The organism is Telluria sp. ZT3P26, from assembly GCF_059686035.1.
The window spans coordinates 169508-227178 of the sequence record NZ_JCASII010000001.1 but is presented as its reverse complement, the minus strand read 5'-3'; the positions used below and the strand labels follow the sequence as shown (position 1 = coordinate 227178).

The window sequence follows — 57671 nt, the reverse complement described above, 5'->3', positions numbered from 1 at the left end:
ACCGCGTGGATGCGGGCATCGAACGGCGCGTCGCTGCCACGCGCGGCGTCGACCGACAATGCGCCGGTGACCAGCGCCGCCTCGAGCAGGCGCTCGGCCAGGAACAGGCCGTGCAGCGCCAGCGCGGTCGAGACCTGGGTGCCGTTGATCAGCGCCAGGCCCTCTTTCGCGCCCAGCACGACCGGTGCGATGCCGGCCGCCGCCAGCGCATCATTGGCGTCGACCAGCACGCCGTTGTGGCGCACCTGGCCCACGCCCAGCATCGCCAGCGTCATGTGCGCCAGCGGCGCCAGGTCGCCCGATGCGCCCACCGAGCCCTGTACGGGAATGGCCGGCATGATGTTGGCGTTGTACAGCGCAATCAGCGTCTCGACGATCAGCGGCCGCACGCCCGAGTAGCCGCGCGCCAGGCTGCCGATCTTGGTCAGCAGGATCAGGCGGACAATGTGATCGTCGATCAGCGGCCCCGTGCCCACCGCATGCGACAGGATCAGGTTGCGCTGCAGCGTGGCCAGTTGCTCGACCGGGATATGGGCCTTGGCCAGGATGCCGAAGCCCGTGTTGATGCCGTAGGCCGGCTCGCCTTTGGCGACGATGGCGGCGACGGCCGCGCTGGAGGCAGCGATGTCGTCCCAGGCGTTGGTGGCCAGGGCCAATGGCGTGTGCGCGCTCCAGGCGGCGCGCAGGTCGCTCAGGGACAGCTGGCCGGGGTGCAGAGTGAATTCGTTCATGGATTTATTTGATCATCGGAAGATTGAGGCCATTGCGCCGGGCGCAGTCGATGGCGGTGTCGTAGCCGGCGTCGGCGTGGCGCATGACGCCCGAGCCACAGTCATTGACCAGCACGCGCGCCAGGCGTTTTGCGGCGGCATCGGTGCCGTCGGCCACGATGACGACGCCCGAGTGCTGCGAATAGCCCATGCCCACGCCGCCGCCGTGGTGCAGCGAGACCCAGGTCGCGCCGCCGGCAGTATTCAGTAACGCGTTCAGCAGCGGCCAGTCGGAGACCGCGTCCGTCCCGTCGCGCATCGCTTCGGTTTCGCGATTCGGGCTGGCGACCGAGCCGGTGTCGAGGTGGTCACGGCCGATGACGATCGGCGCCTTCAGTTCGCCCGTGCGCACCATCTCGTTGAACGCGAGACCCGCCAGATGACGTTCGCCCAGGCCCAGCCAGCAGATGCGCGCCGGCAGGCCCTGGAATGCGATACGGTCACGCGCCATGTCGAGCCAGCGGTGTACCCGCGCGTCGTGCGGGAACAGCTCCTTGATTTTGGCGTCGGTCTTGTAGATGTCTTCCGGGTCGCCCGACAGCGCCACCCAGCGGAATGGCCCGCGCCCTTCGCAGAACTGCGGCCGGATATACGCCGGCACGAAACCGGGGAAATCAAAGGCATCCTGCACGCCTTCGTCCCTGGCCACCTGGCGGATGTTGTTGCCATAGTCAACCGCATGGCAGCCCATCGCCTTGAAGTCGAGGATCGCGCGCACGTGCTGCGCGCAGGATGCCGCCGCATCGCGCGTCAGGCGCGCGTGCTGCGCCGGGTCGCGCTGCGCGGCCTGCCATTCGGCCACGCTCCAGCCGCTTGGCAGGTAGCCATTGATCAGGTCATGGGCCGAGGTCTGGTCGGTCACCAGGTCGGGCTTGATGCCGCCGGCGCGGGCGCGGCGCACCAGTTCGGGCAGCACGTCGGCCGCGTTGCCGAGCAGGCCGATGGAGACGGCCTCGCGCTGCGCCGTGTGGTGCTGCACCATCGCCAGCGCCTCGTCGATGTCGCGCGCCTGCTTGTCGAGGTAGCGCGTGCGCAGCCGGAAATCGATGCTGCTTTGCTGGCATTCGACAGTCAGCGACACGGCGCCGGCGAAGCTCGCGGCCAGCGGCTGGGCGCCGCCCATGCCACCCAGGCCCGCCGTCAGGATCCAGCGTCCGAGCATGTCGCCGCCAAAGTGCTGGCGCCCTGCTTCGGCAAAGGTTTCGTAGGTGCCCTGCACGATGCCCTGCGTGCCGATATAGATCCAGCTGCCGGCCGTCATCTGGCCGTACATGAACAGGCCACGGCGATCGAGTTCGTTGAAGTGGGCCCAGTCGGCCCACTTGGGCACCAGGTTGGAATTTGCCAGCAGCACACGCGGGGCGTCCGGGTGGGTCTGGAACACGCCCACCGGTTTGCCGGACTGGATCAGGAGGGTCTGGTCGTCATCGAGTTCGCGCAGGCTGGCCAGGATCTGGTCGTAGCAGGCCCAGTTGCGGGCTGCGCGGCCGATGCCACCGTAGACGACGAGGCGCTGCGGGTTTTCCGCGACCTCGGCATCCAGGTTATTTTGAATCATGCGGTAGGCCGCTTCGGTCAGCCAGCTCTTGCAACTGAGCGTGGTGCCGCGCGGGGCGCGGATCACGCGTGAGGGGTCGAAGCGGGGATCGTCGATGAGACAGGCATCTTGGGACATGGCGGCTCCTTCGGTTCGGGGATGGGCTCCGCGTGCTTGCCGGATGACTTGGCTGCCAACCATCCCCGCGTGGACGGAAAATCCGTCCACGCTACGATGGGTTGGCGCCAACCGTCCCCGCGTGAACGCAGAATGCGTCCACCGTACCTCATTCAGGTTGTCTATACAACCCTATTGAATTACTTTTTGAAGACCTGTTTGCCCGCCACCCAGGTTTCGAGCACGCCGGTCTTGTGGATGTCATACGTCGGCATCTTGAACAAGTCCTGGTCGATGATGATGAAGTCGGCCTGCTTGCCGGTTTCGAGCGAGCCGAGGCTGTCTTCGCGGTGTCCGGCGTACGCGGCGTCGAGCGTGAAGCAGCGGAACGCTTCCTTCAGCGACATCGCCTGGTTCGGGTACCAGCCGGCCACCGGCTGGCCCTGCGCATCCTGGCGCGTGACGGCGGCGTGCAGGCCGAAGAACGGATTCGGCGCTTCGACCGGGAAGTCCGAGCCGCAGGCGATGCGCGAACCCTGGTGCAGGAAGGTGCGCCACGCATACGCGCCCTTGATGCGCTCCGGGCCAACGCGGGTTTCGGCCATGTTTTTATCCGACGTCGCGTGGGTCGGCTGCATCGACGGGATGATGCCGATCGACTTGAAGCGCGGGATGTCGCCCGCCTGCACGACCTGCGCGTGCTCGATGCGGTGACGCTGCGCTGCGCTCTTGGTTGCCGAGACTTCTTTCTGGTAGATGTCGAGGATCTGCTTGTTGCCGGCGTCGCCGATGGCATGCACATTGACCTGGTAACCGCGCCGCATCGCCTTCGTCATCATGGTGTCCATCTGCCCGCTCTTGAAGAACAGCAGGCCGTGCGAGTGCGCGTCATCGCTGTATGGCTTGATCAGCGCCGCGCCGCGGCTGCCCAGCGCGCCGTCGGAATACAGCTTCACGGCGCGCAGTGCGTACATGCCGTTGCCGTAGTCGTTCAGCGGGCCATTCCTGGCCAGCACATCGAAGTCTGCGCCGGCGCCGCCGATCATGCCGTACACGCGCGTCGTCAGCTTGCCCGCATCGGCGTAGGCGCGGTACAGGCGGTCCTGGGTTACGTCCACGCCGGCGTCGTGCACGCTGGTCAGGCCCACGCGCGCCAGTTCGCTCAGGGCGCGATCGAGCATCGTGCGCGATTCGGCCTCGGTCTGCGGCGGCAGCACCTTGGTTAGCAGGTCCTGCGCCGTATCGACCAGGACGCCGGTGGCTTCGCCATTCGCGTCACGCACGATCTTGCCGCCGACCGGATCCGGCGTGGCTTTCGTGATGCCGGCCAGCGCCAGCGCGCGGCTGTTGGCCCAGCCGGCGTGGCCATCGACGCGTTCGAGCCACACCGGCCGGTCGCTGACGACGGCGTCGAGTTCGGCGGCGGTGGGGAAGCGCCCCAGCTTCCAGTTTTCCTGGTTCCAGCCGCGCCCGCGCAGCCATGGGTGCCCCGGATTGGCGCCTGCGTACTCGCCGATCGACTTGAGCGCGCCGGCCAGCGAGGTGCTGTTGAACAGGTCGAGCTGCGTCAGTTGCTGGCCCAGGCCGAACACGTGGCCGTGGGCGTCGATCAGGCCGGGCAGCATCGTGCGCCCTTTCATGTCGATGCGTTTGGCCTGCGGCGCCCTGGCCGCGACATCCGCGCTGGCGCCCACGGCGATGATGCGGCCGGCGTCGTCGAACGCGATTGCGGTGAACTGCACCAGGTCGCCCTTCGTGTTGAGGGTATAACCGTTGGCGTTGTCGATCAGGGTCGCGGCGTGGGCTGGCAGGCTGCCGGCAACGGCCAGGACGATCAGGGAACACAGGGGGGTCAGGCGGGCGCGCATGCGTGGTTTTCTCCGTCGGTTGGGATCCCGCGCCTCGTGGGCGCAGCTCGGCAGAGTGTATCGAAATTTGCATGCCCGGCATAGCACCGGCGCCCGTTCAATCCGGGCTGGATGCGGACTGCTCCTCCTCGCGTTCGAGCAGCGTGCGCTTGCGCTCGATGCCCCAGCGATAACCCGACAGCGCGCCACCCGTGCGCACCACGCGGTGACAGGGAATCGCCACCGCGATCGGGTTGGACGCGCAGGCCCCGGCCACGGCGCGCGCGCCGCCCGCCACGCCGACGATGGCGGCCAGCTCTGCATAGCTGACGGTGCGTCCGGCCGGGATGCTGCGCAGCGCCTGCCACACGCGCTGCTGGAATGCGGTCCCGCGCACGTCCAGTGGCAACTCCAGGCCAATGCGCGGCGCTTCGACCAGCCCGACCACCTGCGCCACGGTCTGCCCGAACGCCGCATCGGCGCCTTCCAGCGCGGCCTGCGGAAAGCGCGCCTGCAGATCGTCCAGCAGCGGCGCCGGCGCGTCGCCGATCAGGATCGCGCAGATCCCGCGCCCGGTCGCCGCGACCAGAATCGCGCCCAGCGAGCACTGGCCGATCGCGAAGCGGATCGTTTCACCGCGCCCGCCAGCGCGGTAGTGCGCCGGCGCCATGCCCAGCACCGCCTGCGCGCCTGCATAAAAGCGCGTGCTTGAGCCGTAGCCGGCGTCGAACAGCGCATCGAGCACCGGCGCGCCCTCCGCCAGCCCGCGCCGTACGCGCTCGCCGCGCCGCGCCGCCGCATACGCTTTCGGCGTGATCCCCGTCTGCGCCTTGAACACGCGGTGGAAGTGAAAGCGGCTCATGCCGGCGGCCTGCGCCAGGCTGTCGAGGTCCGGCGCTTCGTCGGCGGCGTCGATCAGGCGGCACACCCGCGCGACGGCGTCGCGCTGGCGCTCGGCCAGTGGCGGCAGGTGCGGCGCGCAGCGCAGGCAGGGACGAAAGCCGGCTGCTTCGGCGGCATCCGGGCCCGCATGGAAAGCCACATTGGCGCGCCGCGCCGCGCGTGATGGACACGATGGCCGGCAATACACGCCGGTGGTGCGCACCGAGTAGACGAAGCGGCCGTCGAAGGCCGGGTCGCGCCGCTGCACGGCGGCCCAGCGCAGATCGGCGCTGCCTGCGCTGGCATCGGCTGCGGCATCGGTGGGGTTGGTCATGTTGTTCTCCAGGGGTCAGGCGGCAAGCCTATCGTAGCCCCATGCCGGGTGCTATGCACGCCGGGTCTTGCTTTCGAATCGAATGCTAGAATCTGGTCAGGTCAGACAGGCCGTCATCTCGGAGAACAGCTTGGACCCACGGACCACCCACGATCACCTGCAGGACAGCACCCCGGACAAAGCACCCATTTTCCGTCAGATCAAGGATTACCTGGTCGGTGAAATCGCCGCCGGGCGCTGGAAGGAAGGCGACCTGGTGCCGTCCGAACAGGCGCTGGTGCGCCTGTTCGGCGTCTCGCGCATGACGGTCAACCGCGCCGTGCGCGAACTCACCGCCGAGCAGGTCCTGGTGCGGCGCCAGGGCTCCGGCACGTATGTCGCGCCGCAGAAGTACCAGGCCACGCTGGTCGAGATCCGCAATATCGCCGACGAGATCCGCGAACGCGGCAGGCAGCACACCAGCCGCGTGCTGGTGCTCGAAGCCGGCGTGGCGGACGATGCGCTGGCCGCCGAATTTGCCCTCGACGCGGGCAGCACGCTGTATCGCTCGCTGATCGTCCATTTTGACAACGACATACCGATCCAGCTCGAAGACCGCTGGGTCAATCCGGCCTGCGCCCCGGCCTACCTGGAGCAGGATTTTTCCAGCATCACGCCCAATGAACACCTGATGGTGAGTGCGCCGCTGCAGGGCGCGACCTACGCCATCGAAGCCATGCCGGCATCAGGCGAGACGGCGCAGCGCCTTGGCATCGCGCCCGGCGCGCCATGCCTGGTACTGCACCGGCGCACGACATCGGCCGGCCGGATTGCCTCGGTGGCCACGTTATGGCATCCGGGCCATCTGGCACGGTTCACGGGCAGCGTCTGAAAATAACCATGCAAACAGACAACAAACCATGTCACACTGCGGCTGGTTGGCAGACCCGCCATCTTCCTCTCCGCCAGGTATGACCATGCCATCGCACGCCACCGACGCGCCCTCCCTCGCCGCGCCCCTGCGCATTCTGGTGCTGGACGACGATCCGCTGCTGCTGGAAGTGATGCACGAAATGCTGGCCACGTGCGGACCGCACACGGTCGTGCTGGAAAGCGACGCGCGCCGCGCGCTGCAGCGCCTGGATGATGTCACGCCCGATGTCCTGATCAGCGACCTGATGCTCCCGGAAATGGATGGCATAGAGTTCCTGCAAGCCGCTGCGGCGCAAGGGTATCAGGGCAAGGTGATCCTGATCTCGGCGCTGGAAGACGGTGTGCGCGAAGCGGCTGGCGAACTGGCGCGTGCGCTGGGGCTGCAAGTGATCGGGTCGTTTCGCAAGCCACTAGAACAGAACCAGTTGCGCGCGGCGTTGGCTTGTTGAAATTTTGTACAAGCGGCTAAACACTTTTCAAAAAAATGCGGTATTATTCGCCTCATTCCCCGCCTGACACCCTCTAGCCGTTCTTCCAATATTGAATTTTGCACACAGTGCCTCCACCATTGTGTAGTAACAATATTAAGCAGCACAGGAAGATACCCCCTAGCCGGTAGAGACGTTCCCCATGTCCTGTCTCAAGGCGTTAATCACAGTTATTACCTCTTATTGAGGAAACCATGAGCGAAAACATCAAACACATCAGCGATGCATCCTTTGAATCCGACGTGCTCAAATCCGAGCTGCCGGTGCTGGTCGATTTCTGGGCCGAGTGGTGCGGTCCTTGCAAGATGATTGCCCCGATCCTCGAAGAAGTCGCCAAGGAATACGGCGGCAAGATCACGATCGCCAAGATGGACGTCGACGCCAACCAGGCTGTTCCAGCCCAGTTCAGCATCCGCGGCATCCCGACCCTGATCCTGTTCAAGAATGGCGAAGTCGCTGCGCAAAAAGTCGGCGCACTGGCAAAAGGTCAATTGACCGCGTTCATCGACAGCAACATCTGATTCAGCTGATACAATAAGCGGCGACGACGCGCCCGCGTCATCGCCTCCCGGCCGGGAGGGCCCACGGCTCATTGCCACCTTCCCGCCTTGATTAACCCACGCAGTTCCCTCCCCTACCTTTTTTACCCGTCACGGGTTACCCACACACATGCATTTATCTGAACTGAAGGCGATGCACGTTTCCGCGCTGCTGGAAATGGCAATCGGCCTCGATATCGACAACGCAGCCCGCCTGCGCAAACAGGAATTGATGTTTGCAATCCTGAAGAAGCGCGCAAAAGGCGGTGAGCAGATCTTCGGCGACGGCGCTCTCGAAGTGCTGCCGGACGGTTTCGGTTTCCTGCGCTCGCCAGATGCGAGCTATATGGCCTCGACCGACGACATTTATATCTCGCCGTCGCAGATCCGTCGTTTCAACTTGCATACGGGTGACTCGATCGAAGGCGAAGTACGCACGCCAAAAGACGGCGAACGTTATTTCGCGCTGGTCAAGGTCGACAAGGTCAATGGCGAATCGCCAGAGGCTTCGAAACACCGCATCCTGTTCGAGAACCTGACGCCGCTGCACCCGAACGAGCCGCTGCGCCTCGAGCGCGACATGAACGGCGCCGAAAACATCACCGGCCGCATCGTCGACCTGATTTCGCCGATCGGCAAGGGCCAGCGCGGCCTGCTGGTGGCGTCGCCAAAGTCCGGCAAATCGGTCATGCTGCAGCACATCGCACACGCCATCACGGCGAATCACCCCGACGTCACGCTGATCGTCCTGCTGATCGACGAACGTCCGGAAGAAGTGACCGAGATGCAGCGTTCGGTGCGCGGCGAAGTGGTTGCCTCGACCTTCGACGAACCAGCGACCCGCCACGTGCAGGTTGCCGAGATGGTGCTGGAAAAAGCCAAGCGCCTGGTCGAAATGAAGAAGGACGTCGTGATCCTGCTGGACTCGATCACCCGCCTGGCGCGCGCCTACAACACCGTGATCCCTGCCTCGGGCAAGGTCCTGACCGGTGGTGTCGACGCCAACGCACTGCAGCGTCCGAAGCGCTTCTTCGGCGCAGCGCGTAATATCGAAGAAGGCGGCTCGCTGACCATCATCGCGACCGCGCTGATCGAAACCGGTTCGCGCATGGATGACGTGATCTTTGAAGAATTCAAGGGTACCGGCAATATGGAAGTGCACCTCGAGCGCCGCCTGGCCGAAAAGCGCGTCTACCCGTCGATCAACCTGAACAAATCGGGTACCCGCCGCGAAGAACTGCTGATCAAGCCGGACCAGCTGCAAAAAATCTGGATCCTGCGCAAGCTGCTGTACTCGATGGACGAGATCGAAGCGATGGAGTTCATCCTCGACAAGATGCGCGCAACGAAGAACAACGTGGAGTTCTTCGACATGATGCGCCGCGGCGGCTAAGCCACTGCAACGCATCCCGCGCAAAGGCAGCCTTCGGGCTGCCTTTTTTGTTGGGCATTGCCGGAAGGTGAAAACCAATTTATAATCGCCGGTTCTGCCCAACCCTGGCAAGTGATCGGCAATCGGGTCAAGAAGCGAGACGACCGACGAAGTGCTGTTTGGCTACCAACTCTATAGAAAGCAAGACCATGAAGACCGAAACTCACCCAGAATACCGCGACGTCGTGTTCCATGACGTGTCGTGCGACTTCAAGTTCATCACGCGCTCGACCATCAACACCCGCGACAAGATCGAACACGAAGGCAAAGAATACCCACTGGTCAAGATCGAGGTGTCGGCTGAATCGCACCCGTTCTTCACCGGCAAGCACAAGATCGTCGACACCGCCGGTCGCGTCGAGAAATTCCGCCAGAAGTTCGGCGCAGTTGGTTCGAAGACCTCGGTCGCCAACGGCTAATAGCCGATGTAATCCCGTCAAAGCCTTCACCGGCTTTGGCCAGACAGCCGGCTTTGCCGGCTTCAAAAAAGAAGCCGCTTATCCGGCTTCTTTTTTTTCGCGGCTATACTACGCGCTCATTTCTGCCATCAGACTTATCGATGAAACCAGTCCGTCTTCCCGCCGCCGCCACCCTCGCACTGCCCCGCTGGGCCTTGCTTGCGCTGGGCCTGTTCTACATCCTGCCCGGCCTGATCGGCCGCGACCTGTGGAAGGAAGACGCCGCCAGCTTCGGCATCATGTGGACGATGGCGCATGGCACGCTGGCCGACTGGCTGTATCCGAACATCGCGGGGCTCGCCAGCGTCGATGAAGGGCCGCTCGCGTTCTGGCTTGGCGCCGTGTGCATCAAGCTGTTCGGCTGGCTGCTGGGCGACGTGCTGGCCGCCCGCGTCTCGACGATCGGCATCTTCGTGCTGGGCACGATGTCGCTCTGGTACACCGCCTTCCACCTGGGCCGGCGCGCCGAAGCGCAACCGCTGCGCCTGGCCTTCGGCGGCCAGCCCGAGCCGGACGACTACGGCCGCATGCTGGGCGATACCGCCGTCCTGATCTACCTCGGCAGCCTGGGCCTGCTGCTGCAAAGCCACCTGACGCTCGCAGCGACGCTGCAGGGCGCGCTGCTCGCCTTCTTCCTGTACCGCGCCGTGCGCTACGTCGAACTGGCCAGCACGCGCAATGCGGTGCTGGTGGGCCTTGCCCTTGGCACGCTGGCGCTCACGCAGGGCTTCCTGCCGCCACTGGTGCTGATCGTGGCGCTGTTCGCCTGCACCCGCTACCTCGAGCTGCCCACGCCGCGCGCGCTGCGCGACCTGGCTGTCGCCGCCGGTGTCGGCTTCGGCATCACGCTGATCTGGATCGCGCCGGCCACGGTATTGCAGCCCTACGGCCTGTCGCCGGTCTCTGACTGGCTCAACTGGAACGCGCGCCAGATCGGCCTGCCCGGCTGGCCGGCGCTGAAAGCCTTCTTCCGGATCGGTATCTGGTTCTTCTGGCCAGCCTGGCCATTCGCCCTGTGGGCGATCTGGGCCTGGCGCCGCCAGCAGATGCTGCACATCGTGCTGCCCGTGTTCTTCTTCCTGGCGCTGGTGCTGCAAATGCTGGCCGACCCGTCGCCCGAAAACAGCGACTTCCTGAAAATGCTGCCGCCGCTGGCCCTGATGGCCGCCTTCGGCCTGCCGACGATGAAGCGCGGCGCGATCAACGCCATCGACTGGTTCTCGGTGATGGTGCTGACGATGCTGAGCGCGATCATCTGGCTCTTCTGGATCGCCAAGCTGACCGGCTGGCCGGCACAGCTGGCCAAGAACGCGCTCAAGCTGGTGCCGGGCTTCACGCCCGAAATCGGCGTGGTCACCTTCATCGTGGCGGCCGGCGCCAGCGTCGGCTGGATCATGCTGGTGCACTGGCGCCTGTCGCGCCAGCCGGCGGTACTGTGGCGCGCCGTGGTGCTGTCCTCCGGCGGCCTGATCCTGCTGTGGGTGCTGTTGATGACGCTGTTCCTGCCCGACCTGAACTACGGCAAGAGCTACGCCGGCGTGGCCCAGCAGATCGCCGCCCGCCTGCCAGCCGACGCGAACTGCATCGCCACCAACGTCGGCGCCGCCCAGCGCGCCTCGCTTGCCTTCTACGGCCGCCTGCCATTCGTCACGCTCGCCGGCGGCAAGTGCGACTACGTGCTGCTGCAAGACAGCCTGCGCAACCGCCGCGACGCCACCCTGCTGCCGAAGTGGAACGTGCGCGACGCGGTGCCGCTGTGGGAAGGCCGGCGCGCTTCGGACCGCGACGAACGCTTCCGGCTGTTCCGCCAAAAGCCCTGAGTACTTTCCCCCTCTTAAGCCGCACTGTTGTGCGGCTTGTTCGTTCTGGGTCGATGAACTGTCCAAAAATCACCTGTGCGCGGCAAGTGTTGTCTTTATGAGAAGCTGGCTTCAACGAATGCGTGTTTGCGCGCAGTCAAACGTCAGCCACTGGGCGCTCGTCACAATGATCAGGTTAATGACGATTCAACTAATAGTCGGCTGGATATTGCACCAGTTTTCTTGATCAGCGTGAACACGGACCGATGCGGGCAGCCAGGGGAGAGCAGCATGAACAGCGTGACATTTTCTGAAATCGAGCGCGTCAGGAAACGCCCTGGGTTCCTGCAGCGCATGGACACCTGGCGCCAGTCGCTGCCCTGGGCGCTCACGCTGCTGGCTGGCCTGCCACTGCTGGTAATGGCCTTGCACCTGATCGATCCCACCACCCCGATGCCCTTCCTCGTGGTCCCCGCTGTCGTCGGCGGCCTGCTCCCCATCTGCATGCTGGGTCCGGGCCGCTTTGAAATGCGCAGCCGCGCCGACGACTGCCAGATGATTGCCAGGCTGGACGAAGCGCTTGGAGCGCTTGGCTACCGGCGTACGGCCGCCGACAGCACCAGCATCCGCTACTTCCGCCCCCGCCCCTGGCTGCGCGGGCAGGAAGGCGCGATCGATGTCGAGGTGCGTGAGCATGTGCTGGAGATTGTCGGGCCGATGGGGAGCTTGCGGTTGTTGCAGCATCGGATGACGTGTTAGTCAGAGCATCCATCTGGCAGCCCCCTCACCGAATTTCGCGGCGCACTGGCCAGCTGAGCAATCGATGTGCTAAGATGCCCGCCTGCGATTGGGCCTCTGTGGCGGAATTGGTAGACGCACTTGACTCAAAATCAAGCGCCGTAAGGCGTGCCGGTTCGATTCCGGCCGGAGGCACCACCTACTCGCATCACGTATTCGTATTACGCTTAAAACCCGCAATCTTCCCAGGAAGTGCGGGTTTTTTGCTATATGGTCTTCGCCTCATTAAGGCGGTCAGCCGAGCGCGACCATCGGCGACCGAATCGCAATCATCACCCCGCCCCGCCGCCTATTACTGACACTACCCGTCCCTAAATGCAGCTTCCAAATTCGCCGCGCGACATACAGCCCCAGTCCCGGACCAGTGGCATTGTCATGCTCCTGCAGCTTGAGCGCGCAAAAGACATACGGCAGATCGTCTGCATCAATTTCCGCCCCGGAATTGGCGATATCGATCTTGACCCATGTCTTGGTACGGCGGATACCGATACCGGTCACCCCGCCGACCGGCGTTAACTTGAACGCATTGAGAAACAAATTCCAGCTCTGCACTCCAGCTCAAGGGTCGGTCCTACTTTGAGGGTTGGCCTGGCGTCTGGGCACGAAGTCTAAGGTAGTCAAACTTGTTTCCCAATTATCAGTATCGCTGAATAGATATCGGCTTTTCTGAAAGATATCCCCTAGCTTTGGAGATGAGGTAAGGCATTTAATCTAATTCGGACTCCGATTTGGCTTGTGCAAAGCTGAGTCTATGTCCGAATTTCAGATTTGGCCCCATTCTCGTATAAACCCAATTCTTTTGACCCCAATTTGTCTTCAATCGAAATTACTTTAAAAAATTGAAGTGGGGCCAAACGAACCACTAGCACACAAGCCATTCAAGTGACGGAATAAAAACCTCCTCTTAATGGCACGTTTAGAACGCTTAATTACTACTCATCAAAAATATTTAAAAAATTACTCAAAGAAAAATAATTCGAAATATTTATTTGAAAAATCGCGAATAAGAGACCGTGCCTCGTATTAAGCTATATGTGAAATATTTTCAAAGCAGCGCCTTCACCTTCGCAACTAGCGGATCTAAGCTCAATGATGGAGCGACTAAAATCGCTTCAACCCGATTTGCTTGCTTACGAACTGGGTGTACAACATCGCCGGTGATAAACACAAGACCCTCAATCTCAAGGATCTGAACCACTCGATCGATATAGTCAGCAACAGTTGACTGGGTAATTCCGCGTCGAAGCGCATTTGTCTTTCTTCCACCACCTGCCTGCTTATATAACTTCCGCAAGATAGTGATCAATGCTTTTAATTGAGGCGGTAGATTTGATTGCAAGACCGCATTTGTGGTACCTAGTTGATCATAATTTTCGACATCGCAGTTAAAGAACATCTCAGGTGGAAGCCCTGCCGAATCAGAAACACCCACTATTTTATTTATCATACAATTCTGGAACGTCACACCACCGTTCATACCCGCAGGGCTTAAAATTACTTCAGAAATAACACAGTCTTTGAAAGTTATTCCTTTCAATGCAATTTCTTCAATACTGATACGTCCAATTGCTGCCGCCTCAACGTCGATGTCATTAAAGTTGACAAAGGAGAGCTCTTCCTCAAATGCCACAAAAATAGCTACTGAAACCAAATCAGATAACGTCTGCCCTGACCCTGGAATATTTCGTGTTTGGCGGAAAAGGTTTTTAGCTAACGATACTAGAGTACTACTATTAAAACCATCGCGAATTAACAAGTAGGAAGCCATCATTACTGCTTTTGGCCTAAGCTCCGCGATAGGCCTTAAAGTATCATTTTTGAAGTTATCGACGACAAGCCGATAGAATGCACTTCCTTGAAGAGCAGCAAGCATATCTTCGTCGACAAATGATCGAGCACCTAAGTCTTGATCACGTTCAGTTAAGCCGGGAAGACGTTGGAGTTGAGCAAGTACGCCTTCGCCGGCCGCTTGACCAGTCTCATAAATAAATGCGCTGGAAAGGTCTGTACCGGTTATTGGCCCAGTACCGGAAGAACGCTCTCTAACTAAGAAAGCTAATCGCTCCATAACGGCACGTAGCGTCTGAGCTTCCATTGTAGAAGACTCGAGTGTCGCTTCCCGTTCTGTTATTTTCCTTAAAAACGTGTCCCATGCATAAGGGAATCCACTGCTGGAATCAATTGCAACGATCTCACTTATTAAATCTCGCTGTATGAGATAAGAAATTAATAGTGGTTTACGAGGCAACCAATCGGGCAATTTTTGTTCAATACCGTTTTTAGTTAAAAATTCGTTTACGCCAGCTTCAGTAAATTCGCCAAGTCGAAAAACTTTGCAGTGCTTCCCACCAATTGATAGCGCCGATGAAATCTCGTTCTCATCATCGAAATAGTGATCTCGCCCACAAAGTAAAACTCCGACGCCGGGAGGAATTTTTGTGATGAAATCTCTCACACCACTTAATGCTTCCCGACGAGCTTTTCTCATAAAAGTCTTATCATCTTTACGAATGACGCCTTGAGATGCCACTTCGTCAAAGCCATCTACCAAAAGATGTGCTAGGCCAGCTCTCCAAGCGATAACAAGATCTGGGCGCGGGTTATATCCTATCGAACGAGCATGACGGTCCAAAATCTCATCTGAGTAGCTTTGTCCCCAGTGTTCACGAAGATTTAATACTAGTGGAATTGGACGAGAGTTCTCTTGAAAATATTCGGATGCAAGTCTCAAAAATACTTGGCGGGTAGTGATGCTTTTCCCAGAGCCAAACGGAGCGATTATAACTGCGATATTCCCTTCTCGAACACATTTTACAATGTCATCAAGCGAACTCTGTCTACTCGTGGAAAAATTTAATGCACGATTTGCTGGCTTGTCATCAATCAGTGTGACAGGCAATTCAACATATTTAGAGTCATCGATATTTGTTGAATCGTTATGTAAGTCTCTCGCGGAACCAAACGCCGCGTTTTTCCTCAGTGACACATAGCGATTTCCATCAAAAAAGCGGCGCCGGAACTGTTCGAGAGTTAAAGGAGTTACTTTATTTTTTCGAGCAAATTCAATATGCTGAGCATCAAGCTGCTTTTCCGTAATAAACCATTTTGAAACTTGTGTGGCTGTTTTTTCTTCATGAGCTTCAGCAGCGTTCAACTTTAGTACGTCATCCTTCGTTTTTTTCAGCTTAGTACTAGTCGTTACCATTATTAAATGGCTCACGTCGCGCAATCGAGCTATTCCATCAAGCTCTTGGATGTATATGTCATTTGGATAGTAAGATGGCTGACACTGCCCAGGTGCTAATGACCAAATTGCTTCCGCGACTCGGCGAACTTCAGCTTCAAACTCCATATTGTATTGACGATCATCGGACATCTTCTCTCCCTAGTTATCAGAAAATAATATCCGATTTAAAGCCAATGAGCGAGCGAAAAACGGCCATTTTCCAAAACCGAACTACACTTTCAAAGTGAATAGTTGATAAAATATAATTTTTAGTTAGTAATACTTTAAGATGCTTTCCTTCCGTTCTCCAACATATCATTGGAACGGATCATGGCAGTTTTGGGGTGCAGAAAAATTTCAACGGTTAGAAAACAGCATAGAGCCGATATCTAGAAATCGAGCGCGCTGCCTATGGTTGAAATACTGCTACAAGGACGCTGTAAATAGCAACGCTAAAAGTTCCGGCGTCACTAGAGGTTGCGATGTCAGGTCTGACATTCAGACACGAGCTCTGGAGGTTCCGGTGTCAGGTTTGACATTCAGACGCGAGCTCTGCGATGATTTGGCCCCTTGATTTTTCGAGCGCATCTTGACAATCCAGCGGATACTTTAACATTCCCTTAAGTTAGTAGAGGATGTGTCCAGATATCAGACTGACACAGCCAATGGATGGACATCGCCAATGGACGTTGGCGCCTAAGCCCTGTGGATGAATACTAATTGCTACGGCCAGCAACCAGGTTTGCATCGATCCACGACGCCACGTCGGTCACCGAAATAGCGCGCCGGGTATTAAAACTGCCACTTTTATCCCAAGCGACACCCCTGCCCTGGGCAAAGGCGGCACGATATTTGCGCATCATGTTATGTGGGTCGCGGGCCAACTCGTCTAGCAAGTACGCCTCGCTCCACGCCGAACGGCGGAAGGGTTGGCCTAGTGCCGCTTGCAGCTTGTCGGCCACTTCCCCATACGTCACCGTGTCACCCGCTAAATACACGATGTCGTTCCGGATACGGGGCTGCGTGAACACGACTTCGGCAGTCAGAACGCCGATGTCATCTGGCGTCGTCAGCGTGACAGCCGTGTCGAGGCTGCCAAGAGCGTGAACGGCATTTTCTTTAAGATCGACGACGCCGAATTCTGGCTCGAACAGGTAGCTCATGAACATACCGGTCGAGATGATGACCCACTCAGTCTGGTGCTGACCCCGCAGCAATTCGCGCACGTCCAACTGGGCGTCGAAGATGTCCTGCGGACTGCCGCGACCGATTACGTCAAAATCGACGCCGAACTGCCATGGGAAATATCTGGGAATTCCCGCTTGCAGGGCAGCACGCGCCAATTTCATTGGCGTATCGATACCCGCTGCATAGCCAGCACACCCAATGACTGTGTCATATTGCGCGAATACTTCAGCCAGCTCGTCGATGGAGCTTTTCACAAGATCGCCGATGATGATGTCGATCCCGAGATCCCGGATTTCGGCCACATCACGCTGCTTGTCTGGCACATTGGACATGACGGCGCTTGCGCGCAGCAACACGCTAATGGTCACACCGTCGATGTCCTTCGCGCGTTGCGCGAGACTGCGCAGTACGGGCATCCCGAGTTCCCCGGCACCGAGTACAAGAATCTTTTTAGACATCGCGTCAGGATCTGCCCGGTTCGTCATTAGCGGTACCGATAATTGGCGGACTTGGTTGGACATGTTGGCTTCCCCTCTAAAGTTGATACCTGCACTATAGGGGGCCCAACGATGCGGAAAAAGTGGTCCTGGCGGTTTTCAACGTGCAGAAAATGCGAACAATGGTGGGTTATAGTGCCGTTTTCTGTATAGCTATCAGGACAACAAATGGATCGCGTACAAGCAATGCAGGTGTTTGTTCGAGTCGTCGAAGGCAAGAGCTTCGTACGCGCAGCGCAGACTCTCGGCTTACCGCCGTCATCCGTCACAGGCATCGTTAAAAGGCTTGAAAAACATTTGCAAATCCGGTTGCTGAACCGTTCAACCAGAAACCTCAGCTTGACACCGGAAGGTGAGCAGTACTTCTACCGTTGCCGCGAAATACTCGACCTGATTGACGACACGGAAGCTAGCCTGAACGGCTCTGCCGAGCGCCCGCAAGGGAAGTTGCGGGTGGATATGCCGGGGGGCATTGCGCATGCCTTGATCCTGCCGCGTCTGGAGCAATTTCAGCAGCGCTACCCCGATATCTATCTGATGATCGGTATAAATGATCGGCAGGTGGACCTGATCCAGGATGGCGTCGATTGTGTGATCCGTACCGGCAACCTCAATGACTCGACGCTGGTCTCGCGCCGTTTAGGGGAGTTGCGCTGGATTACTTGCGCGGCGCCGTCCTACTTGGAAGAAAAGGGGACGCCCAAGACGCTGCTGGATCTGCAGGCACACCAGGCTGTCCACTACTTTTCTGGCACGACGTGGCGGGGAAGTGAGCTGCATTTTGTCGAAGATGGAAATTGCGTCGCCGTGCCGGTGTCCGGCAAGGTTGCCGTCAACGAGACTGGGCTTTACATCAAGCTTGGCATCGACGGACGCGGCCTGATTCAGTTGGCGGAGATGCTGGTGGCGGAACAATTGCAGGCCGGTGAGTTAGTCGAGGTGCTGGCCGACTGGCGGCCAGCACCTGTTCCTGTCTCACTACTTTACCCCCACCACCGCTTTCTCTCTCCGGCAACGCGTGCGTTTGCCGACTGGACAGCCGAACTGTTTACCAGCGTCGGATAAGGGTCTTGAATTCAACCGGTCGACGCAACACACCAAACTCTGGGCAAGCAGACGGCGTGTTACGGTAAAAAACCGCAATCTTCCCAGGCAGCGTGGCTTGGTTGCTACTCACGCTCAGCATCACCAGGCGCCGCCACCCCAACTCCGGCCACCGGCAACCGAATCGCAAACGTCGCCCCCCTCCCCCGCCCTTCACTGCTGACACTGAGCGTCCCCTCATGCAGCTCCACAATCCGCCGCGCGATATACAGCCCCAGTCCCAGCCCGGTCGCATTGTCATGCTGCTGCAGCTTGAACGCCCCAAACACATGCGGCAGATCGTCCGCCTCAATGCCCTGCCCCGAATCGGCGATATCGATCTCGACCCATCCCCCACTGCGGCGGATACCAATGCGAATCACCCCGCCCACCGGCGTGAACTTTACCGCATTGAACAGCAAATTCCAGCACACCTGCTGCAGCCGCTGCCCGTCGGCCTCGAAGCGGATGTCCGCGCCGTAATCGGCAGGCGTTACCTGCATCAGGATCTGCTTGGCGTGCGCATGCGGTTCCACCGTGGCGATGGCTTCGCGCAGCACCTGCCCCAGCACGATCGGCTTGCGCACGATGGACATCTGCCCGGTCAGCGTGCGCGCCGCGTCGATCAGGTCGTCGACCATGCCGGCTTCCTGGCGCACGTGCACGCGCATCGATTCCAGGCCGCTGACGGCTTTCTCTGGCAGGTCGGGAATCGTGCGCAGCATCAGCTCGATGCGCATCGACAGCGCCGACAGCGGCGTGCGCATCTCGTGCGAGACGGTGGCCAGGAACAGCTCGCGCGTGCGGTTCACACGCGTCAGGTCGTCGATGGTTTCGCGCTGCCGGTCGAGCGTGCTTGAGAGCGTGCGCAGCAGGGTTTCGTAGGTGGCCATGCGCTGCGCCGAGACTGGCGAATCGAGTCGCACCTCGCTCCACAGCAGGTGGCCCGACACGCCGATCTGCCGGCCGATGCGCTCGCAGGCCAGGGGCGAGCTGAAATCGGCAAAGCGCCAGCCGAATACCAGCACGCCATACACATTGCCATGCAAGAGCAGTGGCAGCGCGCGCACGCAGAAGCCTTCGCTGAATTCGCTGGCCGCTGGCGTGCCCTGCTGGCAGACGTCACGCGCCAGGCTGCGCTCGAGCGCCGTGCCGGGGCCGTCCTCGGCCCACAGCGTCGACTGCTCCGCGAGGAAGGTCGACATGCGCGAGCCGGTCAGCGGCCCGATGCGGCGCACGCCGGCCGTGTCGTAGACCGACGTCACCAGCCCGGTCGCCTCGGTGTACTGGCGCAGCGGCGCGCGCCAGTCGTCCCAGTCGATGGGCGGCTTGTCGGGCAGGTCGACGGTGATCACCGGTTGGTTTCGGCCGGCTGGTGCGTCGACTCGGGCAAAGGCTCGCCATTGGCGACGGCTTCCTCGATCATCGGACTCTGGCGCGATGGGGACCGCGACAGCAGGCCGTAATACGACGAGAACGGCAATTGCGGTACGGCCTGGGTATTGTTGTCGCTTTCGTCCAGCAGGCTCAGGCCGCCCACGCCGATCGTGTATTCGCGCGTCACTTGCAGGTTGCGGCTGCCGCGCACTTTCGGCACCGCCAGCGCGCGGCGCAGCACCGTGGAGATTTCGACGTAATTGAGCAGGATGATGTTGTCGACCAGGTGCGAACCCTTGAGCTCTTCGCTGATCTGCGACACGCCCAGCAGTTCCGGGCTTTCATAGTTGAACAGCGTCGTGGCCAGCCGGTTCTTGAAGAAGCTCGCCAGCGCGTACAGGTAATCAGCCACTTCGCTGCGGCTGGTCATTTCGTACACGGCGATCGAATCGAACACGACGCAGTCGATGCCTTCCTTTTCCACCAGCTTGATGATGCGGTCGAAGTGCACGTCCAGTTCGAGTTCAAGCGGCGACTCATAATGGATGAACAGATCGCCCGCATCGACCAGTGCCTGCAGGTCGAAGCCGAGGGGCTTGGCGTTGCGCATCAGCTGGCGCGCGTGTTCATCCAGGCTGACCAGCAGCGCCTTGTGGCCATTCTTGATGGCGTCGCTCAGGAACTGCACGCTCAGCACCGTCTTGCCGGTGCCGGAAATGCCGCTGACCAGTGTCACCGAGCCCTTGTAGATGCCGCCGTCCATCATCTTGTCGATCGCGGCCGAGCCGGTCGACAGGCGCTCTTCCGAGGTCGGCTGGTCGGGCGACATGACCGGGCGCGACTGGGCGCGGCGGTACACGTGCACGCCCTGGTGCGCCTCGATGCGCATGGTGTGGCTGCCGCCGATGAAATCCTGGCCGCGCGACTTGGCCACCGTCAGGCGGCGATGCACGCGGCGGCGCGCTTCTTCGAGCGTCAGCGAGATGATGGTGTCGAACACGAAGCGTTCATGCGCCAGCACGCCGCCGAGCGACGCGTCCTTCTCGGCCGTGACCATCGTCGTCACGCCCAGGCGCGTGAGGCCCTCGATCAGCAGGTGCACGTCTTCGCGGAACGGGATGTCGTTGCCTTCGGCGTACAGGCGCAGTGGCGTCAGGCCGTCGATCAGCAGGCGCTTGGCGCCCATCGCCAGCAGCGCGGCCGAGAATGCACCGTCGCTGCTGCGAAATTCGCTCATCAGCACAGCCGGGCTGGTCTGGATGATCTTGATCTTGCCCTGGTCGATCATGCCCTGCAGGTCCCAGTCGAAGCCGGCGGCGTCGCGCAGCAGCTTGGCCGGGTCGAGCTCGAACGAGACGATGGCGCCCGGCTCGTCGAAATCGACGGCGCCGCGGTAGATGAAGCCCAGTCCCAGCGTCGTCTTGCCCGCACCGGGCGGCCCTTCGACGAGCAGGTTGTTATTGCGTGGGATACCGCCGTGCAGGATCTCGTCCAGCCCTACAATCCCTGTCCTCACCAACGCGCTCATGAACTCACCTTTTTTGCAGAATGGGGCAGCTTAGCATGTGTGCAAGCTGCGCTCCAGCAGCAGCGGCATGCGGCCGGGTCGTCTCTGCAGATTCATGGTCTTCGGTATCGAGCGTACGGCGCGCAAAGGTTTGCCGTTCGGGCAAATCCAGCGCGCCGCGATGCCGATATTGCGACCACGCGTTCGCGCGCGCCTTGAGCTGTCACATGCATGCCATGACGCACCTGGCGCGGTCAGCGTGATGTAGCACGCCGCTCGTAACGCCGCTCGATGGCGCGTGCCGTACCGTCGCGCTCGATCGCTTCGAACGCGACATTCAGGCGCTTGACCAGTGCATCGGGAACGGCCGGATTGCAGGCCAGGTAGACGGCGACCTGGTTGAACACGAACACCGGCACGATCTGCTTGTCCCAGCCATTCTTCGCCAGCACATCGCTGCCCGCGCGCCAGCTGGCGGCCCACAAATCAATGCGGCCCTGCAGGAGCTTGGGCGGATTGAGCATGTCGTGGGGCGATGTGTCGACGACATGGCCCCGGCTACGCAGATAGCTGTCGCGGGCGTCGCCGGCGTAGGTGCCGATGCGCAGGCCGCGCGCGTCTTCCAGGCTGGCGATGGGCCAGGCCCGGTCGATGCGGCCCATCAGCACCCACTGCGCCACGTCGGTCGGCCCGATCCACTTGAACAGTGCTTCCCGTTCGGGCGTGCGGGTGGCGGAGTACACGCAGCCGTTGGCCTGCTGCAGTGCGGCCGCGTAGGCGCGTTTCCAGGGCAGCAGCGTGATGTCGTGGGTGACGCCGGCCCGTTCCATGACAACCCGGATCTTGTCGGTGGCAATGCCGACCACGCGCCCGTCTTCGAGCATGCTCGACGGTGGAGAACTCTCGGTGGTGATCGACAGGTAGGGCGCGGGCGGCGGGGCCCCCGACGCCAATACCGCCGGGCTGCCTACCAGGATGACAACGCCGATGCAGAGTTGCAAAAATCGCATGTGGTTCTCTTGGGATGGCCGCCCGCCAGCGCGGGGCGCGGGGAAGACGAAAGTCGCTCTTTATGTCTCCAGCATACCAGCGAGCATGATTTTTACGCAATGAACAGCCTTGCGTGGTCGCGACGACGCTACAAAACACAACAATTCGTCCAACTTTCTCGTGTGCAACGACACGTCAAATTCAGAAAATGCGATACTTTAGGTTAGTGCCATGTGGAAGTTTTATTTACTTCACAACAACCTTAAGCCCGCTATGCTGCCTTCGTTCGCCGTCCCTGAAGACCCATCCCTGCTCACCTACGGGATCTACGACCCCACGCTGGTGGGGCTGTCGCTGCTGGTGGCGATCTTCTCGTCGTGGATGGGGTTGCAGGTTACGGGCCAGGCCAGCGCCCATCCGTCGCACCGCGCCATCGCGCTCGGCACGGGCAGCCTGGCGCTCGGCGCCGGGGTCTGGTCGATGCACTTCATCGGCATGCTTGCCTTTGATTTGTGCACGCCAGTGCATTACGACCATTGGACGACGCTGCTGTCGGCGCTGCCAAGCATCGGTGCCTCGTGGGTGGCGCTCAGCCTGATCTCGCGTCCCGAACTGCGCCTGTCCCATTTGCTGGTGGGCGGCGTGCTGGTGGGCGCCGGCATCGGTGCGATGCACTATGCCGGCATGGACGGCATGCGCATGCGCCTGTCGCTGCACTACGATCCGTTCACGTTCGCGGTCTCGATCCTGGTGGCCGTGATCCTGTCCACGCTGGCCCTGGGCGTGCGCCATGGCCTGTCGCGCTTCCAGTCGGTGTCCGAATCGCGCCGTCTGCTGCTGTCGGCCTGCGTGATGGGCTGCGCGATCGCCGGCATGCACTACACCGGCATGGCGGCTGCGCGCTTCTCGGGCACGGTCGATCCGGGCGGCGCGGGCAGTGCCAGCAGCGGCTTCCTGGCGCTGTCGATCACCGTGACCACGGTGGCGCTGTCGGCGGCCGTGCTGGGCGTGAATGGCCTGCTGCGCTATCGCCAGATGTTCCAGGACCTGTCGCGCAGCGAAGCCTGGATGCGCGCCCTGCTCACCACCACGATCGACGGCGTGATCACGGTCGGGCGCGACGGCATCATCACTGAATTCAATGCCTCGGCCGAGCGCATTTTCGGCTGGGGCCGCGACGAAATCGTCGGGCGCAGCATCGGGCTGCTGCTGACCGAGCGCGGTCGCGCCGCCGACTTCAATGTGCTGACCGTACTGGCGCGTGGCAGTCTCGATGGCATCAAGACCAGCACCGAGACCTGGTGCCTGCACAAGGATGGCCACGAAGTCCCGATCCGCGGCGCGATCGGCCACGCACGCCTGGACCAGCAGGACCTGTTTGTCTGCTTCGTCACCGACATCAGCGAGCGGCGTGCGATGGAAAGCGCGCTACAGGCCAGCGAGCAGCAGTTCCGCTCCCTGATCGGCAATATCCCCGGCATCTCGTACCGCAGCGCGATCAACGACGACTGGCCGATGATCTTCATCAGCGATGCGGTCGAACGCGTGACCGGTTATCCGGCGCGCGACTTCCTGGGCAGCCCGCCGCGCCGCGTGTTCGGCGCGATGATCCATGCCGAAGACCGCCTGCGGGTGGGCAAGGAAACCAGCGCGGCGATGCGCGAAGACCGGCCATACCTGGTTGAATACCGGCTGCTGCACGCCGATGGCAGCGTGCGCTGGCTCTGGGAAAACGGCAACGGCGTGCATGACGAGGCAGGCAACGTCCAGTACCTGGATGGCGTCATCCTCGACATCACCGAGCGGCGCGAAATGGAAGAAGCGCTGCGCTGCGCCAAGGAGAAGGCCGAGCAGGCCGCGGCTGCCCGCGCCACCTTCGTGGCCAATATGAGCCACGAGATCCGCACGCCGATGAATTCGATCCTCGGCTTTACCGACGTGCTGCTCGACGGCGAACTCGATGCCGAACAGCGCCACCATCTGGACACCGTACGCAGCGCCGGCCGCGCCCTGCTCCGGCTGCTCAATGAAATCCTCGACACGGCCAAGCTCGAAAAAGGCGCCGTCGAACTCGAACAGAACGACTACAACCTGCTGTCGCTGATCGATGAACTGTCGTCGACGCTGGCAGCCAATGCGCGCGCCAAGGGCCTGCACCTGGACATCCAGTACGATCCGGCGCTGCCCACCGGCCTGCGCGGCGACGAGCTGCGCATGCGCCAGGTGCTCACCAACCTGCTCGATAACGCGATCAAGTTCACCGCCACCGGCGGCGTGACCTTGACCGTGGGCGCCGATGTCGACCAGCTGTGCATCGCCGTGATCGACACCGGCATCGGCATTGCGCCCGACCGCCTGGCCGCGATCTTCGATCCGTTCACCCAGGCCGACGCCTCGATGACGCGCCGCTTCGGCGGCACGGGGCTGGGCACCACGATCAGCAAGCAGCTCGTCGAGCTGATGGGCGGGCGGATCTGGGCCGAGAGCACGCCGGGCCAGGGCGCGACGTTCCACGTGCGCGTACCGCTCATCCTGGCGCGCTTTGGCAACCAGGCGCCACGCGTGCGCAGCGCGGCCGTGCTGCCGCCGCTGCGCGTGCTGGTGGCCGACGACGTGCCGCAGAACCTCGAACTGATGCAGCTGTTGATGACGCGCCGCGGCCATACGATGACGGCCGCGCGCGACGGCGGCGCGATCGTCGAACTGGCCACCAGCGGCGACTACGACGTGGCGCTGATGGACTTCCAGATGCCGGTGATGGACGGTCTGGACGCGACCCGCGCCATCCGCGAGCACGAGGCGCGCCATGGCACCGCGCGCCTGCCGGTGATTGCGATGACCGCCAGTGTGCTGGCCGAGCACCGCCAGGCCAGCGTGGACGCCGGCATGGACGGCTTTGCCAGCAAACCGGTCGACTGGTTTGCGCTGTCGCACGAGATCGCGCGCGTGCTTGGCCTGGAAGGCGGCGTGGCGGCGGAGGCGGCGGCCGTCTCGACGGCGCCGCGCGAAGTGCTCAACCGGCGCGCCGGCCTGCATCGCTGGAGCAACCGTGAAGATGCCTATACCGAGGCACTCGAACACTTCCGCCGCCAGTACGCGCAGCTGGATGGCGCGATGCGCCTGCATGCTGCCGGCGGCGAGCACGTGCAGCTGCGCATGCTCGCGCACAAGGTGCGCGGGGCCGCTGCCAACGTCGGCCTGGAACGCTTGTCCGATGCACTGGCCACGCTGGAGCAGGCGACCAACGCGGTACCGACCGACGAACGGCACGCGGCGGCTGCGCTGGGCGTGGCAACGCAGGCGCTCGAAGCGGCGCTGGCCGCGATCGGCAACGCCGACGCTGCACCGGCCCTGGCGGCGTCCGGCGCCACGGTCGACCTGGCACGCGCACGGCGCGCCGGCGGCGTGCTGCTCGAAGCGCTGCGCCGCGGCGCCCTGAACGACGGGGCCATGACCAGCCTGGCCGTGGCGCTGGCCGCCCATCCGGTCATCACCCGCGTGGTCCAGGCGCAGTCGGCCATTGCCGATTTCGATTTCGATCTCGCCCTCGATCACCTGGAGGCCGTGATGGCCATCCTCGGGGACGAACCCTCTGACGGCGCGCCTGGCGACGCCACCAACGATCCTTCCGTATGAACCAACCGAACAACCGGCCGCTGATCCTGGCTGTCGACGATGAAGCCAGCAACCTGCAGCTGCTGCGCCAGATCCTGCAGGACCACTACCGCCTGCTGTTTGCCAAGGACGGCGCCCGCGCGCTGGAACTGGCGCGCCAGGAGCAGCCCGATCTGGTGCTGCTGGACGTGATGATGCCCGGGATGTCGGGCTACGAAGTGTGCGCGGCGCTGAAGGCCCATCCGGCCACGGCCTCGGTGCCCGTGATTTTCGTGACCGCCCTGACCGAGACTGCCGACGAGATCGAAGGGTTCGAGGCGGGCGCCGTCGACTACATCACCAAGCCGGTCAGCCCGCCGGTGGTGCGCGCGCGCGTGCGCACCCACCTGTCGCTGGTACGCATGGAAACGCTGCGCGCGAGCCGCCTGGAGATCGTCCAGCGCCTGGGCCTGGCCGCCGAATACAAGGACAACGAGACCGGCCTGCACGTGATCCGCATGAGCCATTTTTCGCGCGTCCTGGGCATCGCGGCCGGGATGAACGAGCTGGAAGCGGACGACCTGCTGCACGCGGCGCCGATGCACGACGTGGGCAAGATCGGCATCCCGGATCGCATCCTGCAAAAACCGGGACCGCTCGACCCCGACGAATGGAAGATCATGCAGAGCCACGTGACGATCGGCGCCGAGATCATCGGCGAACACGCCAGCGGCATGCTGGCGCTGGCACGCAATATCGCGCTCACCCACCACGAAAAATACGATGGCAGCGGCTACCCGAACGGCCTGGCCGGCGAAGCGATTCCGCTGGTGGGCCGCATCGTGGCCATCGCCGACGTCTTCGACGCGCTGACCTCGGTGCGCCCCTACAAGAAAGCCTGGACCGAAGACGACGCCATCGCCTTCCTGCACGACCAGAAAGGCCGCCACTTCGACCCCCAGCTGGTCGACCTCTTCGCCGCCCGCCTGCCCGCCATCCGCGACATCCGCACCCGCTGGGCCGAAACCACCTGACCCCAAAACCCAATGAGGGTCAGAGTAGAATTGTTGGGCAATTATCCAAAGTTGCCAAACAATTCGACTCTGACCCTAATTATTTTGGGGGCTTTTTCGACGGTGCGCGGGGTTTCTGATGCCGGCTGTAATTGAATTTCTCGAGAGCTTTAAATAAACCGCCAAACTGGCAAAAATTAATGAGGGTCAGAGTCGATTTATTGGGCAATTCCTCAAAGTTGTCAAACAATTCGACTCTGACCCTAATTGTTTTTCAAGAGCTTTTGAGAATGAAATTGCGTTGCTGACCGTGATTGGGGATGCGATCGGCGTTGCCGATCGCTGGTGATGCGGTGTCTCAGACTTTCGTCTGCGGCAAAACTGCGCTGGTTTGCTCGAGCGCTGTAGTGCTTGAGCCGGTGGCGCGGCGGGCTACCAGGTCGTGGTAGAGGGCGGTGTAGTTCGCGGCCATTTGCTCGGAGGTGAACAGCTCCTCGAAGCGTGCGGCGGCGCGGCGGCCCATCGTGCGTGCCAGTTCGGGGTTGTCCCACAGCGTGCGCATTGCGGCGCGCAGTGCCAGCGCGTCCGATGGCGGGACCACCAGGCCCGTGTCGCCATCGATGTTGATGTACGTGGTGCCAGTGCCGATTTCGCTCGAGATCATGGGCTTGCCGTACATCGCGCCTTCGAGCAGCGAAATGCCGAAGGCTTCCGAGCGCAGGTGCGACGGGAACGATACCGCGTAGCACAGCGTCAGCAGCGCAGCCTTGTCGGGTTCGTCGATCGCGCCGACGAACATGACGTTCTTCAGGCCCAGGCGCGCGGCTTGTTCCTTGAGCTCCTGCTCGATCGGCCCGGCGCCAACGATGACGACCGGGTAATCGGTGCCGGCCGCCGCCTCGAGCAGGATGTGCAGGCCCTTGTAATAGCGCAGCACGCCCACGAACAGGAAGAACTTCGGACCAACCCGCTCGCGCCAGTGCGCCAGGCGGTCGGGATCGGGCTGCGGGTAGGTGGTGCGGTCCAGGCCGAACGGGATCACGCTGGTCTTGCCCGGATAGCGCGCCAGCACGGTCGACGAGCCCAGGTAATTGGGCGAGGTCGCAACGATGGCGTCGACGCTGCGCAGGAAGCGGTGCTTGAGCGGCTGGTACAGGCGCAGCAAGTGGCGCTGGCGCACGATGTCGGAGTGGTACGTGACCACCGTCGGCTTGTTCACGCGCGCCATGAAGTGCGCCAGGTCCATGAACGGCCACGGGAAGTGGTAGTGCACGACGTCGACGTCACGCGCCAGGCGCGCCAGCGCGCCGATCGACTGGACCGAGATGGCGTTGGACGCGATCTCGGCATTGAGAGGGACCCGGTGCACCATGTGACCTTCGAACTCGAACGGCGCGAGGTTCTGGTGGCGCGACAGCGACAGCACGGTATTGGTCACGCCAAGGCGCCCGGTGCCCACGGCCATCTGCCGGATCACCTGTTCGACGCCGCCCACTGAATCCGGGTGGTAGGTCTTGTAAAAATGGAGGACGCGCATAATCAACTCAGCTTACTGCGAAAGTACGGCTCGGTACACGTTTGCCGTCAGGCGTGCGGTGTTTTGCCATGTCAGTTGTTCGGCACGTGCACGCCCGGCGGCGATACAGCGCGTGCGCGCAACACTGTCTTGTGCCAGCGTGCGCATGGCCTCGGCCAGTTCTCCCGCCGACAACGGGTCGACCAGCAAGGCGGCATCGCCCGCCACTTCGGGCAGCGAGGTCGTGTTGGACGCCACCACCGGCACGTTCGAGGCAAACGCTTCGAGCACCGGGATCCCGTAGCCTTCGTACAGCGAGGGAAAGACGAATACGCCGGCGCCGGCATACAGGTGACGCAATTGTTCCTGGTCGGTCAGGCGATCGAGCCAGACGAGGTTTTCACCCGCCGCGCGCGCCGCCCCCATGCTGGCCACCAGCGCCTCGCTGCGGCTGCCGGGCGCGCCGACGATCACCAGCGCGCGTTCGGCGCGCACGGCCGCCGGCAGCATCAGCCAGGCGGCCAGCAAGCGCTCGACGTTCTTGCGCGGCTGCAGCGTGCCCACGAACAGGAAATAACCCGCCTGCAGCTGGTAGGTCGCGAGCGTGGCGCGCGTGGCCTCCGGCGCGGGCGGCGTGAGCCAGCTTTCATCGACGCCGCACGGCACCACCGTCACGCGCCGCTCGTCGATGCCGAAGCACTCGACCAGCTCGGGAATGGCAAAGTGCGACAGCGCGATCACGTGGTCGGCCTTGCGCGCCGCCCTCGCCTGCAGCTGGTTTTTCAGCGCGCGCAAGCGCGGGTTGCACCACTCCGGGTGCTTGATCGGCAGCGCGTCGTGCAGGCTGGCCACGACCGGGCAATCCATGCGCACCACGCGGTAATCGGTCACATGGAACACGTCGAGCGGCATGTGCACGCGGTGCGCGGTCGGCGTGACCAGGTCGAGCAGCGTGGCCGCTTCAAACGAATAGGGAAAGGCCTGGCCGACACTAATGCCGGCAGCACCACTGCGCGCACGCGGCCAGGACCACGGCGTGACCGCGCAGCCGGTGGCTGGCAGGTGGCGCAGCAAGGCATTGGTGTAGACGCCGATGCCATCGAGGCGGCCGCCCGTCAGGCCCGGTTCGATCATGGTCGTCCCGAGGCCGACGTTGATCGCTGCGGCATTCACGCCAGGTACATCCAGCGCAAGGTCTCGTACAGCGGCGTCGGGGCCAGGTCGCCCACCACGGCAGTCAGCTTGCGGTTGCTGCCAGTCAGTTGCAGCACGTCGTTCGCGCGCACGAAGGCCGGGTTGACCTGCACATCGATGCGGTAGCCGGCGATCTCGCCCATCATCTCGATCACGTTCGACAGCGAGTGCGGCGTGCCCGAGCAGACATTGAACGCTTCGCCGGCCGGCGCTGCCGCCAGGATGCGACGGTAGGCACGTGCCACCATGCGCACATCGGAGAAATCGCGCGCGATGGCAAGATTGCCCAGTTCGATGCGCGCCTCGTGGCGACGGAAATGCGAAACGATTTTCGGCAGCAGGAAATTATCCGCCTGCCCCACGCCGGTGTAGTTGAACGGTCGCACGATCGTGATCGGCAACTTGTCCATCCACAGGCGCGCCATGTATTCCATGGCCAGCTTGCTCACCGCGTAATCGTTGGCCGGTGCCGGCGTCACGTCTTCATCGATGACGGGGACGCTGGCATTGCCGTAGATGTTGGCCGACGAAGCCAGCAGCACGCTGCCTGGCCGGTGACTGCCCGCAGCCAGCGCCTCGAGCAGATTGCGCGTGCCCACCACATTGACGCGGTAGATGGCTTCGACGTTGGCATGGCCGACAAACGCAATGCCGGCCAGGTGCGCCACGACATCGGGCTGCACCTCGGCGACCATGGCGGCAACCGCATCGCGGTCGCACAGATCCACCCCAAACATGTCGGGGCCGATCTCTTCACCCGGCATCACGGTGCCGAACACGCGGTAGCCGGCGGCCGTCAGTTCCTGCGCCAGGTAATACCCGGTAAAGCCGCGCAGGCCCGTGATCAGGGCGCGCCGCCCTTCCCCTTCACGCAGCAGGGTGTCGTCCGTGGCCAGGCGCGTCATATCAGAACGAGAAGCCCAGTTCGTTGCGACGCAGGTCGGCATCGACCATCATCTGGCACAGCTCTTCGAGCGTGGTCTTCGGCTCCCAACCCAGCTCGCGCCTGGCCTTGGCCGGATCGCCAATGAGCAGCTCGACTTCGGCCGGACGGTAGAACTTCGGCGAGACGCGCACCAGTTGCTTGCCGCTGGCGGTGCAATGGGCCACTTCGTTGTCGCCGCTGCCGCTCCAGTCGAGCGTCACGTCGACGGCCTTGAAAGCCATGCTGACGAAATCGCGCACGGTCTCGGTGCGGTTGGTTGCCAGCACGTAGGTGTCAGGCTTGTCGGCCTGCAGCATGCGCCACATGCCTTCGACGTATTCCTTGGCAAAACCCCAGTCGCGCTTGGCATCCATATTGCCCAACTCGAGCACGTCCAGCTTGCCCAGCTTGATCTTGGCGACGGTATCGGTGATCTTGCGCGTGACGAACTCACGGCCGCGCAGTGGCGACTCGTGGTTGAACAGGATGCCCGACGAACCGAAGATGTCATACGACTCGCGGTAATTGATCGTCATCCAGTGCGCGTACAGCTTGGCCACGCCGTACGGGCTGCGCGGGTAGAACGGGGTTTCTTCGATCTGCGGGATCGCCTGCACCTTGCCGAACATTTCCGACGTCGACGCCTGGTAGAAGCGGATCTTCGGGTTGACGATGCGGATCGCCTCGAGCAGGTGGACCGCGCCCAGACCGGTGATCGATGCGGTGGCCAGCGGCTGGTCGAACGACACGCCGACGAAACTTTGCGCGGCCAGGTTGTAGACCTCGCCTGGCTGCGCCGTTTCCAGCAGGCGGATGCTCGAAGCCAGGTCGGTCAGGTCATATTCGACCAGCGACAGGTTCGGATGCGTGGTAACGCCGAGCTCATCCATACGCCAGAAATTGACCGAGCTCGAACGGCGATAGGTGCCGGTGACGTGGTAGCCTTTTTCGAGAAGCAGTTGCGCCAGATAGGCGCCGTCCTGGCCGGTGATGCCGGTGATGAGGGCTCGTTTGTTATGCATATGATGGATGATTTGAGGTTGGTCTTGCAGGCGCAGTGTGAAGAAAAACGCGCCCGGCCAAACGAAGATTGTAACAGAGGAGGTCGCCAGACTGGCTCGCGCTCCAGATTTTCGTGCAATTCAGACAACGCTTATCCGGATAATTATGACGCGAAAATGACGCGGCAAACGGGGCGCTTACGGTTTGTTACGTGTGTCCCGGCGAGGCGACAAACACGCGACAAAGCGGTGACAGCCCGAGACAAAGTGTGTCAACAGCGACGCGTGGACGGCCAGGCCATCCACGCGTTCACCCATCACCCTCAGCGCGGCGAGACGGCCTCGACGACGGCCAGCGCCGTCATGTTGACGATCCGGCGCACGGTGGCCGACGGGGTCAGGATGTGCACCGGCCGCGCGCAGCCCAGCAGCACCGGGCCGATGGCGATACCGTTGCCGGCCGCAGTCTTGACAAGATTGTAGGCAATGTTCGCGGCGTCGATGTTCGGCATCACGAGCAGGTTGGCATCGCCCTTGAGCGTCGAGTTCGGCATGATCTTGGCGCGCATCTTGGCGTCGAGCGCCGTGTCGCCATGCATCTCGCCGTCGATTTCGAGGTCGGGCTTTTTCTGCTGCACGAGGGCCAGCGCGGCGCGCATCTTTTGCGCCGATTCCGAATTGGCGCTGCCAAAGTTCGAGTGCGACAGCAAGGCTGCGCGCGGCACGATCCCGAAGCGTTCCATCTCTTCGGCCGCCATCACCGTAATCTCGGCCAGTTGCTCGGCGTTCGGGTTTTCGTTGACGTGGGTATCGACCATCGCCAGCTGGCGTTCCGGCGTGATGACGAAGTTCATCGCCGCATACACCTTGGCGCCGGCGCGCTTGCCCAGCACCTGGTCGACGAATTCCAGGTGCATCTGCGTGGTGCCATAGGTGCCGCAGATCATGCCGTCGGCTTCGCCCTTGTGGATCATCATCGCGCCGATCAGCGTGTGGCGGCGGCGCATGGCCAGCTTGGCCAGGTCCTGCGTGACGCCCTTGCGCATCACCATCTGGTGATAGCTCTGCCAGTAATCGCGGTAACGCTCGTCGAAATCGGGATTGATGACATCGAAGTGCACGCCGAGCTTCAGGCGCAGGCCGAATTTCTCGATGCGCTGCTCCAGCACGGCCGGGCGGCCGACCAGGATCGGGCGCGCCAGTTTCTCGTCGACCACCACCTGCACGGCGCGCAGCACGCGCTCTTCTTCGCCTTCGGCGTAGACGATGCGCTTGAGCTCATCCGGCGCGCTCTTGGCGATCGTAAACAGCGGCTTCATGAAGGTGCCGCTGCGGTACACGAACTGCTGCAGGCTCTCAGCGTAGGCGCCCAGGTCCTCGATCGGACGGGCCGCAACGCCGCCGTCCATCGCGGCCTTGGCCACGGCCGGCGCGATATGCGTCAGCAGGCGCGGGTCGAACGGCATCGGGATCAGGTATTCCGGACCGAACGACAGGTTCGAGATGCCATACGCCGAGGCCACGATGTCCGACTGCTCGGCATGCGCCAGATCGGCAATCGCGTGGACCACGGCGATTTCCATTTCGCGCGTGATCGTCGTCGCGCCGCAATCAAGCGCGCCGCGGAACATGTACGGGAAGCACAGCACGTTGTTGACCTGGTTCGGATAATCCGAACGGCCGGTGGCGATGATCGCGTCGCTGCGCACGGCTTTCACGTCTTCGGGCAGGATTTCCGGATTCGGGTTGGCCAGCGCCAGGATCAGCGGGCTCGGGCCCATCGATGCGACCATTTCTTTCTTGAGCACGCCGCCAGCGGACAGGCCCAGGAAGATGTCGGCGCCCGGGATGACTTCGGCCAGGCTGCGGTGCGGCGTGTCCTGGGCGAAGCGTTCCTTGTCCGGGTCCATCAGTTCGACACGGCCTTTGTAGACCACGCCGGCCAGATCGGTCACGAAGATGTTTTCGATCGGGAAGCCCAGGTCGACGATCAGGTCGAGGCAGGCCAGCGCGGCCGCGCCGGCGCCGGACACCACCAGTTTGCAGGACGTGATGTCCTTTCCCACGACTTTGAGGCCATTGAGGATCGCGGCGCCGACGATGATCGCGGTGCCGTGCTGGTCATCGTGGAAGACCGGAATCTTCATGCGCTCGCGCAGCTTGCGCTCGATGTAGAAGCACTCGGGCGCCTTGATGTCTTCGAGGTTCACCCCGCCAAAGGTCGGCTCGAGCGAAGCGATGATGTCGACCAGCTTGTCGGGATCGGTTTCGTTGATCTCGATGTCGAACACGTCGATCGCGGCAAATTTCTTGAACAGCACGCCCTTGCCTTCCATCACCGGCTTGGAGGCCAGCGGGCCGATATTGCCCAGGCCAAGCACGGCGGTGCCGTTGGTGATGACTGCCACCAGGTTACCGCGCGCCGTGTACTTGTAGGCGTTGGCCGGATCCTTGACGATCTCTTCGCATGGCGCCGCGACGCCGGGCGAGTACGCCAGCGCCAGGTCGCGCTGGTTCAGCAGGCCCTTGGTGGGCGTGACGCTGATCTTGCCGGGACGTGGGAACTGGTGATATTCGAGCGCTGCTTGGCGCAGTTGCTGACGCAATTCTTCTTTTTTGTCAGATGACGAATCCATGCTGGGAGGCCTTCCTGGTGCGAAACGGGGCTTTCGATTCTATCAGACAGGGTGTTGGCAGCGCCTACGTATTTTCAACATGCTTATGTGCGGTTGCAGCAAAAGCGCCCGGACTGGCCGGTCACTGGCGCCACGGTACAATCGCGGCCATGCTCTCCGAATTCGACCTCATCAAGCGCTACTTCAAGCGCGACCGGCCTGGCCGCGCACCGCTGGGCATCGGCGACGATTGCGCCCTGCTCGCCGTCACGCCGGGCCACCAGCTCGCCATCTCGTCGGACATGCTGGTCGAAGATCGCCATTTCTTTGCTGGCGCCGACCCGCGCATGCTGGGCCACAAGGCGCTGGCCGTGAACCTGTCCGACCTGGCGGCGATGGGCGCGCGTCCCGTCGCCTTTACGCTGGCACTCGCCCTGCCCGAGGCCAACCCGGACTGGCTCGCCGGCTTCTCGCAAGGCCTGTTCGCCCTGGCCGACGCACACGGGTGCGAACTGATCGGGGGTGACACGACCAAGGGGCCGCTGAACATCTGCATCACCGTGTTCGGCGAACTTGCGCCGGGTCACGCCTTGCGGCGCGATGCGGCACAGGTGGGCGACGACATCTGGATCTCGGGCACGCTGGGCGACGCGCGGCTGGCGCTGGCGGGCTACTGGAACGAGCTCGAACTCGACCCGGCATTGCACGCGCAGGCGGCCACGCGCATGCACCTGCCAACGCCGCGCGTGGCGCTGGGCCTGGCGCTGGCCAGCCTGCCCGTCGCCCATGCGGCGCTCGATATCTCGGACGGGCTGGTGGGCGACCTTGGCCACATCCTGCAGGCATCGCAGGTGGGCGCGACGCTCGATGTCGACGCGCTGCCGGCCGGCCCCGTGCTGGCGCAGCAGGCACCGGCGCTGCGGCGGCGCTTCACGGCTGCCGGTGGTGACGATTACGAATTGTGCTTCACGGCGCCGCGCACCGCGCGCGACGCCGTGCTGGCGGCGGGCATGCAGGCCGGCACGCCCGTCACCCGGGTCGGCACCGTCGACGCCGCGCCGGGCCTGCGCCTGGTTGATGCGCATGGTGGGGCGCTCGACCTGGGTGTCGTGGGCTGGGACCATTTCGGAGGCAGCTGAACCAGGAAACGGGCAAATGGAGTTGCAATAAAGCTATAATTCATGGTTTTGCTCTTGTTGAAACCGCCTAGCTTATGAGCACCCATCCAGACCTGCTGTTCCAGGCGCCGCCTGACGCCGGTGCGCCACGCATCGCCGTCATCGTGCCCTGTTATAACGAAGCGTTGACCATCGCCGGTTTGATCGACGAGTTCCGGACGCATCTCCCGCATGCCCAGATCTATGTTTTCGATAACAACTCAAGCGACAACACGGCACAGGTCGCGCGCACGGCTGGCGCCATCGTGCGCCGCGTGGCGATGCAGGGCAAGGGAAGCGTGGTCCGCCGCATGTTCGCCGATGTCGAAGCCGACGCCTATATCATGGTCGACGGTGATGGCACCTACGATGCCGGCGCAGCGCCGCAACTGGTCGAGCGGCTCCTGCGCGACGGGCTGGACATGGTGGTGGGTTGCCGCGTGAGCAGTGAACAGGCGGCCTACCGCTTCGGCCACCGCGCCGGCAACAGCCTGCTGACCGGTTTTCTGTCGATCATTTTCGGGCGTACCTTTACCGATATCCTGTCGGGTTACCGTGTGTTTTCGCGCCGCTACGTCAAGTCGTTCGCTGCCCACTCATCGGGCTTCGAAATCGAGACCGAATTGACGGTCCACGCGCTCGGCCTGCGCATGCCCGTTGCCGAAATCGACACCGCCTACGGCGCCCGGCCGACCGGTTCGGTCAGCAAGCTCAATACCTACCGCGACGGCGTGCGCATCCTGCTCACCATCCTGCGCCTGTTCAAGTCCGAAAAGCCGCTCGGGTTCTATTCGATCGCGTTTGCCCTGTGCGCGCTGGTCTCGCTCCAGCTCGCGCTGCCGGTCTTCGTCACGTACCTCGACACTGGCCTGGTCCCGCGCCTGCCGACCGCCCTGCTGTGCACGGCGCTGATGCTGTTCGGCGTCATCCTGCTGGCCTGCGGCATCATCCTCGACGCCGTCACCAAGACACGCATCGAGCAGAAGCGCTTTTGCTACCTCGCCATTCCCGCCTTCGATGCCGCCGGCGGTACGCGCCCGCGCATTGGCTGACCATCGTCCCCTGGAAAGCACCACATGCGTTTCTTGAAGAAATTTTTTGCCGGACTCGAAGTACGGTTCCAGCGCCACAGCGCCGTGCTGGCCCATCCCCGCGCGCCCGGCATGGCCGTCTGGCTGGTGCCTGTGCTGTTTGGCCTGCTGTCAATCGGCCTTGGTCAGGACGACAACTGGGACTTGAGAAATTACCACTGGTATAACGCCTACGCCCTGCTCAATGGCCGGCTCGACCTCGACATGGCGCCCGGCCAATGGCAGAGCTACTTCAATCCGCTGATCGACGTTCCCTACTACCTGCTCAGCACGACGCTGCCCGGACCGCTGGTCGGGTTCCTGATGGGGTTTGTGCATGGCCTGAATTTCGTGCTGCTGCTGGCCATCGCGCGCCAGCTGCTGAACAGCGGCAACAGCCGCAACGGCGGTGCGCGCCTGCCGATTCTGCTGGCTGCGGCTGGCGTGTGCGGCGCCGGCTTCCTGTCGCAACTGGGCAATACCATGGGCGACAACCTGACCGCGCTGCTGGTACTGGGTGCGCTGTACCTGGTGCTGCGCGGCTGGGATGCCCTGCACGGCGCGTCGGGCCGCGTGTTCGCGCTAATGCTGCTGTCCGGGCTGGCAATGGGCCTGGGTACCGGACTGAAACTGACCAACGCACCGTACGCGGTGGCCCTGTGTCTTGCCTTGCTGACGACGCCGGCGTCGTGGGGCGTGCGTATCGCGCTGGCCGTCACCCAGGGCTGCGCGGTGGCCGTCGGCATCCTGATGACCGCCGGTTACTGGTGGCTGACGATGTGGGAGCGTTTCGGCAATCCGCTGTTCCCCCAGTTTAACAACGTGTTTCGCAGCCCGCTGGCGCAGCAACTCGGCGTGATCGATAACCACCACATGCCGCACAATGCGCTCGAAGCGCTGGCCTGGCCGCTGGTGTTCATGGTCCAGACGGTGCGGGTCTCGGAAATTCCGCTCAAGCTGGCGGTGGTGCCGCTCCTGTACGTGCTGGCGCTGCTGTTCGTGGTGCTGTGGCTGGCCAGAAAAATGCGCAGCCGCCCGGCAGCAGCGGCGCTGTCGCCGCGCGCCCGTTTTCTGATGGTGTTCGGCCTGGTCGCCTATCTGTTGTGGATGAAGCTGTTCGGCATCTACCGCTACCTGGTGCCGCTTGAATTGCTGGCACCGTTGATGGTCTGGCTGCTGGTCGAGCGCATGGCTGCCCCGCGCCACGCAGCGCGCATCGGCGGCTGGCTGCTGGCAGCGGCGACGCTGGCTGTCTTCCCGTTCGTTTCATGGGGCCATGCCGGCTGGGCGTCGCCGAATGTCAGCGCCGAGGTGCCGCCGCTGGCGCGCCCGGCCGACACGATCGTGTTCACCGCCCATGGCGACCCGCCGATGGGCTGGCTGGCCACGTTCTTCCCGCGCGACGTGCGCGTGATTGCGCTGGCCGGGGGCTTTCCCGAGTCGCAGGCCTGGCTCGCGCGCATCCAGTCCGCCATCGCCGGGCGGCCGGGACCGCATTACGTGATGCTGGCAACGGCCCGCAGCGGCAAGGAAGACAGCCTGCAGCGCAAGCGCCAGCTGGCCGATTCGCTTGGCCTGACCGCTGATGCGGCAGGCTGCGAACGGCTCGCCTGGTTCACGACCCGGGTGCGTTTCCAGGTCGATGTGCGGCAGGTCGACGAACCGGGCCGCCGCTGCACGCTCGACCTGCAGCAACGCTATGTGCGCGACCTGCCGGCGCGCGACCGGGAAACGCTGGACACGGCAAAGGCCAGCCTGGCGCGCTACGGACTGGCCATCGATGACGGCGCCTGCAAGACCTATGCGGCGGCGATGGGTGCGGAGCCCTTCCCGTTCCGCTTCTGCCCCGTCACGGTCAAGCCGTAATGCCACCGGGGCGGTCCTGCGGGGCCGCCTCTTGCCCGTCGCCTTCGCGTGGCGTCTTGCGGTCGTCGTACGGGCCGTGCGTCATCCAGTAGTGGCGAAACGCCAGCCGGATATTGTCGCGCAGCGCCATGTCGTCCCACGGCTTGGTATAGAAGCGGTAGATCGCGCCGCGGTTGATCGAATCGAGCACCGCCTCCACGCCCGTGTCGCCCGACAGGATGATGCGGATCGTGTCCGGATACATCTCCTTGACCTTGCTGAGAAACTCGGTCCCGCTCATCACCGGCATGCGCTGGTCGCACAGGATCACGTGCACGTGATACAGCGCCAGCAGTTCGAAACCTTCGGCGGGCGACGATGCCGTCAGCACGCGGTAGCCGTCGCGCCGGAACAACCGGTGCAGCGCAGCCAGCACGTTCGCATCGTCGTCGACGATGAGCAGCGTCTGCACATTGTCGACCACCTCCGGCAGGTGGTCCGGACTGGCGCGGTTCGATACCACGAGCATGGCCAGCTGGCTTGCCGGCAGCGCGCGCGAAAAATAGAAGCCCTGGATTTCATCGCAGCGGTTGCGCCGCAGGTACGCCATCTGCGCGCGTGTCTCGACGCCTTCGGCCACCACCTGCATGTGCAGGCTGTGCGCCATGCTGATGATGGCCAGCGCGATCGCGGCGTCGTCCGGGTTGGTGACGATATCGCGCACGAAGGCAATGTCGATTTTCAGCTTGTCGATCGGAAAGCGCTTCAGGTAGGCCAGGCTCGAGTAACCGGTGCCGAAGTCGTCGATCGCGATACGGATTCCCAGCGCCTTCAGTCGCGTGAGCACCTCGGTGGTGCGCTCGGCATTTTGCATCAGCGCGCTTTCGGTCAGCTCCAGTTCGAGCAGGCTTGCCTCGATGCCGTGGCGTTCAAGGGCGCTGCGCACCACGTTTTCCAGGTCGCCCTCGACGAACTGGCGGCTCGACACATTCACCGCCACCCGCACATCGCGCACGCCGGCCGCGTTCCAGGCCGCGATCTGGCGGCAGGCTTCGTCGATGATCCAGTCGCCCACGCGCACGACCAGGCCGGTTTCTTCCATCACCGGCACGAATTCGGCCGGATACACGAGGCCATAGCCGGGCCGGTTCCAGCGCAGCAGCGCTTCGCTGCCGGCGATGCGGCCGGTATTGAGTTCCATCTTGGGCTGGTAGTGCAGCACGAACTGGTTATCGGCCAGCGCGCCGCGCAGCGCGAGTTCGAGGTCCAGCCGCGCCAGCACCTGCACGTTCATGCCGGCCGTGAAGAAGCGGTAGCCGTCACGGCCCGCTTCCTTGGCCCGCACCATCGCCGTGTCGGCGTACTTGACGAGCGTGCCGGGATCGATCGTGTCATCGGGGTACATCGCGATGCCGATGCTGGCCGTGAGCGCGGCCTGCTGGCCGTGCAGGTCGAACGGCAGCCGCAGCGATTCGCGCACTTCGTTGGCCATGTTCACGGCGTCCTGCTGGTCGCGCGGCATGGTCAGGATCAGCGCGAATTCATCGCCGCCCAGGCGCCCGACCGAATCGCGTACCTTCACGCAGCGCACCAGGCGCGTGCTGAACTGGCGCAGCAGCTCGTCGCCCGGCGTCGTGCCCAGCGAATCGTTGATCACCTTGAAGCGGTCGAGCGTGATGCACAGCACCGCCACGCGCCAGTTCTTGTCCTGGGCCAGCTCGATCGTGCCGCGCAGGTTTTCAAAGAACAGCGTGCGGTTCGGCAGGCCGGTCAGCGCATCGTAGCTGGCGGCGTGGCGCAGCCGCTCCTGCGCCAGCAGGCGCTCGCTGATGTCGCGCGCCACGGCAATCAGCATGCGCTGCGAGTTGCGTTGCCCCTGCGGATCCTGCAGCTTCCAGCTGATTTCCACCGGCACCGAGCCTTCGCCGCCAGCGCGCAGCAAGTCGGTCTCGACGATGTCGGGTTCGGGCGGTCCGCCCTGCGCGGCTGCGCCGATATGGCGCTCGAGCTGCGAGCGCGAGGCCAGGCCCAGCGCCACCGGATCGATGCGCAGCAGCGCGTCGCGTGAAAAACCCAGCATGCGGCAGGCGCCTTCGGACACGTCGACCATTGCCATGCTGGCCGTATCGATCAGGAACAGCGCATCGGGCGTGGCATCCATCGCGCCGCGAAAGCGCGCCAGTTCGGCGGTGCGCTCGCGCACCTGGCGTTCGAGTTCACTGCCGTAGTCGAGGGATTCGCGGTGCAGCAGGCGCACCTCGAGCAGGTTGCGGATGCGCGTCATCACCTCGACCGTGTCGAACGGCTTGCCGATGAAGTCGCGCGCGCCGGATTCGAGCGCCGCCAGTTTCTTGTCCGGTTCGGCCGTCACCACCAGCACCGGCAGCCACGAATCACTTTCCAGCGGTTTCAGGGCTTCCATCACGTCGAAGCCGTCCATGCCGGGCATGTGCAGGTCGAGGATGATCAGGTCGAAGCGGTGCTTCAGGTGCAGCGCGACGACCTGGCGCGGATCGAACGTCGAGAGGACGTTTTCGTAGCCGGTCGTCTTGAGGAGATACTCGAGCAACTGCACGTTGACCGGTTCGTCATCGACGATCAGGATGCGGGCCCGCCTGATGTCGGACAGGGAAATCATGGATGGGTCCTTTCGCCTGGCGCGGCCAGCGTCGGCCCCTCCGCCAGCGTGCTGTCGATCGCTTCCGTAAATTTTTCGATGTCGATCGGCTTGGTCAGGTAGCGGTGGAATCCCGCCGCCATGCCGCGCTCGATATCGCGCGGCATGGCGTTGGCGGTCAGCGCGATCACCGGGATCTGCGCGGTTTCCGGGTCGGCATTCAGCTGGCGCAGCACCTCGAAGCCGCTCATGCCAGGCAGGTTCAGGTCCATCAGGATGATGTCCGGGCGGTGTGCCCGCGCCAGTTGCAGGCCCAGGTGGCCGTCGTGCGCCGCCAGCAGGCGCAGGTCGCGCCGGAACGCCACGATCTCTTCGACCAGGCGCAGGTTGGCCGGATTGTCTTCGACGTACAGCAGCAGGCGCGGCGCGGATTCGGCCGTGGACGCGGACAGCGTGAGTGCGCCGGCGGCGGGCACGGCCCGTTCGGCCAGGCCGGACGTGCGCGGCGCGGTGCTGGCCAGCTCGATCCAGAACACGCTGCCGACACCGGGGCTGCTGGTCACGCCGATCTCGCCGCCCATCAGTTCCACCAGGCGCTTGGTCACCACCAGGCCGATGCCGGTGCCTTCCTGGGTACCCGATTCCTGGCCCAGCCGGTTGAATGGCTGGAACAGGCTCGCGACCTGCTCAGGGTTCAGACCATTGCCGGTGTCCTGCACCGACAGGCGCATGCGCGTGGGCGTGGGCTGGTCGCAGGCAAGCACCACGGCGCCCTCGTCGCGGTTGTACTTGACGGCGTTCGACAGCAGGTTGAGCATGACCTGCTTCAGACGCGTGCGGTCGGCCATCACCACCGCGCCATCGACATCGGGGAACAGCACCCGCACCTTGCGCGTGGCGGCGATCGGCTCGATCATCGTGCGACATTCGAGCAGGATGTCGGCCAGCGCGACCGGCTCCATCGACAGCGTGATGGTGCCCGATTCGACCTTGGCCAGGTCGAGAATCTCGTTGATCAGCGTGAGCAGGTGACGGCCCGACTTGAGGATGTGGTTGGCGAATTCCTTCTTTTGCTCGAGCGTCGACGGCAGTGTGTTCGAGGTCAGGATCTGGGCGAAGCCCAGGATGGCATTGAGTGGTGTGCGCAGCTCGTGGCTCATCGACGACAGGAACGCCGACTTGGCCTGGTTGGCGCTGCGCGCTTCTTCGTTGGCGTTGGCCAGTTCGGCGTTGGCCAGCGCCAGTTGCAGCGTGCGCTCGTCGACGCGCTGCTCGAGCTGCTCGTTCAGGCGCATCACCTCTTGCTGGGCGTGCGAGCGCTCGGTGGCCGAGCGCAGGATGGCGTTGTGCGAGTCTTCGAGTTCGCGCGTGCGGCCTTCGATTTCGGTGAGCATGGCATTGAACGAATCGGCCAGCTCGGCCGCCTCATCGTCGCCGATGCGTGGCGCGCGGCGCGAATAGTCGCGCGTGGCCACCACGTCGCGCGCCACTTCGGTGATCGCAATGATCGGCGACGTCAGCACGCGCCCGAAACGGCGCATCAGCAGGTAGGCGATCGCCATCGCGATCAGGGTGACGCCAGCAGCGATGGCAAGGTAATCGATGAAGCGCGCCAGCATGCGGTTCTCTGCGCGCATCACGACAGTGCCGACCGTTTCGCCATTTTCGACGATCGGCTGGCTGACCACCAGAATGCCGTCGCCGCTCTGGTCGATGCCTTCGAGCCGCCTGGGTACGGGCCGCTTTTCGCCGGTGGCCGAATACGAGGCGAACAGCTGGCCACGCGCATCGTAGATCGCCGCACCGCGCACCAGCGGACTGGCGCGCAGCAGCAGCAGGTCTTCGTTGGCAAGGCGCGGGTCGTCGAAGGTGAGCGCGGCAGACGTCATGTGACCAACCAGTTCGGCGTTGGTCGACAGGTCATTCACAAGCGTCCGGTGATAGCTGCGCAGGTCATACGCCACCACCAGGGCGATCGAGACCAGCAGTGCGACGAATGTCGTCGTCATCACCATGGCGACCAGCTTCTTGCGGATCGAGCGCTGGCGGCTCATGCTTCCTCCACGAACCGTTTCACGAAATGGCTACGCGCGTGCGCTGGGCGCTGGCCCGGCTGGGCTGGCGACTTCACGATGGGGCCGGTCCTGGCCGGCCACGTGCGATGCGTCCGTACGGCATTGTTAAATGGGTGTGAACAAAAAAGGACCATCTGGTTACAGGCACTACCTGCTTTCCAGCATAGCAGCCCGGCCAAGCCGCATGTCGCACGGAACCTTTATCGGGTGTGTACAACCACCTTGCGTTCGACACGACCATGCGGCGAGCATAGCATCTTTACCTAAAGCAACACCATCCGGCTACTGCCTGCCGGCCAGGATGCCGTGCCGGCGCACCGCGCGCTAGAATGGCATCACACGGACAACACCGTCCGCCGACCGCACAAGGAGACGCACGTGACGCATGAACTTACCGATCTTGCAAATCAGGTCAGCCAGACGCTTGGCGCCAAAAAAATGATGCTGGCGACGGCCGAATCCTGTACCGGCGGCGGCATCGCCCAGGCGCTCACCGACATTCCCGGCTCGAGCGACTGGTTCGATCGCGGCTTTGTCACCTATTCGAACACGGCCAAGACCGACATGCTGGATGTGTCCGACGCCGTCATCGCCCAGTTCGGCGCTGTCAGCGAAGAAGTCGCCGCAGCCATGGCTGCGGGCGCCGTCGCCAACAGCAGTGCCGACGTGGCCGTGTCGACCACCGGCATCGCCGGCCCGAGCGGCGGGGTACCCGGCAAGCCGGTCGGCACCGTGTGCTTTGGCTGGGCGCGCGGCGACCATGTGCAGACCGAGCGCCTCGTGTTCCAGGGCGACCGCCAGGCCGTGCGCGCGCAGGCCGTGGCGCACGCGCTGCGCGGGTTGCTGCGCCTGGTCGAATAGCAGGGCATTGGCAGCGCCGGCGCCACGCCTTTGCTGCGTATCCGCGATAATAGCGTGTTGCGCCAAGCGAACGTCGACGGCGTCCTGCCGCCTGCCCTGCCGGCTGGCGGGGGCGTCGCGCGAACGCCGCGCAGGTCGTTGCCACTGAAATTGTCTGGAGAATGCTTGAATATTCCTACCCTGATGGTCCCGCTGATGCTGGCCGCTGCGCCGGCCTCCGGTCCGGCCCAGGCGCAGCCCCCCGCACCTGCGTCGTCACCGGCATCCGCGCCGGTGCCGGCGATCGCCTTTGACAAACTGGTACTGCCCAACGGCCTGCAAGTGATCCTGGTCGAAGACAAGCGCCTGCCGATCGTGGCCGTGAACCTGTGGTACCACGTCGGCCCGGCCAACGAGGCGCCCGGTCTGACGGGCTTTGCCCACCTGTTCGAGCACATGATGTTCGCCGCCACCGCGCACATCCCGCGCGGCATGGCCGACCGCCTGCTCGAAGGCGCCGGCGCGACCGACAGCAACGGCGGCACGGGGTACGACAGCACCAGCTACTACGACACCGTGCCGTCGAACCAGCTCGAACTGGCGCTGTGGGTGCACGCCGACCGCATGGGCTACCTGCTCGACGTGCTCGACCAGCAAGCGCTGACCAACCAGCAGGACGTCGTGCGCAACGAGCGGCGCCAGACCGTCGAGGGCGAGCCGTACGGCATCGTCGAGGAAGCGCTGGCGCGCACGCTGTTCCCGCAGGGGCACCCGTACGCGGCCTCGATCATCGGTTCGCACGCCGACATCCAGAGCGCGCGCCTGGAAGACGTGCGCGTCTTCTTCACCCAGTACTACGGTCCCAACAACGCCAGCCTGGTGATTGCCGGCGACATCGACAAGCAGAGCGTGCGCGACCTGGTCACGCGCTACTTCGGCGGCCTGCGGCGCGGGCCGGACGTGGTGCGCCCGCACGTGGTCACGCCACCGATCACGGCCGAACGCCGTGTCGTCGTGCGCGACCGCGTCGAACTGCCGCGCGTGTTCATGGGCTGGCTCACGCCGCCCGCCTATCAAGCGGGCGACGCCGAACTGATGGTGGCGGCGACGATCCTGGGCGGCGGCAAGTCGAGCCGCCTGTACAAGTCGCTCGTCTACGAACGCCAGATCGCGCAGGACGTCTCGGCCTCGCAAGGCTCGCTCGGCCTGGCCTCGACCTTCGTCATCGACGTGACGGCGCGCGCCGGCCACACGCCGCAAGAGATCGAAGCGGCGATCGACGCCGAGCTGGCCCTGCTGCGCACCGAAGGCCCGACGGCGCGCGAAGTGGAACGTGCCCGCAACAGCCTGGAAACGTCGCTGCTGGCGTCGCTGGAAAAACTGGGCGGCGATGGCCTGGCCGAGCAGCTCAATCACTACAACCTGTACACGGGCGACCCGGGCTACCTCGACAAGGACCTGGCGCGCCTGCGCCGCATCGACGCTGCCGCCGTCCAGCGCGCGGTGCAGACCTGGCTGCCGCAGCAGGCGCGCGCCGTCGTCACGGGCGTGCCGGGCAAGCCGAAGGTGGACGACCCGCGCGCGGGCAAGCCCGCCCGGCCCACTGCCGCGCCAAGGCCGGTGGCCCCGGTCAACGTGGCCGAAGCGTGGCGCGCAACGCCGCCAACAGCCGGCCCGACGCCCCGCTTCAAGCAGCCACGGGGCGAGACCTTCACGCTGTCCAATGGCCTGACCGTCATCCATTACCGCAATCCGGCGCTGCCGCTCGTCTCGAGCCAGCTCGTGGTGCGCAGTGGCGGCGCCGCCAATCCATCCGACCTGCCCGGCCTGGCCGGCTTTACCGCCCAGATGCTGGAAGAAGGCACCGCCACGCGCAGTGCACCCGCCATCGCCGACGACATCGCACAACTGGGCGCGTTCATGGACACGGGCAGCAGCGATGACGTCTCCACTGTCTCGCTGCTGGCCCTGACGTCCACCTTTGCGCGCGCGCTGGAAATCGTCGCCGACATCGTCCAGCGCCCCGCGTTCCCCGCCGCCGAGATCGAACGCCAGCGCCAGGACCGCCTTGGCGCGCTCACGCAGCAGCGCGACGACCCGGAAACCGTGGCTGCGCTGGCGGCAGCAGGCGCGCTGTTCGGCGCGGGCCATCCGAAAGGCTATGGCCAGCTTGGCCTGGAGCCGGCCATCCGGCGCACGACGCGCGATGACATCGTCGGCTTCTGGCGCCGCCATTACGTGCCGTCGAATGCGGCGCTGGTGGTCACGGGCGACATCACGCGCGCCGAACTGGAAGCGCTGGCGCAGGCGCAGTTCGGCGGCTGGACGGCGGCCGAGGCGCCAGCGGCTGCGGTTGGCGCGGCCAAGCCGACCGCTGCGCGCCTGGTCGTCATCGACCAGCCGGACGCCGGCCAGACGGCGCTGCAGGTGGCGACGATGGGCCCGGCGCGCGACACGCCCGACTTCCCGGCACTGCAAATCATGAACGGGGTGCTGGGTGGCATGTTCTCGAGCCGGCTCAACAACAACCTGCGCGAAACGCGCGGACTGACCTACGGCATCCATTCGCACTTCGACTACGACCGCCAGCCGGCGCCGTTTTCGGTGGAAGCGAGCGTGCAGCAGGATGCGACCGGCGAAGCGGTGCGCGAAATCCTGCGCGAAGTCGCGCTGCTGCGCGAGCAGCCGATCTCCGCTGACGAATTGACGGCGGCGCGCAATGCGCAGCTGTTGTCGCTGCCGGGGCAGTTCGAGACCAATGCCGACATCGGCGCGAGCCTGACGGAGTTGTTCGTCTACGGGTTACCGGCGGATTACTACGACAGCCTGGCCACGCACCTGGCCAATGTCGGCGTCGACGACGTGCAGGCGGTGGCGCGCCGATGGCTCGATCCGGACCGGATGATCGTGGTGGCGGTCGGCGAACGGCGCAAGATTCTGCCGCAGTTGCAGAAGCTGGGGCTGGGCCAGCCGGAAGTGCGCGACGACGACGGGCAGGTGCGCGACAAGCCCCGTCACTGAACCGGTGTAGAACCACACCGTGCTTGCCCGGCACAGTTCTTTGCACTAACATGTGAACACCTATTCACATGTTAGAGTCGCATGCACGAACACACCCACACGCACCCGGCCGCCCAGCCGATCGCCCCGCCGCCCGAGGAAGCGATCGGCCAGCTGGCCGACCTGTTCCACCTGCTGGGTGACGCAACGCGCCTGCGCATCGTGCTGGCCTGCCTGACGCAGCCGACGGCCGTGGGCGATATCGCCAGCGCGCTGTCGCTGTCGAGTTCCCTGGTCAGCCACCACCTGCGCCTGCTGCGTGCGGCGCGCATCGTCAAGGCCGAGCGCCAGGGCAAGCAAGTCTTCTACGCAGCTGCCGATGCGCACATCAGCAGCCTGCTTTCCACCATGTTCGAGCACATTGCCGAACCCGCCATCGGAATGGACGCATGAGCCAACATCACCAGCACGATCATGACCACGATCATGGTCACGAGCACAAGCACGACCACAAGCACGACGACCATGACCACGGTCATGGCTTCGGCCACCATCACCACCACATGCCCTCCCCCGAAGGCAACGGCCGCGCTTTCGCGCTGGCGATCGGGCTCAACATGGCCTTCGTCATCATCGAATTCGCCTACGGCTTCATCGCGCACTCGACGGCGCTGATGGCCGACGCGGGTCACAACCTGTCCGACGTGCTGGGCCTGGTGCTGGCCTGGGGCGCGGCAGTGCTCGCCAAAAGCGTGCCGAGCGGCCGCTACACCTACGGCCTGCGCGGTTCGTCGATCCTGGCGGCAATGGGCAACGGCCTGCTGCTGATGGTGGCGTGCGGTGCCATCGCCTGGGAAGCGGTGCAGCGCTTCGCCGAACCGGCGCCGGTCGCCGGCGCCACGGTGTCGATCGTTGCCGCGATCGGCGTGCTGATCAACGGCTTCTCCGCCTGGCTGTTCCTCGCCGGCAGCAAGGGCGACCTGAACATCCGTGGCGCCTACCTGCACATGGCGGCCGATGCGGCGCTGTCGCTGGGCGTGGCGATCTCGGGCCTGATCATCATGTTCTGGGGCTGGACCTGGATCGACCCGGCGGTGAGCCTGGCGATCGTGGTGGTGATCGTGCTGGGCACGTGGTCGCTGCTGCGCGAATCGGTGCAGCTGTCGATGGCGGCCGTGCCGCCTGGCGTGGATGCCGACAAGGTGCGCGGCTTCCTGCTCGCGCAGCCCGGCGTGGCGGATCTGCACGACCTGCACATCTGGGCGCTGAGCACGACCGAGACGGCGCTGACGGCGCACGTCGTGATGCCCGCCGGGTATCCGGGCGATGCGGCGATCGATGCGATGGTGGACGGGTTATGCGGGCAGTTCGCGATTCATCACTGCACGCTGCAGGTCGAGGAAGGCACGACCCATCATCACTGCACGCTGCAAGGGCACGCGCACTGACAGACTGACGTGGCCCGGAACTGGGCCACGCCAGAACAGCATTACTTCACGTTGAGCAGTTCGACGTCGAAGATCAGGTCCGAATCCGGCGGAATCATCCCGCCACCCGCGCCGCGCTTGCCGTAGGCCAGCGCGCTCGGGATGATCAGGGTGCGCTTGCCACCGACCTTCATGCCGGCCACGCCCTGCTCCCAGCCCTTGATCACGCGGCCCGCGCCCAGCTGGAATTCCAGCGGATCGCGGCCGTTGTCGAGTGAGGAGTCGAACTTGCGGCCGCGCTGCTGCTTGGCCAGCGGCTTGTGGAACCAGCCGGTGTAGTTGACGACGACATTGCTGCCCAGCGAGGCTTCCTTGCCGGTACCGACCACGCGATCGACGATCTCGACCTGCGGCGCCTGGGTTTCAGCGGCAACCGGTGGCGTGACAGGGGCCGGCGCGGTGGCCGGCTGCTGCGCTTCCGGCGGCGGCTGGGTCGCTGGCTTGCTGGCGTCCTGTGCGCCTTCCTGGGCCTGGGCGCTGCCTGCAACCAGGAACAGGGCGATGACTGCGGATCGACGAATCATGTGTGCTCTTCCATCAAAAGGTCGCAACCGGGCGGTTGCATCTGCACCTATGATAGCAAGGCAGCCTCAGCTTGCACAGTTTGCCCGGCGGCTGCGGTGACAGCCTGCGCCTGGGCATTGGCCGCCTCGGCCAGCCGGCGCAGCACCTGCCCCGCCGTCACCATGCCGAAGGTGGCGGTCACCACCATGCACGAGCCGAAGCCGGCGCAGTTCAGGCCCGTGATGCCGTTGTCGTCGATCTCACAGGCCTCGCCTGTCTCGGGATACCGCAACGGCTCCATCGAAAACACGGCGTCGATGTGGTACTTCTGCTTTTCACCGCGCGAAAAACCGTATTGCGCGCGCAGCAGCTTGCGCACTTTTTTCAGCAGCGGTTCCTGCTCGGTGCGGGCCAGGTCGCGGATCTCGACCTTGGTCGGATCGATCTGGCCGCCGGCGCCACCCACGACCACGAGCGGCATCTTGTTGGCACTGCACCAGGCGATCAGCGCCGCCTTCGGCTTAACGCTATCAATCGCATCGACCACATAGTCGAAGCCCTGGTTGGCCACCAGCGTTTCGATGTTCTCCAGGTCGATGAAGTCTTCGACCAGGGTCACCTTGCAAAACGGATTGATCTCGGCGATGCGCTGGCGCAGCGCTTCGATCTTCGGCATGCCAATGGTCGATGACAACGCCTGGATCTGGCGGTTGATGTTCGATTCGGCGACGTTGTCGAGGTCGATCAGGGTCAGGTGACCGATCGCGCTGCGCGCCAGCGCCTCGACCACCCACGAACCGACGCCGCCGACGCCGATCACGCAAACGTGCGCCGCGCGGAAACGTTCCAGCGCAGGCTCACCATACAGGCGCCCGATGCCGCCGAAGCGGCGCGCAAAGTCGACATCATCCGTGGGCATCACCGCCGCCCCTTGCTCAAGTAATTGATTCATCCCGATATTGTAGCGGACAGGTCTTTCGCGACTACACTAGAATAATCGTTCGTCAACCAAATAACCTGCGTGTCTCCCACAGAACAATGACCTCTCTCCTGCCCGACACCGCCCCCGATTTCTCCCAGCCAATCGCCGTGCTCAAGCATTGCCATGGCCGCATCCGCAAACAACTGTCGACACTCGAAAAGCTGGTGCCGCACCTGGCCGAACACGGCGTCGACAAGCAGGCGCGCGACGCCGCCGGCGCCGTGCTGCGCTACTTCGACAAGGCGGCGCACCTGCACCACGACGACGAAGAACAGGACCTGATCCCGATGCTGCGCGCCACCGCGCAGGGCGACGACGCCGCCACGCTGCAGGCGCTGGCGCCGACGATCGTGCAGGACCACAACGACATGGACGCCCTGTGGCAAGACCTGCACGAGCAGCTGACCGCGATCGAAGCCGGCAGCGGGACCATGCTCTCCAGCACGGCGGTCGAGCGCTTCGTCGCCCGCTACACGGCGCACATGCAACGCGAGGAAAGCACGCTGGCGCCAATGGCGATGCGCCTGTTCTCGCCCGAGCAGATGGCGCAGCTGGGCCAGGCAATGCAGCGCCGCCGCGGCCTGCTGGCGCCCGAGGCGTTTGACCAGCCGGTGGCATCGGCCACGACGGCAGCCAGGACAGCCGGCGTCGGCCAGGCAGTGGCCGACCTGCGCCAGGATTACGGCCAGGCCAGCCTGAATGAAGACGATGTACTGGATGACCCGATCGCGCAATTCACGGCCTGGTTCGAGCAGGCGCTGGCGGCGCAGGTGAACGAGCCGAATGCGATGACGCTGGCAACGGTCGGCCCGGGCAACCGGCCGAGCTCACGCATCGTGCTGATCAAGCAATTCGATCCGCGCGGCTTCACTTGGTACACCAACTACGACAGCCAGAAGGCGCAGGAACTGCGCGGCAACAACCAGGCCGCCCTGCTGTTCTTCTGGAGTGAACTGGAACGCCAGATCCGTATCGAAGGTCGCGTCGAGATGACGTCGAGCGAAGAAAGCGACCATTATTTCCGCAGCCGCCCGCTCAAGAGCCGGGTGGCGGCGATCGCCTCGCAGCAGAGCAGCCCGATTGCGAGTCGCGCCGCGCTGGAAGCCAATTACGACGCCGTGGCGCAGGCCGCCGGCGATGATCCTGCGCGCCCTGACAACTGGGGCGGTTTCCGCCTGGTGCCGGAGCGCATCGAGTTCTGGCAAGGCCGCCGCTCGCGCTTCCACGACCGGATTGTCTACCAGCGCCAGCCGGACGGCAGCTGGACGCGCTTGCGCCTGCAACCGTGATCGTTATGCCTTGATGCGGTCGCTGAACGTGGTACGGAATTTGACCACTTTCGGCGCCACCACGAACGCGCAATACCCCTGCAACGGGTGTTGCGCGAAGTAATTCTGGTGGTAATCCTCGGCCTTGTACCAGGTCTCCTGCGGCAACACTTCGGTTACCAGCGGTGCATCCCACACCATGGCCATCTCGGCCATCACGGTGCGCGCAACGGCTTCCTGCTCCGGCGACGTGGTGAAGATCACCGACCGGTACTGCGTGCCGACGTCATTGCCCTGGCGATTAAGCGTGGTCGGATCGTGGATCGTGAAGAAAATCTCGAGAATGTCGTGGTAGCTGATCACCGACGGATCGAATTCCAGGCGCACGACTTCGGCGTGCCCCGTGGTGCCATTGCAGACGGCCTCGTAGCTTGGATGGTCATCGTGCCCGCCCATATAACCCGACTCCACGCGCGTAACTCCGCGTGCTTCGAGAAACACCGCCTCGATGCACCAGAAGCAGCCACCCCCGAGGATGGCGACGTTGCTTGCTGTTTGCTCACTCATGATGGACCCTGTGTTCTTAAAATTTCGATAAGCCTAATGTAGCGCAAAGCACCGCTTCCCGCATTTGTTGACCCGCTGAAGATACTGACGGACAGCATGGCCCGGCAGGCTTGCACGGGACGGTGGCATAATGAGCGCCACAGTTCCAGGAACGCCATGAATACACTTTCTGCCCGCGCCACCACGCGCGGCTTCGATACGACCCATTTCCGCCAGGCGCTGTCGCAGTTTGCGACCGGCGTCACCGTCATTACCACCCGCCTGGCCGACGGCACCTTCCGCGGCCTGACGGCCAGCTCGTTCAACTCGGTCTCGCTCGATCCGCCGCTGGTGCTGTGGAGCCTGGGCGCCGGTGCCAACAGCATGCCGATCTTCAGCGGCAACTCGCACTACGTGATCAATGTGCTGTCCGCCGGCCAGGAAGATCTGGCCATGCGCTTTGCGCGCCGTGGCGAGAACCCGTTCGAGGGCGTCGACTACGAACTGTCGCGCACCGGCCTGCCGATCCTCAAGGGTGTGTCGGCCTGGTTCGAATGCCACAACCGCAGCCGCTATCCGGAAGGCGACCACGTCATCTTCGTCGGTGAGGTCGAAGAGTGCCAGTTGCAGCCGCAGCCGGCGCTGATCTTCCACGGCGGCAAGTTCGGCAGCACCGCCAGTCAAAAATGAAAATGCCTGTCGCAGTTTGAAAAGATCGGGCTGCGCCACGTTTCTATAATGGTCAGGTAACTTCTAACCAGAATTCAGAGACAGGATTTCCGATGACCCGTACCGACTCGCCCAAGAAAGCCGCTTTCCATTGGGATGACCCGCTGCTGCTGGGTAGCCAGCTGACCGATGAAGAGCGCATGGTGCGCGACGCCACCGCCGCCTATTGCCAGGACAAGCTGCGCCCGCGCGTGCTCGAAGCGTTCCGTCACGAGTCGATGGATGTCTCGATCTTCCGCGAAATGGGCGAACTCGGCCTGCTCGGTCCGACCATTCCCGAAGAATACGGCGGCCCGGCGATGGGCTACGTCGCCTATGGCCTGATCGCGCGCGAAGTCGAGCGCGTCGATTCCGGCTACCGCTCGATGATGAGCGTGCAGTCGTCGCTCGTCATGGTCCCGATCTTCGAATTCGGCAACGAAGCCACCAAACAGAAATACCTGCCAAAGCTGGCCACCGGCGAATGGATCGGCTGCTTCGGCTTGACCGAGCCGAACCACGGCTCGGATCCCGGCTCGATGATTTCGCGCGCGCGCAAGGTCGATGGCGGCTACAGCCTGTCCGGCGCCAAGATGTGGATCACCAATTCGCCCGTGGCCGACGTGTTCGTCGTCTGGGCGAAGGACGATGAAGGCGCGATCCGCGGCTTCGTGCTGGAAAAAGGCTGGAAGGGTTTGTCGGCCCCGGCAATCCACGGCAAGTTCGGTCTGCGCGCCTCGGTTACCGGCGAGATCGTCATGGACAACGTGTTCTGCCCGAAAGAAAACGCGTTCCCGGACGTGCGCGGCCTGAAGGGTCCGTTCACCTGCCTGAACTCGGCCCGCTACGGCATCGCCTGGGGCGCGCTGGGCGCGGCCGAGGATTGCTGGCACACGGCGCGCCAGTACACGATGGACCGCCAGCAGTTCGGCAAGCCGCTTGCGGCAAACCAGCTGGTGCAAAAGAAGCTGGCCGACATGCAGACCGAGATCACGCTTGGCCTGCAGGGCTGCCTGCGCCTGGGCCGCATGAAGGACGAAGGCATGGCGGCGCCGGAAATCACGTCAATCATGAAGCGCAATTCATGCGGCAAGTCGCTCGACATCGCCCGCATGGCGCGCGACATGCTGGGTGGTAACGGCATCTCGGACGAGTTCGGCATCATCCGCCACATGGTCAACCTCGAGGTCGTCAACACCTACGAGGGCACGCACGACATCCACGCGCTGATCCTCGGCCGCGCACAGACCGGCATCGCCGCGTTCTGATCATGTAGTTTCCCGGCGCGGCCATCGCCGCGCCGTTCAAGAACCTTCTGCAATCTGCTCCTGTAACAGCGCCAGCATCGCCTGCGCCGCTGGCGTGTGCGCGCCTTCGCTGCGCCGGACCACGCCGATCGAGCGGCGGATGACGGGGTCGACCAGCTCGCGCCGCACCAGCCCGGCGCTGGCAATCACGTCGGCCGCCAGGCTCGGCAGGGCCGCCACACCCAGCTCTTCGACCACCATGGCGCCGATCGTGGCCAGGTGATCGACTTCGAACGCCGGATAAAAATTGATCCCCGCCTGCAGCGCGGCCGCGTCCACGTATTGGCGTACGCTGGTGTGGCGCGACATCGAAATATGCGGATACGGCAGCGTCTCGGGCAGGCGGATCGGGCTGCTGTCGCGGCCCAGCGGATGCCCGGGCGCGGCCAGCAGCACAAATTCGTCGGTGGTCAGCGGGATGTATTCCAGATCCTGATAGGCCGGATTGGCGGCGGTGATGGCAAAGTCGACGCGCCCCTGGCGCACCAGCTCGAATGCCGGTTCGGACAGCGTGTCGGCAAGCGACAGCGCAATGTCGGGATGGCGCTCGTGAAAGACACGGAACAGGCGTGGCACGAGCCGCGCCGCCAGCGATGGCATCGCGGCCAATGCCACGCGCCCACGGTGCAGCGCCGTCACGTCGCGCACCGCTGCGGCCGAGCGCTCGATATCGGCCAGCAACTGCTGCGCGTGCAGGACCAGCACCTCGCCGGCGGCGCTCAGGGCCACCGAGCGCGTGGTGCGCGAGAACAGGCGACTCCCGAAGCCCTCCTCCAGACGACTGATCAGTGTCGAAAGCGCCGACTGCGACAGGCAGACCTGCTGCGCCGCCTTGCTGAAGCTGAGCGTGTCCGCCAGGGCAAGAAAGGCGCGCAACTCACGCGCGGATAGATTTATTTCCATAATCGATAAGTTTATAGAAAAAATGCGTTTCTCAGATAATTTGATCGAGCGCAAACTAAGTTCATTCTCTTTTCGAAAATGACAATGGAAAACTCGACACTTCCCAAGCCGTCGCAAGCACTGGCCCTGGTCGCAGGTGGCGGCACGATGGGCGCCGACGTGGCGATCGTGCTGGCGCGTGCCGGCTGCCGCGCAATCGTGCTCGAACCTGGCGCCACGCGCCGCGATGCGCTCGACACCTATTTCGGCGACACCCTGCGCAAGCTGGGGCTGGAACACAAGCGCGAGCGCATCACGACCTGCGCCAGCCTCGATGAACTCGACTGGCAGGCCATCGATCTGGTGATCGAGTGCATTCCGGAGAAGCTGGCGCTCAAGCAGGCCCTGTTTGCCGAACTGGTCCAGCGCGCGCGTCCCGATACTCTGCTGTGCAGCAACAGCTCGAGCTTTCCCATTTCGGCCATCGGCGAACACCTGGAGACCACCGGGCGCATGCTGGGCCTGCACTTCTTCATGCCGGCGCATCTGGTGCCGCTGGTCGAGGTCGTGCTCGGCGCGAACTCATCTAGCGAGCTGGCCGAATCGCTGATGGCCTTCATGCGTGCCTGCGGCATGGTGCCGGTGCTGGTGCGCAAGGATCTGCCAGGCTTCCTGGCCAACCGCCTGCAGCATGCGCTCGCGCGCGAAGCGTTTGCGCTGATCGACGCCGGCATTGCAACGGCCGAGGATGTCGACGCTGCGGTGCGCTTCGGCTTCGGCTTTCGCTTTCTTGCGGCCGGCCCCGTGCTGCAGCGCGACCATGCCGGCATCGACGTGCACTGTCCTGCAGCCGCCACCATGTACCCGTCGCTGGCTGCCAACACCACGCCGGGCCGGGTGCTGGCGCAGCGTTACGACGCCGGTCACTACGGAATGAAAACGGGCGAAGGTTTTTATCGCTGGACGCCGGACACCATTGCCGCCGAGCGCGCGCGTTACGATGGCCTGTTGATGGCCGGGTTGCGCCTGCTGGCGCCTGAACTGCCAAAGATCGAGGACCAATGATCATGTCTGCCACCCCATCGCCGGCGCCCCGTATCGCCCTGATCCACGCCCTGAGCCATTCGGTCGAGCCGATCAATGCCTTCATGGCAGAGCAATGGCCCGAGGCCATACGCATGAATCTGCTCGACGATTCGCTGTCGGCCGACCTGGCCCGATCCGGCCGTGGCCTCGACGATGCGATGCACAAGCGCTTCGCCGATCTGGCGGATTACGCGATCGGGAACGGGGCCGAAGCCATTCTGTTTACCTGCTCGGCCTTCGGCCCCTGCATCGAAGCGGTGGCGCAGCGCTATCCGCACATCCCCGTGCTCAAGCCGAACCAGGCCATGATCGCCGATGCCGAGGCCGGCCAGGCCGCCGGCCCGGTGGGCCTGATTGCGACGTTCGGCCCCACGCTGGCGTCGATGCCGCCCGAGTTTCCGGCGCGCGTGGCATTGCGCTGCGCGCTGGCCGAAGGTGCGCTCGATGCGCTCAACCGGGGCGACGTCGCGCTGCATGACGAGCTCATCGCCGAAAGCGCACGCCGGCTGATCGACGACGGCTGCGCGACGATCGCACTGGCGCAATTCAGCATGGCGCGCGCGCATGATGCCTGCGTGCGCGCTGCGGGCGCGCCGGTGCTGACCACCGTGCACAGCGCCGTGCATGAACTGAAACGGCGCCTGGCGCAGCAGGCGCCCTGAACGACAACGTACCACCCCACCAAAACAAAACAAGACAAACCGGAGACAAAGCATGCTCAAGAAGGCACTTCTCGCAACGCTGTTCATGACCCAGGCGCTCGTCGCAGGCGCCGCCGACGTCTATCCGTCCAAGCCGATCCGCTTCGTCGTGCCCTACCCGCCAGGCGGGCCGACCGACGCCATGGCACGCCTGATCCAGGGGCCGCTGCAGGCCAAGTTCAAGGTCCCCGTCATCATCGACAACCGGGGTGGCGCCGGCGGCAATATCGGGACCGGCATGGTGGCCAAGTCGACGCCGGACGGCTACACGATCCTGTTGGCGGCCAGCGGGCCGATGGCGGTGAACAAGACGCTGTACAAGTCGATCCCGTTCGACCCGGAGAAGGATTTTGCACCGGTGATCCAGATCTCGGCCTTCCCGCTGGTGCTCGAAGTGCACCCTTCGGTGACGGTCAAGAACGTCAAGCAGTTCATTGCCATGGCAAAGGAGCATCCGGAGATGCTGAGCTTTGCCTCGGCCGGCAACGGCACCCCGCAGCACCTGGCGGGCGAACTGTTCAACACTGCGGTGGGCACCCGGCTGCAGCACGTTCCCTACAAGGGCGCGGGCCCGGCGCTGAACGATGTCCTCGGCGGGCACGTCAACGTCATGTTCGACATCCTGGGCAGCTCGGTCCAGTACATCAAGACGGGCAAGCTGCATCCGATCGCCGTGACGACGGCCACCCGTGTGCCGTCCTTGCCGGACGTGCCGACGCTGGCAGAAGCAGGCTTGACCGGTTACAACGTCACGGGCTGGCACGGCATCGTGGCGCCTGCCGCCACGCCCAAGCCGGTGGTGATGCGCCTGAACCAGGCGCTCAACGAGATCTTCGCCGATCCGGCCTTCCGCAAGAAATGGGAAGAGTTGGGCACGCCGGTCGTCGGCGGCACGCCGGAAGCGTTTGGCACCCTGATGCGCACCGAATCGGTCAAGCTGGGCAAGGTCGTCAAGGACGCCGGCGTGACGGTCGACTGACGCGGGGCTGCGCCTGATCACTGCTACCTACCGCCGGTGATCGGGCGTAATCGACCGCGCGTCATCATGAGGTCACACGCACTTCCTATCATCCCTTCAATTTTTCGCCTCACTACCATTGAAGGGTTCACATGCATCAGGTCGTTCTCCGCCGTCTTCCGCTTGCCGTCGCCATCGGCGCCGCACTTGCCCTGTCCGCCTGCGGTGGTTCCGACCACCATGACGACGCACCCGCCGATGTCGCGATCGTCATCCCGGCCGCGCCAGCTGACCAGGGCGCGGCCGACACGGCGCCGGTGCCGGCAGTGCTTGCTTTTGTCGACACCGCCGCCACCAATCAGCGCGGCGACGCCCGCTACGCCACGCTGGCCACGAATGCCGGCGTACGCGTTCTGGGCGGCATGCTCGCCATCTGGAAGCCGGTCACCGAACTCGTTGATGCAGGCCAGACGGCCCCGGCCGTTGACGGCTTCCCGGCCGTGGCCGCGTCGACCTGGACCGGCGTGCCGAACGACGGCACCAATGGCGGCACGATCGTCAATGCCGCCGTGCACAACGCCAACATCGATTACGTCGTCAAGGCCACTGCCAGCCGCACGGCCGAGCAGGCACTGCTGGCGTATCTGGACGATCGGCGCGGCAAGGGCTACAGCGTGACCGCCGGCATGGGCCCGCTGACCGATGCGTGGCGCAGCGCTTCGCGCGCGACCACCACCATCAACGACATGCCGGCCGATGCGACCAAGGTCAAGTACGAAGATGGCGGCAACAACAACGGTGTCGGCGGCGCCGCCAACGCCGAATTCGGCAAGGTCATCGACCTGGTCAATGCGATGGGTGGCAACGGCTCGACCGAGCCGGCCAAGCGCTTCTACAAGTACGCGCGCCCTTACCGCTGGAGCAGCGCGGTACAGGTCGTGCCGCAACTCGAACCAGCCAAGAGCACGACGCCGAACACCGATGGCGGCTTCACCAGTG

General features: G+C 63.7%; 45 protein-coding genes and 1 tRNA gene (2 of these 46 running past the window's edge). 25 read left to right on the top strand and 21 right to left on the bottom strand.

The window, feature by feature from the left end:
- The 4 genes from hutH to ada all read right to left on the bottom strand — a co-directional run.
- Positions 1 to 731: the start of a histidine ammonia-lyase gene (gene hutH / locus AC56LN_RS01015; protein WP_499569483.1), read on the bottom strand. The gene continues 802 nt to the left of window position 1, outside the view; the window shows 731 of its 1533 coding nt (coding positions 1-731); it begins with the start codon at positions 729 to 731; its stop codon lies beyond the left edge, outside the window.
- A 4-nt stretch (positions 732 to 735) separates the two neighbouring features.
- On the bottom strand, positions 736 to 2445 hold the full coding sequence (hutU, locus tag AC56LN_RS01010; RefSeq protein WP_499569482.1) for a urocanate hydratase: 1710 nt from the start codon (positions 2443 to 2445) through the stop codon (positions 736 to 738).
- 179 nt (positions 2446 to 2624) lie between these two features.
- Complete coding sequence (locus tag AC56LN_RS01005; RefSeq protein WP_499569481.1) at positions 2625 to 4292, bottom strand: amidohydrolase; 1668 nt, start codon at positions 4290 to 4292, stop codon at positions 2625 to 2627.
- A 97-nt stretch (positions 4293 to 4389) separates the two neighbouring features.
- Complete coding sequence (gene ada, locus AC56LN_RS01000; RefSeq protein WP_499569479.1) at positions 4390 to 5487, bottom strand: bifunctional DNA-binding transcriptional regulator/O6-methylguanine-DNA methyltransferase Ada; 1098 nt, start codon at positions 5485 to 5487, stop codon at positions 4390 to 4392.
- Positions 5488 to 5617: 130 nt separating this feature from the next.
- On the opposite strand from ada, the gene hutC reads away from it, so the two are divergent.
- The 8 genes from hutC to AC56LN_RS00960 all read left to right on the top strand — a co-directional run bounded on the left by hutC (position 5618) and on the right by AC56LN_RS00960 (position 12051).
- Entirely contained in the window at positions 5618 to 6358 is a 741-nt protein-coding gene (gene hutC, locus AC56LN_RS00995) for a histidine utilization transcriptional repressor HutC (protein WP_499569478.1), read from the top strand.
- An 85-nt stretch (positions 6359 to 6443) separates the two neighbouring features.
- Positions 6444 to 6848 carry a response regulator gene (locus AC56LN_RS00990; RefSeq protein ID WP_499569477.1) on the top strand — a complete coding sequence of 135 codons (405 nt, stop codon included), beginning with the start codon at positions 6444 to 6446 and terminating at the stop codon, positions 6846 to 6848.
- Between the two features lie 233 nt (positions 6849 to 7081).
- A complete protein-coding gene (gene trxA, locus AC56LN_RS00985) occupies positions 7082 to 7408 on the top strand; it encodes a thioredoxin TrxA (protein WP_482896324.1) in 327 nt (108 codons plus the stop codon).
- Between the two features lie 148 nt (positions 7409 to 7556).
- Entirely contained in the window at positions 7557 to 8819 is a 1263-nt protein-coding gene (gene rho / locus AC56LN_RS00980) for a transcription termination factor Rho (protein ID WP_183556196.1), read from the top strand.
- A 188-nt stretch (positions 8820 to 9007) separates the two neighbouring features.
- Positions 9008 to 9277, top strand: coding sequence for a type B 50S ribosomal protein L31 (locus AC56LN_RS00975; protein WP_183556195.1), 270 nt, complete (start codon positions 9008 to 9010; stop codon positions 9275 to 9277).
- Between the two features lie 140 nt (positions 9278 to 9417).
- A complete protein-coding gene (locus AC56LN_RS00970) occupies positions 9418 to 11136 on the top strand; it encodes an ArnT family glycosyltransferase (protein WP_499569476.1) in 1719 nt (572 codons plus the stop codon).
- A gap of 270 nt (positions 11137 to 11406) precedes the next feature.
- The gene (locus tag AC56LN_RS00965) at positions 11407 to 11874 is read left to right on the top strand and encodes a hypothetical protein (RefSeq protein WP_499569475.1); all 468 of its coding nucleotides are present in this window, start codon (positions 11407 to 11409) and stop codon (positions 11872 to 11874) included.
- A 92-nt stretch (positions 11875 to 11966) separates the two neighbouring features.
- Positions 11967 to 12051: transfer RNA gene (locus AC56LN_RS00960), tRNA-Leu, on the top strand.
- Positions 12052 to 12147: 96 nt separating this feature from the next.
- On the opposite strand, the gene AC56LN_RS00955 is transcribed toward AC56LN_RS00960, so the two are convergent.
- The 3 genes from AC56LN_RS00955 to AC56LN_RS00945 form a co-directional block, all read right to left on the bottom strand.
- Positions 12148 to 12465 (bottom strand): ATP-binding protein, encoded by a 318-nt coding sequence (locus AC56LN_RS00955; RefSeq protein WP_499569474.1) that lies wholly within the window; start codon positions 12463 to 12465, stop codon positions 12148 to 12150.
- 493 nt (positions 12466 to 12958) lie between these two features.
- Complete coding sequence (locus AC56LN_RS00950; RefSeq protein ID WP_499569473.1) at positions 12959 to 15289, bottom strand: NACHT domain-containing protein; 2331 nt, start codon at positions 15287 to 15289, stop codon at positions 12959 to 12961.
- A 566-nt stretch (positions 15290 to 15855) separates the two neighbouring features.
- Positions 15856 to 16812: an aromatic alcohol reductase gene (locus AC56LN_RS00945; protein ID WP_499570761.1), complete on the bottom strand. Its 957-nt coding sequence runs from the start codon at positions 16810 to 16812 to the stop codon at positions 15856 to 15858.
- Between the two features lie 180 nt (positions 16813 to 16992).
- On the opposite strand from AC56LN_RS00945, the gene AC56LN_RS00940 reads away from it, so the two are divergent.
- A complete protein-coding gene (locus AC56LN_RS00940; RefSeq protein ID WP_499569472.1) occupies positions 16993 to 17889 on the top strand; it encodes a LysR family transcriptional regulator in 897 nt (298 codons plus the stop codon).
- 104 nt (positions 17890 to 17993) lie between these two features.
- Here the strand turns inward: AC56LN_RS00940 and AC56LN_RS00935 are convergent, their stop codons facing one another.
- From AC56LN_RS00935 to AC56LN_RS00925, 3 genes are all read right to left on the bottom strand, one after another.
- Positions 17994 to 19262: a sensor histidine kinase gene (locus tag AC56LN_RS00935; RefSeq protein ID WP_499569471.1), complete on the bottom strand. Its 1269-nt coding sequence runs from the start codon at positions 19260 to 19262 to the stop codon at positions 17994 to 17996.
- Complete coding sequence (locus AC56LN_RS00930; protein WP_499569470.1) at positions 19259 to 20812, bottom strand: ATPase domain-containing protein; 1554 nt, start codon at positions 20810 to 20812, stop codon at positions 19259 to 19261. Before AC56LN_RS00930 ends, AC56LN_RS00935 begins: the two co-directional genes overlap by 4 nt.
- Before the next feature lie 233 nt (positions 20813 to 21045).
- Positions 21046 to 21801 carry a substrate-binding periplasmic protein gene (locus tag AC56LN_RS00925; protein WP_499569469.1) on the bottom strand — a complete coding sequence of 252 codons (756 nt, stop codon included), beginning with the start codon at positions 21799 to 21801 and terminating at the stop codon, positions 21046 to 21048.
- 253 nt (positions 21802 to 22054) lie between these two features.
- On the opposite strand from AC56LN_RS00925, the gene AC56LN_RS00920 reads away from it, so the two are divergent.
- Together AC56LN_RS00920 and AC56LN_RS00915 are read left to right on the top strand one after the other, a co-directional pair.
- Positions 22055 to 25417: an MHYT domain-containing protein gene (locus AC56LN_RS00920; RefSeq protein WP_499569467.1), complete on the top strand. Its 3363-nt coding sequence runs from the start codon at positions 22055 to 22057 to the stop codon at positions 25415 to 25417.
- Complete coding sequence (locus tag AC56LN_RS00915) at positions 25414 to 26409, top strand: response regulator (RefSeq protein ID WP_499569466.1); 996 nt, start codon at positions 25414 to 25416, stop codon at positions 26407 to 26409. The genes AC56LN_RS00920 and AC56LN_RS00915 overlap by 4 nt, the downstream gene beginning before the upstream one ends.
- A 337-nt stretch (positions 26410 to 26746) precedes the next feature.
- Here the strand turns inward: AC56LN_RS00915 and AC56LN_RS00910 are convergent, their stop codons facing one another.
- The 5 genes from AC56LN_RS00910 to AC56LN_RS00890 all read right to left on the bottom strand — a co-directional run bounded on the left by AC56LN_RS00910 (position 26747) and on the right by AC56LN_RS00890 (position 33660).
- Positions 26747 to 27925, bottom strand: coding sequence for a glycosyltransferase family 4 protein (locus AC56LN_RS00910; RefSeq protein ID WP_499569465.1), 1179 nt, complete (start codon positions 27923 to 27925; stop codon positions 26747 to 26749).
- Between the two features lie 12 nt (positions 27926 to 27937).
- Positions 27938 to 29077 carry a glycosyltransferase family 4 protein gene (locus AC56LN_RS00905; RefSeq protein ID WP_499569463.1) on the bottom strand — a complete coding sequence of 380 codons (1140 nt, stop codon included), beginning with the start codon at positions 29075 to 29077 and terminating at the stop codon, positions 27938 to 27940.
- Complete coding sequence (locus AC56LN_RS00900; RefSeq protein ID WP_499569462.1) at positions 29074 to 30003, bottom strand: NAD-dependent epimerase/dehydratase family protein; 930 nt, start codon at positions 30001 to 30003, stop codon at positions 29074 to 29076. The genes AC56LN_RS00905 and AC56LN_RS00900 overlap by 4 nt, the downstream gene beginning before the upstream one ends.
- 1 nt (position 30004) lies before the next feature.
- On the bottom strand, positions 30005 to 31045 hold the full coding sequence (gene gmd / locus AC56LN_RS00895; protein WP_499569461.1) for a GDP-mannose 4,6-dehydratase: 1041 nt from the start codon (positions 31043 to 31045) through the stop codon (positions 30005 to 30007).
- Positions 31046 to 31347: 302 nt separating this feature from the next.
- Complete coding sequence (locus AC56LN_RS00890; RefSeq protein WP_482896344.1) at positions 31348 to 33660, bottom strand: NADP-dependent malic enzyme; 2313 nt, start codon at positions 33658 to 33660, stop codon at positions 31348 to 31350.
- Positions 33661 to 33809: 149 nt separating this feature from the next.
- Here AC56LN_RS00890 and thiL point away from each other — a divergent pair, with 149 nt between their 5' ends.
- The 3 genes from thiL to AC56LN_RS00875 all read left to right on the top strand — a co-directional run bounded on the left by thiL (position 33810) and on the right by AC56LN_RS00875 (position 37732).
- Positions 33810 to 34778 (top strand): thiamine-phosphate kinase, encoded by a 969-nt coding sequence (gene thiL, locus AC56LN_RS00885; RefSeq protein WP_499569460.1) that lies wholly within the window; start codon positions 33810 to 33812, stop codon positions 34776 to 34778.
- 74 nt (positions 34779 to 34852) lie between these two features.
- Positions 34853 to 35848, top strand: a complete 996-nt coding sequence (locus tag AC56LN_RS00880) for a glycosyltransferase (RefSeq protein WP_499569458.1) — start codon at positions 34853 to 34855, stop codon at positions 35846 to 35848.
- A 24-nt stretch (positions 35849 to 35872) separates the two neighbouring features.
- A complete protein-coding gene (locus AC56LN_RS00875) occupies positions 35873 to 37732 on the top strand; it encodes a hypothetical protein (protein ID WP_499569457.1) in 1860 nt (619 codons plus the stop codon).
- Here the strand turns inward: AC56LN_RS00875 and AC56LN_RS00870 are convergent.
- Both AC56LN_RS00870 and AC56LN_RS00865 read right to left on the bottom strand, forming a co-directional pair.
- Entirely contained in the window at positions 37722 to 40349 is a 2628-nt protein-coding gene (locus AC56LN_RS00870; protein WP_499569456.1) for an EAL domain-containing protein, read from the bottom strand. The two genes, AC56LN_RS00875 and AC56LN_RS00870, sit on opposite strands and share 11 nt — an antisense overlap.
- Positions 40346 to 42382, bottom strand: a complete 2037-nt coding sequence (locus tag AC56LN_RS00865; protein ID WP_499569455.1) for a sensor histidine kinase, YfiR-like protein-associated — start codon at positions 42380 to 42382, stop codon at positions 40346 to 40348. The genes AC56LN_RS00870 and AC56LN_RS00865 overlap by 4 nt, the downstream gene beginning before the upstream one ends.
- A 399-nt stretch (positions 42383 to 42781) precedes the next feature.
- Between AC56LN_RS00865 and AC56LN_RS00860 the strand changes: the two genes are divergently transcribed.
- The 4 genes from AC56LN_RS00860 to AC56LN_RS00845 all read left to right on the top strand — a co-directional run bounded on the left by AC56LN_RS00860 (position 42782) and on the right by AC56LN_RS00845 (position 47691).
- Entirely contained in the window at positions 42782 to 43264 is a 483-nt protein-coding gene (locus AC56LN_RS00860; RefSeq protein WP_499569453.1) for a CinA family protein, read from the top strand.
- Positions 43265 to 43429: 165 nt separating this feature from the next.
- Positions 43430 to 46264, top strand: coding sequence for a M16 family metallopeptidase (locus AC56LN_RS00855; protein ID WP_499569452.1), 2835 nt, complete (start codon positions 43430 to 43432; stop codon positions 46262 to 46264).
- Positions 46265 to 46345: 81 nt separating this feature from the next.
- Positions 46346 to 46696, top strand: coding sequence for an ArsR/SmtB family transcription factor (locus AC56LN_RS00850; protein WP_499569451.1), 351 nt, complete (start codon positions 46346 to 46348; stop codon positions 46694 to 46696).
- A complete protein-coding gene (locus AC56LN_RS00845) occupies positions 46693 to 47691 on the top strand; it encodes a cation diffusion facilitator family transporter (RefSeq protein WP_499569450.1) in 999 nt (332 codons plus the stop codon). The genes AC56LN_RS00850 and AC56LN_RS00845 overlap by 4 nt, the downstream gene beginning before the upstream one ends.
- A gap of 41 nt (positions 47692 to 47732) precedes the next feature.
- On the opposite strand, the gene AC56LN_RS00840 is transcribed toward AC56LN_RS00845, so the two are convergent.
- Positions 47733 to 48254, bottom strand: coding sequence for an FKBP-type peptidyl-prolyl cis-trans isomerase (locus AC56LN_RS00840; protein ID WP_482896353.1), 522 nt, complete (start codon positions 48252 to 48254; stop codon positions 47733 to 47735).
- 47 nt (positions 48255 to 48301) lie between these two features.
- Positions 48302 to 49153 (bottom strand): tRNA cyclic N6-threonylcarbamoyladenosine(37) synthase TcdA, encoded by an 852-nt coding sequence (gene tcdA / locus AC56LN_RS00835; protein WP_499570760.1) that lies wholly within the window; start codon positions 49151 to 49153, stop codon positions 48302 to 48304.
- Between the two features lie 119 nt (positions 49154 to 49272).
- Here tcdA and pdxH point away from each other — a divergent pair, with 119 nt between their 5' ends.
- Positions 49273 to 50505 (top strand): pyridoxamine 5'-phosphate oxidase, encoded by a 1233-nt coding sequence (gene pdxH / locus AC56LN_RS00830; RefSeq protein ID WP_499569449.1) that lies wholly within the window; start codon positions 49273 to 49275, stop codon positions 50503 to 50505.
- A gap of 3 nt (positions 50506 to 50508) precedes the next feature.
- On the opposite strand, the gene msrA is transcribed toward pdxH, so the two are convergent.
- The gene (gene msrA / locus AC56LN_RS00825; RefSeq protein WP_499569448.1) at positions 50509 to 51051 is read right to left on the bottom strand and encodes a peptide-methionine (S)-S-oxide reductase MsrA; all 543 of its coding nucleotides are present in this window, start codon (positions 51049 to 51051) and stop codon (positions 50509 to 50511) included.
- Between the two features lie 156 nt (positions 51052 to 51207).
- On the opposite strand from msrA, the gene AC56LN_RS00820 reads away from it, so the two are divergent.
- Positions 51208 to 51720, top strand: a complete 513-nt coding sequence (locus tag AC56LN_RS00820; RefSeq protein WP_258835791.1) for a flavin reductase family protein — start codon at positions 51208 to 51210, stop codon at positions 51718 to 51720.
- A gap of 92 nt (positions 51721 to 51812) precedes the next feature.
- On the top strand, positions 51813 to 53006 hold the full coding sequence (locus AC56LN_RS00815) for an acyl-CoA dehydrogenase (protein WP_499569447.1): 1194 nt from the start codon (positions 51813 to 51815) through the stop codon (positions 53004 to 53006).
- A 36-nt stretch (positions 53007 to 53042) separates the two neighbouring features.
- Here AC56LN_RS00815 and AC56LN_RS00810 read toward each other — a convergent pair whose 3' ends face one another.
- On the bottom strand, positions 53043 to 53921 hold the full coding sequence (locus AC56LN_RS00810) for a LysR family transcriptional regulator (protein ID WP_499569446.1): 879 nt from the start codon (positions 53919 to 53921) through the stop codon (positions 53043 to 53045).
- A gap of 105 nt (positions 53922 to 54026) precedes the next feature.
- On the opposite strand from AC56LN_RS00810, the gene AC56LN_RS00805 reads away from it, so the two are divergent.
- The 4 genes from AC56LN_RS00805 to AC56LN_RS00790 form a co-directional block, all read left to right on the top strand.
- Complete coding sequence (locus tag AC56LN_RS00805) at positions 54027 to 54992, top strand: 3-hydroxyacyl-CoA dehydrogenase family protein (protein ID WP_482896359.1); 966 nt, start codon at positions 54027 to 54029, stop codon at positions 54990 to 54992.
- A 2-nt stretch (positions 54993 to 54994) separates the two neighbouring features.
- Entirely contained in the window at positions 54995 to 55675 is a 681-nt protein-coding gene (locus AC56LN_RS00800) for an aspartate/glutamate racemase family protein (RefSeq protein ID WP_499569445.1), read from the top strand.
- Between the two features lie 52 nt (positions 55676 to 55727).
- Complete coding sequence (locus AC56LN_RS00795) at positions 55728 to 56693, top strand: Bug family tripartite tricarboxylate transporter substrate binding protein (RefSeq protein WP_499569443.1); 966 nt, start codon at positions 55728 to 55730, stop codon at positions 56691 to 56693.
- 131 nt (positions 56694 to 56824) lie between these two features.
- Positions 56825 to 57671: the start of a phosphatase PAP2 family protein gene (locus tag AC56LN_RS00790; RefSeq protein WP_499569442.1), read on the top strand. 1115 nt of this gene lie beyond the right edge of the window; 847 of the gene's 1962 nt are visible here — the first part of the coding sequence; it begins with the start codon at positions 56825 to 56827; the stop codon falls past the right edge of the window.

Bases quoted from the DNA above. Each gene is read 5' to 3' on its own strand.
- trxA (WP_482896324.1), top strand. From the start codon at position 7,082: ATGAGCGAAAACATCAAACACATCAGCGATGCATCCTTTGAATCCGAC.
- pdxH (WP_499569449.1), top strand. From the start codon at position 49,273: ATGACCTCTCTCCTGCCCGACACCGCCCCCGATTTCTCCCAGCCAATC.
- AC56LN_RS00925 (WP_499569469.1), bottom strand. From the start codon at position 21,801: ATGCGATTTTTGCAACTCTGCATCGGCGTTGTCATCCTGGTAGGCAGC.
- AC56LN_RS01005 (WP_499569481.1), bottom strand. From the start codon at position 4,292: ATGCGCGCCCGCCTGACCCCCCTGTGTTCCCTGATCGTCCTGGCCGTT.
- AC56LN_RS00840 (WP_482896353.1), bottom strand. From the start codon at position 48,254: ATGATTCGTCGATCCGCAGTCATCGCCCTGTTCCTGGTTGCAGGCAGC.
- AC56LN_RS00945 (WP_499570761.1), bottom strand. From the start codon at position 16,812: ATGACGAACCGGGCAGATCCTGACGCGATGTCTAAAAAGATTCTTGTA.
- AC56LN_RS00965 (WP_499569475.1), top strand. From the start codon at position 11,407: ATGAACAGCGTGACATTTTCTGAAATCGAGCGCGTCAGGAAACGCCCT.
- AC56LN_RS00930 (WP_499569470.1), bottom strand. From the start codon at position 20,812: ATGAGCGCGTTGGTGAGGACAGGGATTGTAGGGCTGGACGAGATCCTG.
- AC56LN_RS00990 (WP_499569477.1), top strand. From the start codon at position 6,444: ATGCCATCGCACGCCACCGACGCGCCCTCCCTCGCCGCGCCCCTGCGC.
- AC56LN_RS00940 (WP_499569472.1), top strand. From the start codon at position 16,993: ATGGATCGCGTACAAGCAATGCAGGTGTTTGTTCGAGTCGTCGAAGGC.
- AC56LN_RS00880 (WP_499569458.1), top strand. From the start codon at position 34,853: ATGAGCACCCATCCAGACCTGCTGTTCCAGGCGCCGCCTGACGCCGGT.
- AC56LN_RS00845 (WP_499569450.1), top strand. From the start codon at position 46,693: ATGAGCCAACATCACCAGCACGATCATGACCACGATCATGGTCACGAG.
- AC56LN_RS00870 (WP_499569456.1), bottom strand. From the start codon at position 40,349: ATGATTTCCCTGTCCGACATCAGGCGGGCCCGCATCCTGATCGTCGAT.
- AC56LN_RS00915 (WP_499569466.1), top strand. From the start codon at position 25,414: ATGAACCAACCGAACAACCGGCCGCTGATCCTGGCTGTCGACGATGAA.
- rho (WP_183556196.1), top strand. From the start codon at position 7,557: ATGCATTTATCTGAACTGAAGGCGATGCACGTTTCCGCGCTGCTGGAA.
- msrA (WP_499569448.1), bottom strand. From the start codon at position 51,051: ATGAGTGAGCAAACAGCAAGCAACGTCGCCATCCTCGGGGGTGGCTGC.
- AC56LN_RS00890 (WP_482896344.1), bottom strand. From the start codon at position 33,660: ATGGATTCGTCATCTGACAAAAAAGAAGAATTGCGTCAGCAACTGCGC.
- AC56LN_RS00805 (WP_482896359.1), top strand. From the start codon at position 54,027: ATGACAATGGAAAACTCGACACTTCCCAAGCCGTCGCAAGCACTGGCC.
- thiL (WP_499569460.1), top strand. From the start codon at position 33,810: ATGCTCTCCGAATTCGACCTCATCAAGCGCTACTTCAAGCGCGACCGG.
- AC56LN_RS00975 (WP_183556195.1), top strand. From the start codon at position 9,008: ATGAAGACCGAAACTCACCCAGAATACCGCGACGTCGTGTTCCATGAC.
- AC56LN_RS00820 (WP_258835791.1), top strand. From the start codon at position 51,208: ATGAATACACTTTCTGCCCGCGCCACCACGCGCGGCTTCGATACGACC.
- AC56LN_RS00920 (WP_499569467.1), top strand. From the start codon at position 22,055: ATGCTGCCTTCGTTCGCCGTCCCTGAAGACCCATCCCTGCTCACCTAC.
- AC56LN_RS00795 (WP_499569443.1), top strand. From the start codon at position 55,728: ATGCTCAAGAAGGCACTTCTCGCAACGCTGTTCATGACCCAGGCGCTC.
- gmd (WP_499569461.1), bottom strand. From the start codon at position 31,045: ATGCATAACAAACGAGCCCTCATCACCGGCATCACCGGCCAGGACGGC.
- AC56LN_RS00910 (WP_499569465.1), bottom strand. From the start codon at position 27,925: ATGCGCGTCCTCCATTTTTACAAGACCTACCACCCGGATTCAGTGGGC.
- tcdA (WP_499570760.1), bottom strand. From the start codon at position 49,153: ATGCCCACGGATGATGTCGACTTTGCGCGCCGCTTCGGCGGCATCGGG.
- AC56LN_RS00970 (WP_499569476.1), top strand. From the start codon at position 9,418: ATGAAACCAGTCCGTCTTCCCGCCGCCGCCACCCTCGCACTGCCCCGC.
- AC56LN_RS00950 (WP_499569473.1), bottom strand. From the start codon at position 15,289: ATGTCCGATGATCGTCAATACAATATGGAGTTTGAAGCTGAAGTTCGC.
- AC56LN_RS00815 (WP_499569447.1), top strand. From the start codon at position 51,813: ATGACCCGTACCGACTCGCCCAAGAAAGCCGCTTTCCATTGGGATGAC.
- ada (WP_499569479.1), bottom strand. From the start codon at position 5,487: ATGACCAACCCCACCGATGCCGCAGCCGATGCCAGCGCAGGCAGCGCC.
- hutU (WP_499569482.1), bottom strand. From the start codon at position 2,445: ATGTCCCAAGATGCCTGTCTCATCGACGATCCCCGCTTCGACCCCTCA.
- AC56LN_RS00865 (WP_499569455.1), bottom strand. From the start codon at position 42,382: ATGAGCCGCCAGCGCTCGATCCGCAAGAAGCTGGTCGCCATGGTGATG.
- AC56LN_RS00900 (WP_499569462.1), bottom strand. From the start codon at position 30,003: ATGACGCGCCTGGCCACGGACGACACCCTGCTGCGTGAAGGGGAAGGG.
- AC56LN_RS00875 (WP_499569457.1), top strand. From the start codon at position 35,873: ATGCGTTTCTTGAAGAAATTTTTTGCCGGACTCGAAGTACGGTTCCAG.
- AC56LN_RS00800 (WP_499569445.1), top strand. From the start codon at position 54,995: ATGTCTGCCACCCCATCGCCGGCGCCCCGTATCGCCCTGATCCACGCC.
- AC56LN_RS00850 (WP_499569451.1), top strand. From the start codon at position 46,346: ATGCACGAACACACCCACACGCACCCGGCCGCCCAGCCGATCGCCCCG.